Source organism: Mesorhizobium sp. Mes31 (assembly GCF_024519675.1).
GTDB lineage: Bacteria > Pseudomonadota > Alphaproteobacteria > Rhizobiales > Rhizobiaceae > Mesorhizobium.
The window spans coordinates 1-55,059 of record NZ_JALJRL010000021.1 but is presented as its reverse complement, the minus strand read 5'-3'; the positions used below and the strand labels follow the sequence as shown (position 1 = coordinate 55,059).

Sequence of the window (55,059 nt, the reverse complement as noted above, 5' to 3'; positions counted from 1 at the left end):
GCCGACAGAGCGCTGCGCAGCCCCTTTTCGACCCCCGCCACATACTCGTCCGGGATCGCACCGCCGACGATCCTGGACGCGAACACCAAGTCCGGATTGTACGCGTTCGGCTCGAACATAATCTTGACGCGGGCGAACTGACCCGTGCCGGCGAATAGCTTCTTGTGGGTGTAGTCCTGCTGGTGGCTGCGGGTGATCGTCTCGCGATAGGCAACCTGCGGGGCGCCGACATTCACCGCAAGATTGAACTCGCGGCGCACGCGGTCAATGATGCTGTCGAGTTCCACTTCGCCCGTGGCGGCGATGATCGTCTGACCGGATTCCTCATCCCATTTGACGTGGAAGCAGGGATCCTCGTCCGCCAACCTCGACAGGGCGATACGCAACTTCCCCCCATCGGCTCTCGACTTCGCCTCGATCGCGATTTGCAGCAAAGGCCATGGCGCGGCAGGTTTTTCCATGACGATATGCTTGCAGGTTGGCCGGATGTCCGCAACGGGTGAGGCACGTTGACGATCTAATGTCGGCCGCAGCTACGGCGCCGTTGCCTACCGAAACCAATCAGCGGTCCTGCGACCAGGTCCCCAGGCCGGCCATGTCCGTCAGGCGGATCGCGGCCAGCGTATCGATTTCCTTCGAGATCGGCGTCTGCCGGGTGCTCTGCGCCTCAGGTTCGCTCTTCGCGGTGGTGAAGCGGGCTTGGCCAATCATGGCTCGAACGGCAGTCAGCATGTAGGATGTCCCTTCGCTTGTCCTGACGCTGAGAACTTGGCGGATGCATTTGCGTTCCAAAGGCTGGTGACATAAACGCTCGCGTCCAGCGCTTCGACCCTGGGATCAATGTGCTGATCGATGTCGGGGGCGGTATGACCTCGAGAGCGGGCCAATATATGTGAGCCAGGCAAGCCTCTGGGCTCACGGCGGCTACGGATACTTCGCCTTTGCGACCGCCGGGCTCAAATCGCCCTGCAATTCCTTCGGCAGCGGAAGGCTCGAGCATTGCAGGTGCACCTGGCGGGCGAACAGCTTCCGCTGCTTCTGCTCGGCCTCCTTGGTGGCCGCTATGATGCCTAACCCATACGGGCCAAGTGCCGCGAATTCCCAACCCGGATGTTGTTTCTCGCGAACCGCGTAGTCCGAAGCCTGCGCCCGGGCCTGCTGGCATTCCGGCGACGCCCATTTCTGGTCCTGTTGCGAAAGCGACGCCCCATAGTCGACCGGAGACGTCGCGCATCCAGCCACCGTCGCGGCCAACGCCGACACCGCAATTCCCATCGCAATTCTCATCCGAAGCCCTTCCCGTGAATCGCATCATCTTAAATTCCGCATGACCGTAGCGAAATGGCCGGCGCCATATATCTGGCAGGCCCCCTCGCGGGTAAAGACGCTCCGTTTTGCCTGAGGCTTCCCATGCTTGGCGACGATGAGACCACCGCTTTCGGCATGCCTTGCCGGCGCCTCCGCCGACCAATCACGTATACGCGATGTCCAGCCCCTGCGCTTGCCATCGGACCCGCTTCGTGGCGATCTGCTCGCCGCCAGATTCAGGCCAAGTGCTTGGAACCAATGACAGGCGAGACTGTTCAATTGTAACTTTGATACGCTGACGAGCCCGGCCGGGTAAGCGGCGACCTCCAGGAGCTCCCATCATGAGAATTTCGTCCGGATTTCGTTCAATCGCGGTTGCCGCCATCGCCACCGCTGGTATTGGCTTTGCCAGCGCCGCGCATGCCGACAGCGGCACGATCCGCTTCGCCGTCTACAAGGCGGCTTTCTTCGTCGGTGGCTCCGGCGGCGAGGGCACGTTCACCTTCCATGGCAAAAGCTATCCCATCTCGGTCGGTGCCGTCTCGGGCGGCCTCGCCTTCGGCGTTTCCAAGACCTATTTCCGCGGTACCGTGCGCCACATCAGGCGTGCACGCGATGTGACGGGTGTCTACGGTGCGGCGGGCGGTGGCGGAGCGATCGGCAAAGGCGCCCAGGTGATCGTCATGACCAATGACAAGGGCGCCCAACTCGAACTCACAGGCAAGCAGGTCGGCCTGCAAGTCAACGCCGATCTCAGCGGCATGGCCATCTCGCTGAAGTAAGCGCCCTCACCCCGTTCCTTCGACGGACAAGAGGTCAGACGGAAAACTCCAGAGGGCGGCGTCAACTCGACAGCCGCCTTTTTCCGGGCCGAAGACCGGAAGCTTTTGATACAGACATGAGATTGGACCCATGGCTCTCAAACGGATGGACAATGTCGGAATCGTCGTCGATGACCTCGAAGAGACGATCGATTTCTTTCGCGAGCTCGGCCTTGAGCTCGAAGGGCGGGCCACGATCGAAGGAGAATGGGCCGGACGTGTCACTGGACTGGGCGATCAGCGCGTCGAGATTGCCATGATGCGCACACCAGACGGCCACAGCCGCCTCGAGCTATCCCGTTTTCTCACGCCGCCAGCCGTCGCGGACCACCGCAACGCCCCGGTTAACGCTCTGGGCTACCTCCGCGTCATGTTCACCGTGGACGACGTCAACGATACGCTTGAGAGGCTCCGCAATCGCGGCGCGCAGCTCGTAGGCGAAGTCGTCCAGTACAAGGACGCGTATCGGCTCTGCTACATTCGCGGGCCTGGAGGCCTCCTCATCGGACTCGCCCAGGAACTCAGCTGAGCGCAAGACGCCGACAATGACGAAGGGCAACCAATGTCAGCGAGCGCGTCTCACACAAAGGATCCGTTGTGAAACTAGCTCCTCAGTCCCGGCGCCTCCTGCCCCGTCCGCTCCACATATTCCGTATAGCCGCCGCCATAGGTATGGATGCCTTCGGGTGTCAGCTCCAGCACGCGGTTGGAAAGCGCGGCCAGAAAATGCCGGTCGTGCGAGACGAACAGCATGGTGCCTTCATATTGCGACAGCGCCTCGATCAGCATCTGCTTGGTGGCGATGTCGAGATGGTTGGTAGGCTCGTCCAGCACCAGAAGGTTGGGCGGGTCGAACAGCATCAGCGCCATCACCAGCCGCGCCTTTTCGCCGCCTGACAGCACGCGGCATTTCTTCTCGATCTCGTCGCCGGAAAAGCCGAAGCAGCCGGCGAGTGCCCTGAGCGGCGCCTGGCCGGCCTGCGGAAACGCGTCCTCCAGCGTCTGGAACACGGTGCGCTCGCCTTCCAGCAGCTCCATGGCGTGCTGGGCGAAATAGCCCATCTTGACGCTCGGGCCGCGCGCCACAGTGCCATTGTCCGGGTCGGAAGCGCCGGCCACCAGCTTCAGCAGCGTCGACTTGCCGGCTCCGTTGACGCCCATGATGCACCAGCGCTCGCGGCGGCGGACCTGGAAGTCGAGCCCCTCATAGATGCTGCGGTTGCCATAGGCCTTGTGCACGTTCTTCAAGGTGACGACATCCTCGCCGCAGCGCGGCGCCGGCTGGAATTCGAAATTCACGATCTGGCGCCGCTTGGGCGGCTCGACCCGGTCGATCTTGTCGAGCTTCTTCACCCGGCTCTGCACCTGGGCGGCGTGCGAGGCGCGCGCCTTGAAGCGCTCGATGAAGGCGATCTCCTTGGCCAGCATCGCCTGCTGGCGCTCGAACTGCGCCTGCTGCTGCTTGTCGGCGATCGCCCGCTGCTGCTGGTAGAATTCGTAATTGCCGGAATAGGCGGTGAGCGAACCGGCATCGATCTCGACGATCTTGTTGACGATGCGGTTCATGAACTCGCGGTCGTGCGAGGTCATCAGCAGCGCGCCGTCATAGCCCTTCAGGAAGGATTCCAGCCAGATCAGGCTTTCGAGGTCGAGATGGTTGGACGGCTCGTCGAGCAGCATGACATCGGGGCGCATGAGAAGGATGCGCGCCAGCGCCACGCGCATCTTCCAGCCGCCGGACAATTTGCCGACGTCTCCGTCCATCATCTCCTGCGAAAAGCCGAGACCGTCGAGCACCTCGCGCGCGCGGCCGTCGAGCGCATAGCCGTCGAGCTCCTCGAAGCGGTGCTGCGCCTCGCCATATTTCTCGATGATCTCGTCCATGCGGTCGGCCTGGTCGGGGTCGGCCATGGCCGCTTCCAGTTCAGCCATCTCGGCCGCCACGTCGCTCACCGGTCCGGCGCCGTTCATCACTTCGGCGACCGCGCTATGGCCCGCCATGTCGCCGACATCCTGGCTGAAATAGCCGATGGTGACGCCGCGATCGACCTGCACCTGGCCTTCGTCCGGCTGCTTCTGGCCGGTGATCATGCGAAACAGTGTCGTCTTGCCGGCGCCATTGGGTCCGACGAGGCCGACCTTCTCGCCCTTCTGCAGCGAGGCCGACGCCTCGATGAAGACGAGCTGACGGCCGTTCTGCTTGCTGATGCTTTCAAGTCTGATCATGGGGAATCCGGGCTGCGATGAAAGGATTTGCCCGGCGCCTTACGCGAAGGATGGCGGCAAAGGAAGAGGCAGTAGCGCCGCAGCGGCGGGACGCTCTTCCTTCTCCCCTTGTGGGAGAAGGTGGATCGGCGCGCAGCGCCGAGACGGTTGAGGGGTGCTGGACGGAATGATGCGTTGGTGTTTTCTTGAACACCCCTCATCCGACCGAGCTTCGCTCGGCCACCTTCTCCCACAGGGGGAGAAGGGAAAAATGCCCCCAGACACACTCCGGAAACAAGATTCAACAGTCCGGAAAAACTGGCGAAAAAATCGCCTGTCATAACCATCCCGCGGCGACCGAAGCGGGTCGCCGCACAGTGCAAAGGGATGGTCCCGACAATGCAACGACGTTCGACCGGATGGATGGGTGCCCTGACAGGCATTTCGCTCGCCATGCTTGCGGTCGCACAGTCGGGTGCGGAAGCGGCGGTGACCCGGAGCGAATATTGCAGCCGGCTCAGTCTTCAACTCGACGAGGCCATCGAAACCAAAGCCAGCCCCGGTGCCAATGCGACAGAGATCGCCGAGGCAACGGCACTCCAGAACAAGGCGAACCGGTTCTGTGCCGAGCGCAAGCAGGCACAAGGCATCCGGACCTTGGCCAACGCCTTGAAACTTCTTGGCGTGACGCCGGTCGACCTGAACCAGTGACAGCAATCAAACCCTGAAGGAATGTCGATCATGAACAAGCCCCTCCTCTCCGCGCTCGCCCTGGCCATTGCCCTCGGCCTCGCAATGCCGGTAGTCGGCGCCAGCACGGCCAATGCGGCCGCGACCACCACGGCCGCGACGAGCACTGCCCCGGCGGCGTCCGCTGCCGTCAGCAAACCGGTCCAGGCCGCCGCGCACAAGCACGTCAAGCACGTCAAGAAGCACCGCAAGCATGTGAAGAAGCACACCCACAAGCACACCGGCAAGAAGCACGGCAACAAGCACGCCAAGGCTTATTGATCACTCTCTTCCTGACTTCCTCCCCGGGAAAAGGCCGCCGCTCGGAAACGAGGGCGGCTTTTTCCTGCGCGCGGCCCGCGGGACCAAGCCCTGTCTGGCTACTTCTCACCCAGATACTGGAAAACGGCCTGCTTCCACCAGTCGCTTTCGACGGTCTGCAGCAAGGCGACATCGAGAGGCTTGCGCAACGGACTGCCGAGCGGCAGCGCAATGGCATATTGCTGCTGGTCGAAGGTCGCGTCGAGAACCTGCAGGCTCGTCGCGTAGTTCTGCCCGACGAGCCAGCCGAGCAAGGGTTTGTCGTGAACCAGCGCGTCGATCTTGCCGGCACGCAGCGCGTCGAGGCCTTCCTGGATCGAGGCGAAGCCTTGATGGCGGACATGCGTCGAATCCAGATAGGAAGCCGTCGACGAATCCCGCACGTTGCCGACCCTGACCGCGGCGAGGTCGCCTTCGCCCTGCACCATCCCTTCCATCTGCGTTACCGTCAGGACCGATGTGACGCCGGCGGTAAACACCGCAATCGCAATGATCGATCCCATCATCCAGATCGCGGCGAGCACGCGTCCCGGCACGGTTCGCGGGCCGAAGTCGCCGGTGCTGGCCTGCGTCGCGGCGATGGTCGACCACCACATGCTGGAAAACAGGCCCTTGGCGACGCCGCCGCCGAAATCATCGTTGTGGCGACGTTCGAACAGCCAGATCAAAACGCCGACAACGACCGATATGACGATCAGCGCCAGCACCGCCTGCAGGAAACCGAACGACGTCAGTGCATTTATCACCGGCCGCCATGACGGTTGATTGTTGAGCGGTGTCGCGATGCCGAGCCCGGTCGAGAAAAAGGGCTGCGTGAAGTCGACGGCCTTTTCGCGGTCGGCCGTGACGGTGATCGCGGCCATCGCCGCATCGAACTTGCCGCTGACGACGCCATCGATCTGGTCCTGCACGGTCGGCACCTCGACATAGCGGAAACGAAGGTTGAGCCGCCCGGCTATTTTCTGCCAGAGGTCGATGCTCAGTCCGGACCAACTGCCGTCCTGCAGTTTGAAGGCGAAAGGCGGCGCGGCCTTTATCCCGACCGAAATCTCCTTCGAAGACAGGTCGGAGGAAGTCTGGGCGACCGTGGCGCCAGCCCCGACACACGCGACGACGACAATGACAACCAGTGCCATCGTCCACGAAGCAACTCTTCTCAACGGCTACGGCTCCCAGCGGCTCCCAGCGACCAGCTTTGCCGCTCGATCATCGCGGCCTTTCGAAAAGTAGCCGCCGTGCCGTCCTTCGTCCATCGGCGATGTCGACGCCCGCCGCTCGGCGCACGACAGTCCAGGCGACGACTTGTCTAAAAACAAGCAGTTAGCGCAATTTCACGATTCAGATGTTGAACCGCCTCAAGCGACGCCAAGCGACGCCCGAACCTGCGGCCCGCTCATATCGCTGTCGAAGACATCGATGCCCCGATCAAACCGCCTCGCCTGCGACAATGGCCCGACCGTGCCGCCGATCATGCCCGCGCCCGGAATTTCGATCTTCATCTTCGCCTCCTCTTGAGCAGGATCGCCGGTCACCACGGCAGCCTTTTGCCGTCTCGGAAGAAGCCGCCGGTCGGGCCATCGTCCGGCAAGGTCGCGGCCCAGACGATGCCGGCCGCCCCTTGCGCGACCGGGCGTCCACCCGGTCCGCCCATGTCGGTGGCGACCCAGCCCGGACAGACGGCGTTGACCAGCACGCCGGTGCCGCGCAATTCCGCCGCCAGCACGCAGGTCAGCGCGTTGAGCGTCGCCTTCGACGTCGAATAGGCCGGCGCCCTTGCCCCCATCGAGGTCAGCGAGCCGCCCTCGGAGGAAACGTTGACCAGCCTGCCATGGCCACTGGCCTTCAGCAGCGGCGCAAACGCGGACGCCGCCCGCCAGGCGCCGAACACATTGGTCTCGAACGCCTCGCGGATCACCGTCCAGTCCGGCCGCAGCGCCCGCGCGCCGGTGTCATAGTGGATGGCGGCGTTGTTGATCAGCACGTCGAGACGACCGAACCGGCGCTGCACTTCAGTGGCCGCCTGCGATGCCGCGTCAGGCGCCGCCACATCGAACTGGATGGCCTCGACATGACCATCAAGTCCTTTCGCCGCCGCCTCGCCCTTGGCGAGATCACGCACACCAAGCAGCACGGCGAAGCCGAGTTTTGCCAGCTGGCGCCCGGTTTCCAGGCCGATGCCGCGATTGGCGCCGGTGACGAGGGCGACCTTGCCCGAACGCGCTGTCTTCCCGGTCATCACGCAGCTCCCTTCGGGCCTCATCCAGTCCTGTTCGCTCCCGCGCACCGCAACCACGCGCAACAATCGCGCGGGCTGGATGGATTGATTAGACGCGGGACAATCATTGTTCGATGCAGTGCATGAATTGGGCGCGCAGCGGCAGCGTGTCAACTCGACTCCTGGCGCTGCTGCCGCTAACAGTCCGGCCGATTGACACGATGCGGGACAACAGCCTCGGATGCTCGACCTTGATCTGCTGGCACTGGGCGGGCTGCTGCTGACGCCCGGACCGACCAACATCCTTCTGGCCTTTTCGGCCGTTTCGTCGGGAGTGCGGCACACGGTGCCGATGCTGGCCGCGGCCGTGCTTGCCTACATGGTGATCATCCTGGCGGTCGCCGCCCTCGCCGCCCTGATCCCGGCCGCGAACCAGGTGGAGCTGCGGACGGGCGTGCGGATCTGTGCGGTGCTGTGGCTGCTCTGGCTCGCCTACAGCGTCTGGACCACGAAGGACGACGGCGCCGAGGTCCGGCTGGTCACGGTGAGGCAGGTCTTCGTCACCACGCTGATCAATCCCAAGGCGATGATCGTCGCGCTGCTGGTCCAGAGCGAAGGCATGACAGCGCAGTTTCTGGTCACCATCGCCGCGCTGGTCGCGCTTGCCGGAGCGGCCTGGATCGTCGTTGGTCTGGTGGTCCGCCGCAGCGGCTCAAACCTGCTCGGCCAGCGGTCGCTGCGCCGAGCCAGCGCCATCTGCCTTGCCGGCTTCGGCATCATCCTTGCCGGCAGCAGCCTGTAGCACCGCCTCGGACCGGCGCCGGATGCCCGGCGCAGGAATCGGGTGGCGAGTGGCGAGGCCGCATGCGAACGCTATTCCCACCACGGCGGAAGGATGGGCCATGCTCACGCTCCATGATTATTTGCCATCGCAGAATGGCTGGAAGGTCCGGGTCCTGCTCGGGCTGCTCGACATCCCGTATGACAGTCGCATTGTCTCGATCTTCGAGGGCGAGAGCCACACCGACGCCTTCCTTGACCTCAACCCGGCCGGTGCGGTCCCCGTGCTTCAGCTCGAAGACGGGAGCGCCATCGCCGAATCCAATGCGATCCTCACCTACCTCGCCGAAGGGACGCCCTTTTTGCCGGCGGACCGCTATCGCCGCGCGAAGGTCATGCAGTGGCTGTTCTTCGAACAATACAATGTCGAGCCGGTCATCGGCTCGCTGCGCTTTTGGACGCTGACCGGACGGCTCGACCGCAACCAGGGCATGGTTGCGGGCAAGCGCGAAGCCGGCGCCCGCACACTCGCAGCCCTGGATCGCAGCCTCGGCGATACGCCGTTTCTCATCGGCAACGACTTCACGATCGCCGATATCGCCGTCTATGCCTACAGCCATCGCGCCGAGGATTGCGGCTTCCGTCTCTCGGACTACCCGGCATTCGTTGCATGGGCTGGCCGCGTGCGCGACGCCATCGGCCCCGGCTACCCGGTGCACCCATACAGCATCGATCCGCACTCGGGCGCCTGAAAGGCCCTATTTCTTGCCCTGCGGATGGATCGTCTCGCCGCGCTTCAGCATCGCGACGAAGGTCTCGATCTTCTTCTTGCGCCCGGCCTCGGTCTTCATGTTGTGGGTGCGGAAGGCAAGCGCGAAGCGGTTCTGTGCGCTGAGCTTGTCCAGCATCTCTTTCGCTGCCGGTTCGGCGTCGATGGCTGCCTGCAGGTCGTCGGGGATCTTCATCTCCTTGCCGCTGCCGTAGGCGCGCGCCCAGCGCCCGTCCGCCTTGGCCGCCTCGACCTCTTTCAGCCCATGCTCGGTCATGCGGCCTTCCGCGACCAGCCGCGCGACGTTGTCGATGTTGATCTGGCTCCAGATGCTCTTCTTGCCGCGCGGCGTGTAGCGCTGCAGAAAGCTCTTGTCGTCCAGCCCCTTGCGCACCGCATCGATCCAGCCGAAGCACAGCACGACGTCGATGGCTTCCTTGGGCGTGATCGACTTCAGCCCGGACCCGACCTTGTGCACCTTGATCCACACTTCGGTTTCGGTGGCGTGGTGCTTGCCGAGCCAGGCATGGAAGCTGGCCGGGTCCGGGAATTCCCTGACCTTGCCTGGGTCGACCTTGACCGGCGCCATCAGCCGGCCTGCCCGTGCAGTGCTCTTGCCGCTTGCATCACCATGTCTCCTGCTTCCCTGTCGCTTCCGCCGCCAGAATCGCGGCCATCGTCATCGGCCGGCATCTTGGCATGGGTCCCTGTCAGTTTGCGTCAGCAAACTTGTCGGCGCGTACGGCGTTCCTTCGCGCCCCCCTCTGTCCTGCCGGACATCTCCCCCACAAGGAGGGAGATTGGCGGCTCCGCCGACGGCATTCTTCCTGCAAACTTGGAGATTGGCGAAAGCCGAGGTGACATTCGATCTCCCCCCGAGTGGGGGAGATGTCCGGCAGGACAGAGGGGGGCGCTCAAGCGCCACTTGGCCAAGCTTCCATGCCTCACCGCGCCACCATCGGCATTTCCGATAACAGCATCGGTTTCTTCCGTTTCCGCTTGCCGGGCCGAACTGCCAATCCCTGCCCTTGTCCATCCAAACGAAGGCAGAGCGGTATGAAAATCTCGAACCAGAAAATCCTCATCGTAGGCGGCGGCTCCGGCATGGGCCTGGCGTTGGCCAGGCGCTGCGTGGAGGCCGGTGCAAAGACCATCATCGCCGGACGCGGCGAGGACAGGCTGCGGCAGGCACGCGAGGTGCTGGGCAATCCCCCCGGCCTGGAGGTCACCGCTATCGACATCACCCGCGAGGACGAGGTCGCGGCACTTTTCGCCGGGATGGGCGGGCTCGACCACATCGTCAGCACCGCCGCCGACATCGAAGGCGCCTATCAGCTGTTGCCGGCGCTTGAACTCAAGGCGGCGCAACGCGTGGTCGAGAGCAAGCTCTACGGCCCGCTGCTGCTCGCCAAGCACGGCGCGCCGCTGCTTGGCGTCAGCGGCTCGATGACCTTCGTCTCCGGCATCGCCGCCTATCGGCCGGCCGCGCGCGGCTCGGTGGTCGCCGCTGTCAATGCCGCGCTCGAAGGGCTGGTGCGGGCGCTGGCGGTGGAACTGGCGCCGATCCGCGTCAACGCCGTCTCGCCCGGCTGGGTCGACACCACGATCTGGGCGAAGGTTGTCGGCGACAGGAAAGACGAGACGCTTGGTGCGATGGCCGAGCGGCTGCCGGTCGGGCGGATCGGTCAACCCGACGATATCGCCGACGCCATCTTCTTCCTGATCGGCAACGGTTTCACGACAGGAACGACCCTGCATGTGGAGGGCGGGCATCGCCTGGTCTAGAGCCTGTTCCATCCCGATGGAATCGGGATGGGGCTCTATCTCTTTGTTTGAGCATGATCTTTCCCGAAAACCGGGTTCCACTTTTCGGGATCATGCTCTAGGCGGTGGCGGCTTTCCGTCAGGAGTTGTTTGCAAACAAGGCTTTGGAACGATTGGCCGATTCAAGTCCTGAACTCGCCTCGGAGCGAGAGGGCACCGGCGCCAGCGTGTCGCGCACGGCGGCGAGCAAGTGCCGGAGCGCCGGCGGCTGAACGCGCCGGCGCCGCCAGATCATCGTCAGCGGCGCCGTCTGTGCCTGGCCGGGCCACGGCAGTTCGACGATGTCGCCGCGCGCGAGCGCATCGGTGACGGCAAGGCGTGGAACGAGGCCGAGCCCCGCGCCGGCGGCCACCAGCCGTGCAATAGCGCCGATGCTGCCGACTTCGGCGGCAAGTTTTGGCGCATCGACACCCGCCTCGGCAAAGGCTGTGTCGAACATGTGCCGGTAGATGCATCCGGGCTCGGTCGCCACGAAGCGCAGTGTGGCAAGCCCGGCAAGGCCGCCTGGCGCGGTGCCCTGTGCCGGAGCCGCGATAAGGACCAGCGGTTCGGCCACGATGGTGCGCCTGGCGAGGCGTTCATCGGACGCGCCCTGCGCAAAGCCGCGACGGTCGAAGCAGAACGCGACATCGACGTCGCCGTCCTCGAGCTGGCGCAGCAGCGTACCGCTGTCGGTCACTTTCATCCGCACGGTGATGTCGGGATGGCTGGCCTGGAATCCTGGCAGCCAGGGCGCCAGCCGGGCGGAGGCGATCGTCTCCAGCGCGCCGATGGTCAGCACTCCCATCGTCTGCCCCGCCGCCGCCTGCACGGCAGCGCGCGCCTCGCCATCGAGCCGCAGCAGGTCTTCGGCGATGGGCTTCAGCGCCAGCCCCGCCGGCGTCAGCTCCAGACCCGTTTTCGCGCGGGTGAACAGGGCCGCGCCAAGCTCGGCCTCGAGCACCTGGATCTGGTCGCTGACGCTTGACTGGGCAAGGTGCACCGTCTCGGCGGCGCGGGTGATGTTGCGGCTTCGCGCCACCGCCAGGAAGGTCTTGAGCAGTCTCGGATGCATCGTCGGGCGAAGCGCCTACTGCAGCTGCGGCTTTTTCAGGAAACTGCCGCGGTCGGCCGACTTGACGCGCAGCCAGGTTTCGCGGCCGTCGCGCACCACCCGCATCGGGATCTCGGCGCCGGCCGAACCGCTCTCCCAAAGCTTGCGATAGAAATCGGCGAGCCCATCGACCGCGCCGTCGCGGACCTCGGAAATGACGTCCCCCTGGCGCAGGCCGGCCTTGGCCGCCGGACCGCCCTCGGTCACGCTCATCACCACCACCCTGCCATCGCTTTCGGCCGAGAGGGCGCCGAGCCACGGGCGCGGCGGCTTGGCCACCTGGCCGCGCGTCAGGAGATCGTCGAGAATGGGCGGCAACAGATCGATGGGCACGATCATGTTTATATCGGCCACTTCGCCGTTGCGGCTCATCTGCAGGCGCAGCGAACCGATGCCGAGCAGCGAACCATCGGCACCGAACAGCCCGGCACCGCCCCAGGACGGGTGCGCCGGTGCGATGAAGATCGCCTCGTCGAGCAGATATTCCCAGTAACCGGCGAATTCCTGCTTGGTGACGATCCTGGACTGGACCGAGCGGCCGACGCCGTCGGCAAGCACCACGGCGTCGCCGACCTTGGCCTTGCCGGCATCGCCAAGCGCCACGGCCGGCAGGCCGAGCGGCGCCAGCGCCTGCACCAGGCCGAAGCCCGATTCCTGGTCGTAGGCCAGCGCGTGCGCGGGGATGACGCGGCCGTCCTGGCTGGTCAGCCAGACCTCCTCCGCTTCGGTGATGAGATAGCCGATGGTCAGCACCAGCCCGTCGTCACGGATGACGACGCCGCTGCCTTCCCTGAGCGTGCCGAGCGCTCCGGCCGTGAAGGCATCGTCGGGAACGGTGGCCCGCACGGCGACGACGGAGCGCGGATTGGGAGTGATGGTCATGCTGTCATTCCTGGTACGTGGTATTTCTATAGGTATGCCACGCAGGAGATGGTGCAAGGGGTGAGGAACGGTGGCCGGAGGCCACGAAAAGCCAATTGCTTGGCTTTTCGAGTTTCGAACGCCCTGAGCCTGCGAAGGGCCGGGTAAGAGACCTTCATAAACAATAGTTCAACGCAAGTTGAACTTCCCCGTCCGCAGCCCTAGCTGTAGATGGACCGCCCTTCCTTCCCACAAGCCCCCCAAGACACGAGGCCCCGAGATGACTGACTACACCCCGCCGAAAGTATGGACCTGGAACAAGGCGAATGGCGGCGCCTTCGCCAGCATCAACCGGCCGATCGCCGGGCCGACGCATGACAAGGAACTGCCGGTCGGCAAGCACCCGCTGCAGCTCTATTCGCTGGCGACGCCGAACGGCGTCAAGGTGACCGTGATGCTCGAGGAACTGCTGGCGCGCGGCCACAAGGGCGCCGAATACGACGCCTGGCTGATCAGGATCAACGATGGCGACCAGTTCGGCAGCGGCTTCGTCGAGGTCAACCCAAACTCCAAGATCCCCGCCCTGATGGACCGCAGCGGCAAGACGCCGGTCCGCGTCTTCGAATCCGGCTCGATCCTCGTTTATCTCGCCGAGAAGTTTGGCGAATTCCTGCCAACCGAACAGCCGGCCCGCGCCGAAGTCCTGTCATGGCTGTTCTGGCAGATGGGCTCGGCGCCGTATCTGGGCGGCGGCTTCGGCCATTTCTACGCCTATGCGCCGGAAAAATTCGAATATGCCATCGACCGCTTCTCGATGGAGGTGAAGCGCCAGATGGACGTGCTGGACCGTCGCCTCGCCGTATCAGAATATCTCGGCGGCAAGGACTACACCATCGCCGACATGGCGGTGTGGCCCTGGTATGGCGGGCTGGCGCTTGGCCGCATGTACAATGACTCCGGCGAGTTCCTGTCCGTGCAGGACTACAAGAACGTGCAGCGCTGGGCGCAGGCGATCGACGCCCGCCCGGCTGTCAAGCGCGGCCGCATGGTCAACCGCGCCTTTGGCGAGCCGGCCCTGCAACTGCACGAGCGCCACGACGCCAGCGACTTCGACACGAAGACGCAGGACAAACTGGCGGCCGAGTAAACCCAGCCGAAAACGTGCCAACCTCCCTCGTGGGGACGGTTGGCCGCTTCAGCCCACCCGTTCCTTCTCGACCGCCGACATCCACAGTCGGTCGATGTCGGCAAGGAATGTCTCGTCGATCTCGTCGAGATGGTTCCAGTACATGCCGTCCTCGTAGAAATAGCCGAGGTCCTTCTCGATCTCCTCGGCCTTTTCGGCCTTGTCGAGCCGGATGTTGCCGAGGATTTCCGCCCTCATTTCGGCAATCCGCGCCAGCGAAAGACCGCCGAGCGCGTCGAAGGCGAGCCTGGGAAAGACCAGCCGGCTGCGCGGCAGGTCCGGCAGATTGATGCACAGGCAGCCATGCTGCAGCCCCTGCACGAGCAGGCGCGCCGACTTGGCCTCGAGGTTGCGCAGGGTGACGTCGTCGCGCAAGGGATCGGGACGGCCGATGCCGTAGAAATGCGTCTTGCCCGGCCGGTCGTAGATCATGTCGCAGCCCAGGAATGCCAGCACATCGGGCTTCTGGCTGTGAATGGTCCAGTAGGCGGCGGTCAGCGCCATCGTGGCGCCGGCATAGACGAAGCCCCCGAAGGCGTTCTGCGCCGGAACATACTGCGTGGCGCTGAATATTTGAGCCTGCCGCAAACTCGCGTCGTGGGGCAGCCGGTCCGACGGGAAATCGCCGGCATGGACGAGGAAATCCCAGTCGGGGCGCACGCGCCAGGCATTGTTGATGGCAACGATCCGGCTGAAGGCCTGCTTCGGCCACGGCTCGCAACGCACCGCGTCGGGCGCACTGCCAAGCAGAAGCATGATGCGGGGCGCGTCGTCGCGAACACTCATCTCGACTGGCTGGATGGTCATCGAAGGGCTTTCAGGTCTTCCGCCGAAAAGGCCGGCCGCGAAAGCCAGCGCACGAATGTCCCGCATGGTCGCACCCTGCACCCTGGCGGGCCGGTTTTCCAGCCCAAAGCATGCGGCCGATCACGCGGGTCGCGGCGATCGATGCGCCCGGCCCGCGCGCTGCTCGGCCTGCTGCAAGACAAAGCCCGCCACGACTTTGCGTCGATGGCGGGCTTTTTCCAAAAGACCAACCCGGCACGATGCCGGTTGTCAGGCGATCGTCAGTGCAGGACTTCGACGATCTGATGGGTTTCGGGGTCGACCAGGACAGTCTGGTCATTGATCACGGCGACGCGGTACTTGACGTTGGGCACTTCGCGCAATTCAACCGTGTCCGGTACCGGTGAGCCCAGCTTGAGCTCTACGCCCAGAAGGTTCACCGACGCCAGCGGCTGCTTCTTGACGTATTCGCGAATGACCGTCTCCTGTTCCGGCTGGACGACGACGACGTTTTCCGCCAGAGCCACACCCATGCCGCTCATCAGGATGATCGCGGCAGTCGCACTCGAAAGATAATGTTTCATAACAACCTCCGTGTTGGGATATCTGAAAGCCACCCTGGGACGAAAACTCGATCATCGCCACGAGGTTCCATTTCGAATTGTGGAATAAATGTGTTGTTTAATCGAGCGTGTGGCGATTTTCGTTATTCCAGCCAACGTGCATCAATGGATTATATGCTTCCAAGTTAACGGAAAAATTTCCGTAGACTGGCAGAATAACTTGAGAACAATCATGAGGACTATCGCCTTGAAAGGGTGCCGCGGCACGGCCTTTCAAAGCGAGGACGCAGCTAACATTGAGCGCGCAATGTCGTTCCAGCCGCTCTTCTCGGGTACGAAAAAGGCTCGCCCCGCCGGGAGCAGGGCGAGCCTTCAACGGCGCCCGGCGGAGGTGGCAGCCTCACCGGTCGCGATCGAAAAACGCAAGGGTCGCGGCTTGGTTCCAACATCGCCGGCACGACCAATCTGGTCCGCATGCAACCATGTGATCTCGATGACGTTGTGGCAAAAATCACCAGCAAGGATGAAGACCAGATGGCTCCCCGACCCTCAGTGACCAGGCATCCCTTCACGCTGATGTTTGTCGTGATCGCGCTGATGGCGCCGTTTGCCGGCCTTGCCTGGCGCACGCGCGAGTGGATGGGTTGGTAGGACAGCGCTAGCAGGCCGCGTGAGCGCCGCTCACCGAAACGTGACCGGTCATAAATATTAGCCATTTCTAAAAATATTGCCGCCGGAGGCATTGCTGGTCGCTCCCTCCAGCGCCCGCTGCGCGCAAAACCATTGCGCGAAAGCCTGCACAGGCGCAACATCATTCCCTGTACAAGCGGCCCGGTCCTGGCGGCTGGAAATACTGATCCACGCCGGATGCGGATGGGGTGGGGGATGGGGGAATGACGCTCAAACTGATTGGGGCCGGTTTCGGCCGCACGGGCACGTGGTCGACCTTTGCCGCGCTGAACAGGCTCGGCCTTCCCTCATACCACATGCAGGAAGTCATCATGAACAAGGCCAACAAGGGCCATCTCGACTTCTGGCGCATGGTGGCCAACAGCCCGCCCGGCATCCAGCACGACTGGAACCGCGTCTTCGCCAACTATCAGGCCACCGTCGACAATCCGGGCTGTTGCGTGTGGAAGGAACTGCTCGTTGCCTATCCCGACGCCAAGGTGCTTTTGACGCTGCACCCGCGCGGCGCCGAGGCCTGGTACGAAAGCACGATCGACACGATCTACTTCACCGAGAATGTCTGGCAGTTCAAGATCCTGGAATGGCTGACGCCATTCGGCCGGAAATTCGGCGACATGTCGAGGAAGCTGGTCTGGGGCCGCACCTTGGCCGGCGTGATGGACGACCGCGACAAGGCGGTGGCGCGCTACAAGGCCTATGTCGAGGAGGTGAAGGCGGCGGTGCCTCCGGAAAAGCTGCTGGTCTACAACGTGACCGAAGGCTGGGGGCCGCTGTGTCGCTTCGTTGGCGTCGCCGAACCAGACGAGCCCTTCCCCAACCTCAACGACCGCGAAACGATCAAGAAGATCATCCGCGACATCATCAAGGGCTCCTACATCATGCTGGGGCTGACGGTGGCCGCCGTGGTGGCGGTGATCGCGGCACTGTGGTGGTGGCTGGGGTAGTCGCGCAATTGGACCGCCATAAGCACAGCGCCGCTCGAAGCGCTATTTCAGATTGCCGGCCGGTCAGCCCTTGGGCAGCCCGGATGGCCCGCTAAGGGCCGTGACGTTCGTCAGTTTTTCCCGGCGAACCAGGACCGGCTTCTCGTAGATCTTCTTCATTGTCGCCCCATGCATTGTTTGACTGCGCTAATTCGCCGCCGGGCGTTGCCATGTCAATCCGTTTTGAGCGGCGCAGGACACCCTGCCAACGCCGGCCCGACGAGACGCTTCGCCGGCTATGTTTTAGCCCGGTCGTAGCCCCTCGATGCGACGCCCTATTATATCAGTCTTGACTAAAATAGCGGAACGTCCAATGGACATTGCCGGAACCGAACAGGGCTCTCGGACCTTTGCGGCCGGCACCTAAGACCTTGGTCCCATACGAAAACGCAAAGGCCCGATGGGACCGGATTGGAGCCGGCCAAGGGGAACATCCGGCCACGCTGGTCGTTTGCTGCGAGGTCTCCGGCACCGCCGGATCCATGTCGGGAGGAAAGTGCGATGCCCTATCGATCCACCATCGTCAACACAGGCCACGGTCCGGGCACGGCGATTGCCGTGCTGATGGTGGGATTGTTGGCAGTGGGCATCGTGTTCCTTGTTCTGGGCGGCTCGCTCTACCTGAACGAACAGCCATCGGATCAACGCGCACTGTCTTCGCCACCGGCCCGATCGTTTCAGGCGGCCGATCCAAGGGCCGCGAACTGATCGAGCAGGCGGCGGAACATTTTGCCGCCTTTCGAATTGACATGAGCAAATGCTAATAGCGGAGGATATCCACTTTGAAAAACTTCATTCTTTCGGCACTTGTCGCCATCTCCGTCCTGTCCCCGGTCATCGTCGCCCCGGCGCAAGCCGCAAGCCTCGTCATCACGACGGACAATGGCAATATGGGCCGGCACCACTGGCGCGACAATCGCTGGCGCGATCATCACTGGCGCAAGCATCACAACCGCCATTGCTTCGTGAAGGTGAGGAAGCATTGGCGCCATCATCACTGGGTCATCGAGAAGGTGCGCGTCTGCGAATTGCGCCGCTACTGAGCGATGCCGAAATCGCCGCCGCCCAGGACCCATCGCAGAATTCGTCCGAACGCAGCAACCCTGGCAACGGCCGCCGTCTGAGCGCGGCGGTCGTCATGCTGATGTTGATGGTGGCGGGAGCGGCCGGCTTCTGAGAGCCAAGGCCCAAAGGCCTTTATCCCCAGGAGAGGTTTGAAGCCGCCTTGCATTAAACATTAGAGATTGCGAATATAAAAACAGCCGGCGACCGCCAGAAGCCGGCTGGGCCCGGCGTGCCGCCCTTTGCACCTGGCCGCCGGGCCATTTTTCCGTGACGTTTACCCTCGCGCCAGCGATGCGGCAGATGTCCACGCAGTCCGCTTCCCAGAGCCTGCCATCCGAACATCAGATCGAGATGGTCCGCATGTCACAGCTTGACGCTGCCTGTCTCAGAATTTGTAGTTGATCTTGCCGACGACGACATTTTCCGTATCGCGATTGTCGACGAAGAAGCCTGGCTGAACATCGCTTTCGCCGGCCCTGGAGCCAAAATCGTAATAATTCCATTCGACGCCGACGGTCCAATGATCGGTGAAAGCATACTCGGCGCCGAGGCCCGCGGTCCAGCCCACCCGAGACCCGCCACCAAACGATTGAGGAAAGACGTCAACCTCGGCGAATTTATACTTGGTGAATGCAACGCCAGCGTCGCCATAGATCAGAAACCGGTCGACCGCGTAGCCGAGGCGTCCACGCACCGAGCCCAGATAGTCCTGCTTGGCCTCGCAGGTTGTACCCAGCACGTTCGAGCACTGGTTGTCGCCCTTCACGGTCGAGCCTGCAAAATCGCCTTCAACGCCGACAACGAATTGATTGATCTGGTAGTTGTAGCCAATCTGGCCGCCGAAAATACCTCCGGACCCGTTGGTGTTGAAGGTCGGGTTGGTCGTCTGTGACCAGCGGCTGTCGTTCCATCCGCCACCCGCCTGAACACCACCATAGAAGCCGGTCCAGGAAAAAGGCATGGCGGCAACCGGCTCAATGAGATCCGCCGCCAAGACCGGGGACGAGGCCGCCAGAAATGCAACTGAACAGAGCAGCGCCAGTTTCATAGATACCTCCGCACCAATTAATCCATAGCGATATCACAACCCAAACCAGCGACTGCAACCAAAAGTATCAAAAGTATCAACAGCGGGCCGTTTCGGCGGACGCAGTTGCACGGCGGCAACAGATCGCCGTCCCCACATCAGCGAAGCTTGTCGACACGGGCCGGAGTGTCTTCACGGCAAACCGGGCGACGGGCATGCATTTTCACCCGGCATCTTGCTATCCCCCGCCACCACCTTGCCCCGACGCGGATTGCGTATTTTGGCCCCGCCTATTCCGCTTTCGCGGAAGTTTCTTTCGGCGGGCGATGTGCGACGCTGTTGTTGCGGCGAGGAGCCGCCCTGGTCGACGCGGGCGCCGAGCTCACCCCAACAATGCGCCCCCCCGTCCGTGTCGACCACGGCATGAGGCGCTTGGCGCTATCATCCTGCCCCTTGGCTTCAGCCGCCGACCAGCGCCTTCGTCGTCACCAGACCGGCGCCGGCCTCGGCGAAGCTGGCATTGTGGCGCGCGATGATCTGCGGCGCGCTCTCGCTGGCGCTGTCCAGCGTGCTGTGGGCATCAGAAACCACGGTCACGCCGAGCCCTCTGGCCAGCGCGCCCTTGACGGTCGCCGCCACGCAGAAATCGGTCTGCGCGCCGAGGAGCACGACCGCGCCGGCGCCCTGCCCGGCCACCCAGTCGGCAAAAGCGGGATTGCTGAAGGCATCGCGCACGGATTTGGCAAAGGTCGGCTCCCCCTCGGCCTGGCCAAGCGCGGGCCACACCGGCCAGCCCGGTTCGCCCGGCGCCAGCGGATCGCCCGCCGGTCCGTCATGCCTGATAAAAGCAACCTTGCGCCCACCGCGCCGCGCCCAGTCGATCACCGCCCGCGCGCGCTCGACGATACCCGACGCATCATGGATCGGCGGCTCGTGCACGCCGTCGAACATGCCGGTCTGGAGGTCTATGACGACAAGCGGGGCGGTGGCGGAAGGTATGTTTGCTGACATGGCTGCGAAGATGGCGTTGGGGCTGGGTGGTCGAAGATAAAGCCGCCCGACGCAGGCTGTCGATCCATATTCGCGTCGAACAAGAGATAAGTCGCGCTTCCGTGAAACGACGGACCGCCTCAGGCGTTCCGGGGGTCCGGCTTGCACTCCGCGACCGCCTTGGTGGCGTTGATCAGCCGGTTGCGCACTTCGGATGGCTGCCGGAGGTTCTGCCAGTAGGCGCCGGCGCCTTTCATCTCGTGACCCGCGCCGCCGCCGATCATGCCGTCCGCCCTGACAAGCATCGTCACGACCTTAATGCCGCAGGCGAGGTTGCGGTCGGGATCGGTGATGTCGACCTCCGACTTGAAACCACATCTGTATCTCCCCTCGTCGGCCAACGAGAGCTGCAGCAGCCCGATGGAGTACTGGTCCTGGTCCGCTTCCCAGAAGGCAGCCGCGCTGTTGTTGACGGATTCCGCGCCGGCCAGGTTGGCAATCAACGTGCGCCAGAAAACCGCGCGCCCTTGCCTGCCTTGCAGCATATAGCCCGGACAAAAGATGCCGACGTCGGATGGTTCGAGGGCGGTCAACGGCTGATCGGCATCGATCAGCGCCGTCACCTTGCGGGTGACGGTCTTGTTGTCGAATTGCTTTTCCAGCGCCCCTTGCGCATGGAGGCATTTCCTGGCGAATGCCTGTGCCTGGGCCTGGGTCGTATGGCCTCGGGCATGCCATTGTGCGGTGCAGGATTGCTGGGCCTCGGCCGGAGGAGCCGTCGGCACGGCGCTTTCAATGATGCGCGGATTCGCGCAGCCCTCGATCAGGCACGCCAGCGCGCCAAACACCCCGATCACCTGCAACAACCTCGAACGCAATTGAGCACTCAGTGGAGCCGACCCATACACAACAAAACCCCTCCCGAGCATTACTCACACAGCTTGCTCAGCCTTGTCGACCCAACTTGGCAGACTAGCGCCGTTCTGTCATCCGATACTGCCGCCGATGGGGCAGAAGCCGCTCACCCCGGCGCCCCGGCAAACAGCACCATGCCATCGCCGCCGGTGGTCGGCCAGTCGCGGATGGTGCGGTCGTAGCCGCCGGTCAGCACCGTGCCGTCGGCGGCGAAGGCCACCGCGTAGATCGGGCCGGTCTGGCTGTCGAACATGGCGATCTGGTTGCCGGTTTCCATGTCCCACAGCCGTGCCGTGCCGTCGAGCGAGCCCGACAGCAGCCGCTTGCCGTCGGCCGACAGCGCCAGCGTGTAGACCGTGCCCTCGTGGCCCTCGAGGCGCTTCACCTCGCGGCCGCTGTCGAGATCCCAGACCTTGATCGTCAGGTCGCCACTGCCGGTGATCAGATGATGCCCGTCGGCGGTGAACACCGCGCCATAGGTGCCTTGTTCATGGCCGTGCCAGCTGCGCAATTGCTTGCCGCTTTCGATATCCCAGAGTTTCAACGTGCCGTCGATGCTGCCCGAGACCGCGCGGGTGCCGTCGGGCGAGACGGCCACCGCACTGATCGACCAGTCATGCCCGGTCAGGACATGCAGCACGGCGTTGTTGACGAGGTCCCAGACGATGACGTTGCCGGTATCGTGTCCGCTGACGGCGCGCTTGCCGTCCGGCGTGATGGCGAGCTTGTTGACGCCGCCATTGCCGCCGGACTGGAAGACATGCAGCACCGCGCCGTCGGAAAGCTGGCGCAGCACGATCTCGCCGTCGTCACCCCCCGTCAGCGCGCGCAGGCCGTCGGGCATGTAGAGCGCGGTGCGCGCCATGTCCTTGTGGACGCCGAGGTTGCGGATCAGATGCTTGCCGCCGATGTCCCAGAGCTTGATCACATGATCGGTGCTGGCGCTGAGGATCGAGCGACCGTCGGGCGCCACCGATAGCCAGACGACGGCGTCACGATGGCCGTCGGGCAGCGTCGGAGCAGCCGGCGGCGGTGGCGGCAAGGGCGCCACGGTGGGCGGTGGAATGACCGCGACCTCGGGCGGTGCTGGGGCAGCGGGCGGCGGCGGCACGACCTCGGGCGGCGTCGGGAGCACCGGTGCCGGCGGTGCACTGGCGACGTCGTTGCCCTTGGGCTCGTTGGTCTTCGGTTCAGGGATTTTTGGTTCGTCAGCCTTGGGTTGGCTTGGCGAGGCCACCTCGCCGCCCTGGCCCTGCCCCCGCCACAGGACCGGATCGGCCAGCAGCGTCAGCACGGCAATCACCGGCAGGACAAGGAAGGCGCGCCACAGGCCCGGACGGCCCTTGGGATCGATCTCGGCGTCGCAGCCAAAAAGTGGCGTTCCCGTGGAGCGGCTGGGCCGGCCGGGCAGCAGCCCGGCCCAGAACAACAACGCGCCAAGCAGGCAGAGCGCGCCCACCGCCAGGAACACCACCGGCAACAGCATGGCCGGACCATGCAGCATGCGGACCATCCCGCCCCAGGCGAAATCCCTGCCGCCCAGAAGCAGATAGGCGCGAACCAGGCAAGCCAGGGCGACCGCCAGCAGGGGAAGCGCAAACAGCCGCTCAGCCAACCTGTCCATCGCGCCCCCTCGCCTGCACCGCCGGTCGGCTCGTCACGAGCCCTGCCCCGCCGCACGGTTCAGGACCCGAGATTACCAGCACCAGGCAGCCAGCGCAAAATTGCATCCGCGCCGAACCACACCCAGTCGTGCGGCAGGTGCGCAGGCACGGAAAGATTGTGCCAGATCAAGGAAGCATCCCGCGGCCGTGGTTAGGGTCAGGCAGGTTGGAGGCTCCCCGATGCTGCCGTTCACCAGCGACCAGTTTCTTGCCAATCTGGTTGCCTACAATGAAGCGATCTGGCCAATGCAACCGGCGGCATTTGCATGCGGCGCCCTCGCCGTGGTCCTGCTGCTCTGGCGGCCACGAATGGCGGATCGCCTGGTCGCGGTCATCCTGGCGGTCATGTGGCTGTGGACCGGCATCGCATATCACTGGCTCCATTTCACCGCGATCAACAAGGCGGCGTTTATCTTTGGAGCCATGTTCGTCACCCAGGGAGCCTTGCTGCTCTATTGCGGTGTCTTCAGGAGGCAGCTGCGTTTCGGCCGGGATTTAGGGCTTGCCGTGAGTGTGGGGATCGCCTTTGTCGCCTACGCGACCATCCTTTATCCTCTTCTCGGCATCTGGATGGGTCACCCTTATCCGGAAATGCCGGCGTTCGGTGTCACCCCCTGTCCAGTGACGATCTTCACTTTCGGATTCTTCCTCCTCGCCAAGCCACCCCTGCCGCGGTGGCTGGTTGCGATCCCGTTCATCTGGTCGTTGATTGGAGGAAGTGCGGCATTCCTTCTGGGTGTGCCGCAGGACTGGCTGCTGCTCGCCAGCGGCATCATTGCGGTTCCGTTGATCGCCCTCGGCGACAGCCATCCATCGGGCGCGAAGATCACCGGCTAGCGCAGGCAACCCGTCAGCCAACCTGTTCATCGGGCGCCCCGTTCGCCGGGTTTGGGCCGTACAGTCAGGCTGTCAGCGCCAACATCGTATCGCAAAACGCCACTCACGCCCCTCGAACGGCGATCATCGCTAATTTAGAAAATCCGGAACCATTGCCGCGTTTCGACGTTTGGGGCACGCGATCGATTGTGAGGCAAAGTGTGAATCCAGCTCCGAAGACACCTATTTCCAAGGCCCCGGCCCCCCTGCCCGCAAACGACAACCAGATACCCGCGAACCAGGATATTTCGGACTTCTTGCGAGAGCTCATCCCGCAAGACGACGCCGCTGCCGACGCGCTTTGCAGGCGTGGCGAGCGGATGGCCACCGCCGTTGTCGTCGTCATGGCGACCTGTCTGGTCGGCTTTCCCCTGTTCTTCGCCGGGTTGATTTATGCCGGCGTTGGCGTCGCTCCCTAGGCGCAGCAGGCATCCCCGGATTCGCCGGCTCTTGCTGGCTATCGCAACTCCACCCAAACCGGCGCATGATCACTCGCGCCGTCCTCACCGCGCATGTCGCGGTCGATGCCGGCGGCCTTGAGCCGGCGGGCCAGTGTCTTCGACAGCAATATGTGGTCGAGCCGCAAGCCCGCGTCGCGCGGCCAGCGGTTCCGGCGATAATCCCAGAACGTGTAGAGCGTCTCCTTCGGGTGCTTCTTGCGCAGCGCATCCGTCCAGCCCTGCTCCAGCAGCGCTGCGAAGGCGGCGCGGCTTTCCGGCTGCACCAGCGCGTTGTCGTCATAGGAGCGGGTGGCGTAGATGTCGCGCGGCTCGGGCACGATGTTGTAGTCGCCGGCCAGCACCACCGGCAGGCCGGTGTCGAGCAGCTGTTCGGCATGTGCTTCCAGCCGTTTGTGCCAGGCGAGCTTGTACTGGAATTTCGGCCCCGGCTGCGGGTTGCCGTTCGGCGCATAGAGGCAAGCAATGACGATGCCATTGACGGCCGCCTCGATATAGCGGCTCTGCCTGTCGGCATCGTCGCCGGGCAAGGCGTCGCGGGTCAGGACGGGTTCGGCGCCGCGCGCGAGGATGGCGACGCCGTTCCAGGTCGGCTCGCCCTTCCACACCGCGCCGTAGCCGGCATCGGCAAGGGCTGAGCGCGGAAACTGCGTGTCGCGCGCCTTGAGTTCCTGCAGGCAGACGACATCCGGCTTTGCGGCCGCCAGCCACGCCAGCAGGTTTTCCAGCCTGCTGTTGATGTTGTTGATGTTGAAGGTGGCGAGTTTCATTTGGCCATTCGCTTCGTCATTTTCGGGCTTGCCCCTAGGATGACGAAGTCCGTAACCGCGCCGCCCACGCCTTCACCGCCTCCGCCAGCGTCTTCAGATGATCGGCCGTCGAAAATCCCGAAATACTCTTGCGCGGCTTGAGGTCGTGATCGCCATCCTCCAGCCAGATCACCTCGATCGCATCGGATAGCCCATAGGCCGCGACCTCGTCCCGCGTACCGAACTCGTCGCGCGTGCCCTGGAAGATCAGCGTTGGCGTCTTCAGTCCGGCAAGATGCTTTGTCCGCAACTGCTCCGGCTTTCCAGGCGGATGGAAGGGATAGCCGAGGCACAGCAGGCCCGAGATCTCGCCCTTGGCAAACATCTCGTCCGCCACCATAGAGGCGACACGCCCGCCCATCGACTTGCCGCCGATGATCAGCGGACCGGCCACGCCCTTGGCCCTGAGGTCGGCGATCGCCTTGATGTATTCCGGGTTCACCGTCTCGGCGCGCGGCGGCGGCTTGCGATGGCCATAGCGGCGCGCCGCCATGTAGTGGAATTCGAAGCGCGCGACCTGGAAGCCGGCCGCCGCCAGCGCCTTGGCGGTGGCGGTCATCGAAGGAGAATCCATCGACGCGCCCGCTCCATGCGCGAGCAGGATGGTGACGGGCGCGGTGTCGTCGCCGTCGAAGAGAAAGTGTGTCATGGGGCGGCCCACTTATAGAGGCTGCGTTCCGTCCCACCCCCCTCTGGCCTGCCGGCCATCTCCCCCACAAGGGGGGAGATTGGATGTCGCCATCGCCCTCGCCAATCGCCAACGTTGGAAGGCGAGCAGACCGTGGAAGCTGCCAATCTCCCTCCTTGCGGGGGAGATATCCGGCAGGACAGAGGGGGGTGTTCAAGCGCGGCCATTGCGATCCTTTCGTCAGGCAACAGCTATGATTGCCCGGAGGCTCCGCTGCAAACCTGCGACTGCAGATATTCCACCTGTGCAGCCAGCCATTCCGGCCAGCCTGCAGCATCGATGCCGCGAACCCACGCACAGGCAGCTTCGCGCCCATGAACCTGCTCCATCAAGCAATAATAGGCTGTATCTCGCCATGCCCCGCAGAGGTTTGGGTGAGCATCCATCACATCCAGCGCCGAGGGCCAACTGAACCATCTCTTGATCCACTCGCCGACCTTGCCATCAAGATCGGCTGCGCACTGGGCTATAAAAATATCAAGATCTTGTTCATTGGCGACCCAGAACGTATCTCGGCTAGGGGGTCTGAAATCTGCATGAATCCCATCAAAACCAACGCCGACAAACACCATCCCGTTGGACCGCGCGGAACCTTGGAATTTGACATTATACCATTCAGCCAATTGCTTATAAAACTTGGCGAATTTCTTCCATTTGAAGACGGCTGAAATGGAACAGTCGTATGCCCCGTATCGGCGGTCAGTATAGCAGTCCAATTCGATATTGAAGTCGGTCAAGTTGTCTCCCGACACGACCACAAGCCTAGCGCTGTCTGGCTGGAACCATTTCGCTCCAAGGCGGGCATGGAGTTCCTCGGCAACCGTTTTTCGAATGGACTTTGCATCCAGCATATCGTCAGGACGCCGATTTCTGTGCCAGCTGGATATCCACGAACTGCACCCCCTTGGCCGCCACCCCGGCCCATTCCGAATCCGGATCGAGCTCGAGATACCGCACCCACAGCCGCCGCGCCTCCGCGAGACTACCAGCATCGAACTCCAGCCGCGCCAGGTTGAACACCGGATCAGCATAAGTCTTGTCCAGCGCGATCGCCTTTTGCAGGTGCCTCCGCGCCGAGGCCTCGCGGCCTTGCTCGCTCATCAATCCGGCAAGGTTGAACCAGGCCTCGACGAAGGCCGGATCGAGTTTTATGGCGCTGATATAGTCGTGCGCGGCCTCCGCCGCGTGGCCGCCGGCGCGCAGGCAGTTCGCGCGGTTGAAGGCGGCAATGGCGTCGCTCGGGTCGATGGCAAGGCAGCGCTGGTAGAGCGCGGCCGCCCCGTCATGGTCGCCACCCTCCTCGGCTGCTTCCGCCTCGGCAAATAGTTCTTCCAAAGTGTCGTCGCCGGCTGAACCGGCCATGCCCAGGTCGAACAGCAACTGCCCGTCGAGTTCGCTCTGGCCGCCTTCGAGATAGATCGCATCGGCGCGGCCAAAAGCCGAGCCCACATTGAGCGACTTGGCGGTGAGCGAAGCCACCGGGCCGGAGCGGTGCACCGAGCGCGCGATCGCCCCCCAGGTCGCGCCGCCGGCCACCAACCCGGCATATTTGCGCGCCAGGATCAGGTCGCGGAAGGAATAAGGTTCGCTGTCATGCTCGAAGGCATCGAACAGCGAGAGCAGGTCGAGGTCGCCGCCCGGCAGCCGCGACTGCTCGATCAGCGATTGCCGTGACAGCGAGGAGGCTTCCGGCGCCTTCATCAGCCCGAGCAGGCGCAGGAAACCGTTCTCGCTGATCAGCGTTCGCCCGGCGGCGCGCTCGGCGGCAACGCGGCGCTCGATCTCGGCATCGCCGTTCTTGATCAGCCCGGCCTTGGCGAGAAAAGTCCGGCCGAACACCACATGCGTTGTGCGCCTGGTGACTCCGCGCCTGATCTGGCCGTGCTGGCGCTCGACCTCGCGCGCCGCCAACCTCAGCGGAAACGCCGCCAGCGCGCCGATCGTGCCGAAGACGGCTCCCGGCACCAGGACGGCTTGTGCCGTCATTTCTTGCTCTTGCCGACCGCCTTGAGCAGATTGGCCTTCAGCGGATTTTCAGGAGCACCGCCCGCTGCCGCCTTCTTGGCGGCGGGCTTGGCTGCCTCGTCGGCCTTGCTCTTGGACTTGGCCGGCGGCTTCGACTGCGACAGGCTTGCCTTCAGCGCATCCATCAGGTTGATGACATTGCCGCGCTCGGGTGCTGCCGCGATGATCGGCTTGTGGCCCTTCAGCTTCTCACGGATCATCGCCATCAGCGCGATCTCGTAGCGGTCCTCGTAGTTCTTCGGGTCGAAGGTGGTTTCCTTCTGCTTGATCAGCGCTTCGGCCAGCTCGAGCATTTCCGGGTCGGGCTTGCCGGCCGGGATGTTGCCGAAATACTCAGCCGTGCCGCGCACTTCGTTCGGATTCCTCAAGGTACACACGAACATGCCGTTCTCGCGCGCGCCAATCGTCACCACCCGTTCGCGGCTGGACAGCACAAGGCGCGCGATGGCCAGCTTGCCGGATTTGCGCATGGCTTCGCGCAGCACGGCGAACGTCTCCTCCGCCATGGCGCCATCCGGCGCCAGGTAATAGGGCGCGTCCTGATAGATGACGTCGACCTCGCCCTCGTCGACGAAGGCTTCAATGTTCATCGTGTGGTTGGATTCGATGCGCACTGCGTCGAGGTCGGCATCATCGATGATGATGTACTGCTTGTCCTCGTACTCGTAGCCCTTGACCAGATCCGAACGCTCGACCAGCCCGAGTTCCGGGTCGACCGGCTTCATGTTGATGCGGTTGTGGGTCTTCTTGTGCAGCTGGTTGAAGCTGATGCGCTCGCTGGTCGTCGTCGCCGGATAGAGCCGGACCGGACAGCTGACGAGGCTGAGCTTGAGGTAACCCTTCCAACTTGCCCTGGGCGCCATGAAACACTCCTACGCGGCCATGCACTGACATTGACTGCAGCGCTTTTCGTCCGAAGGACGAACGAGGCTGCAGAAATCCTACACCGACCCCGTACGATACAAGCAAATCCCTGACGAAATGTTTTAGGGGACCGGAGGGTCGTGGATGGAGAATAATTCAAATTGTCGGAAGCGTCGAGGCGGGCGAGGCGCTGGTGACTGGCCGAATGCCTCGAAGCTTCGTCATCCTAGGGCGAAGCAAGGAGCGAAGCGACGCGCGCAGACCCTGGGATCCATGCCGGGACCTGAGAGCCCCACAACGGTGCGGGAAGCTCACCATCCAGTTCCGCGAAAGAGCTCGAACCAATCCGGATTGCCCTTCTCGATCAATTCGATCTTCCATTGGCGTGGCCAGCGTTTAAGCGACTTCTCCCGCTGGATGGCGTCGGTGATGTCGAAATATTCCTCGTACCAGACCAGTCGCTGCACACCGTAAATACTGGTGAAGCGCGAACCTTGGCCTGACTTGTGTTCGGGCATGCGTCGGCCAAGGTCGTTGGTCACACCGATGTAGATCGTGCCGCGTTTCTGACTCGCGGTCATGTAGACGTAGCCGGTCATGTGGTCACGATAGCGAATGGCACGATCGCCAACCATCCTGATGTGCCGCATTCTACGGCCAACGTCACGGCATGGATCCTAGGGTCTGCGCCGCGTCGCTTCGCTCCTTGCTACGCCCTAGGATGACGAAAGACGAGAAGGCTTGGCCCTCTCATTTATGCTACCTCGTCTCCGACACCACCGGCAAATCCCGCGCGAATTCCTCGATCTCCGCCCATGGATCCCCCGAAGTCGCCAACAGCCCCGGCAGCGAGGAATAGTTCAGATCCTGCGGCGCATCGATGGTCTCCAGATCCGCCCAGCTCACCGGTGTCGAGGCCGGCAGGTTGGTGCGAGCGCGCAGTGAGTAAGGCGCGGCCGAGGTGTGGCCACGCGCGTTGCGGTGATAGTCGATGAAGATGCGCCTCTTGCGGTTGTCCTTGCCCATCGTGGTGGTGAAGGTGTCGGGCGCGGTGGCCGCCAGATGCGTGGAAATCGCGCTGGTCGCCTGGTGCAGCTTCTTCCAGTTCTGCTTGCGCGTCACCGGCACGGTGATGTGGATGCCGTTGCCGCCGGACGTCTTGGCGAACGGCACCAGCCCCAGACCCTCCAGCTCGGCCTTGATGTGCACCGCCGCCTCGACCACCTCGCGCCAGGAAATCCCCTCGCCCGGATCGAGGTCGAAGACGATCTGGTCGGGCTTGTCGAGGCTGGTGCGGTGGGTACCCCAGGTGTGGAACTCGACGACGCCGAACTGCGCCAGCGCCAGATAGCCCTTGGCGCCTTCGACCGAGAGGTAGGATTTGGTCTCGCCCTCGGAATTGGTCGCCTCGAACGTCACCACCGATGGCGGCATGCCGGTGAAGGCATGGCGCTGGAAAAAGCAGTCCTTCGGCAGGCCGGTCGGGCAGCGCACCAGCGACACCGGGCGGCCGAGGATATGCGGCAGCATGAAATCGCCGACCAGCGCGTAGTAGACGGCGATGTCGAGCTTGGTCGGGCCGGTCTTGCCGAACAGCCGCCGCGTCGGATTGGTCACCCAGATGGTGGCAAGGTCTGCCTCCGAGATCAGCCGCTTGCGTTTGGCCGACACCGGCGTCGACAGGCCGACATCGCGCAGGCCGCGAAACACCGCATGGCGCAACGCATTGTCCGCCGTGCGGTTGGCATAGTGGATGCGGGCAGAGAACAGCGGCTTCACCCAGTTCATCTCGCGCATGATTTCGCGCGGCACGCCCTCGGGCGCGGACGCGCCCGCGGTGAGCGGCTCCAGCCGGGAAAGCAGCTCGCCGGCGGTCCCGGCGTCGAAGCCGGTGCCGACCTTGCCGCGATAGTGCAGCTCGCCACTGTCGAATTCGGCGAGGCCCAGTGCCGCCAGCCCCTCGGTCGCGTCCGACGTGGTGTAGCCGGCAACGACGAAATCGCCGCTCTGCAGCGCCTTGGTCTTGGTCCAGCTCCTGGTACGGCCGCTCTGGTAGGTCGCGGTGGCGCGCTTGGAGACGACGCCTTCCAGCCCGAGTTCGGATGCCTGGTCGTAGAGCCCCTGCCCCGACCCTTCGACATGGTCGGAAAACTGGATGGCGGAATTGGCGCAGAGGCCGGCGAGCAATTCGGCCAGCAGCGCCTTGCGCCGGACGAGCGGCGCTTTGGTCAGGTCCCAGCCATCGAGATGAAGCAGATCGAAGGCGTAGAAATGCAGCTTGCTGCCGGCGCCTTCGGCCAGCGCGTCCTGAAGCAGCGCGAAGCGGCTGATGCCCTTGGCGTCGAGCACGACGATCTCGCCGTCGATGATGGCGTCGCGGCATGGCAGTCTGGCGAAGGCATGCGGCAGGTCGCCATAGCGCTTCGTCCAGTCGATGCCGCCACGCGTGATCAGCTTGACCACGCCGTCGCTGAGATGCGCCATGGTGCGGTAGCCGTCGAACTTGATCTCGTGCAGCCAGACCTCTCTGGTGTCCTCGCCATCGGGCGGCCTGGGCACCTGCGTCGCCAGCTGCGGTTCGATGCGGCTGAGCGCCGGGGCCTTGAAGGCGCCCGGCAGCGTGCCGGGCTTCAGCGAGCCCGGTCTGGGCGTGGGTTTGGCCGCCGGCTTTGGCGGCGCCACCAGCTCCTCGATGCGCAATCCGGATTTGACGCTTTCCGGCCGTGCTTCCAGGATGTCGAGCTTGGGATCGGCGGCAAGGTCGCGCTCCTTGAACAGCAGCCAGTTCTTCTTGTTTTCGTCCTCGCCGGGCTTGGGTTTCAGCCGCGTCAGCATCCAGCCGCCATTGAGCTTCTCGCCGGCCAGCCGGAACTTGAAGGCGCCGGTGCGCAGGCTCTTCTCGACGTCGTCCATCGGCGCCCAGGTGCCGGTGTCCCAGACGATCATCGGCCCGCCGCCATATTCGCTCTCGGGAATGACGCCCTCGAAGTCGATATATTCGAGCGGATGATCCTCGGTCTCGACCGCCAGTCTTTTGTCCGCCGGGTTGAGCGAGGGCCCGCGCGGCACCGCCCAGCTCTTCAGCACGCCGCCGACCTGCAGGCGCAGATCATAGTGATCGGCGGTGGCGTGATGCTTGTGCACGACGAAGCGGTTGCCTTCGTCGGCGACCAGCCCGCCGGCCGGCTCCGGCGTCTTCGAGAATTCGCGCTTGGCGCGATAGGTCCGGAGTTTGGGAGGGGTCGTCATGGCATACGCGAGGGAATGAGACGCACGTCAAGGACCGCCGCGCTCTTCCTGAATCTCAATCGTCGGTGGCCGGCGTCAGTTCGAGCTCGGCCGGCGACAGCCCCTGCTGCAGCTGGGCGAGCCGGAATTCGTCGACCCAGTAGGCTTCGCCGTCGACCAGCACGCGTGCCTGGTAGGCGCCGGCCGAAAAACTCTGCGCGGTGATGTAGACCTTGTGGCGGTCGAGCGCCTTGCGTACCGCCGCGCGCTTCGAATTCTGGCCGATGACGGGACTGAACATGACGCTGCCCTCGGTCGCCCTGACACGCAACAAAGCTGCTTCCGCAGCCTGGCGACTGGGCTCAAGGATGACGGAGACGCGCTGTCCTGTCAATTTCGGGTGGCCTGCAAATGCGGCACGACCTTCCGACAGAGTCGCGGGCGGCCCAAACCGGGGCTGTTTTCAGCTTGCCGGCCTGGAACCACCCGCCCGCCTTGCGTCCTTCCCAAGACAGGAGACAAGATAGGCGCTTCGACGCCAATTCACCTTGACCTGGATCAAGTGCCCTCGAGGTCGTGCCCCTGACAGGCGGGTGCGCCGGCGCGGGGCCATGCTCACGCCGGCCGGTCGCGCACGGATGGCGCGTGCCAACACCATGAGGCGCCAGCGCCCTGTCGTGGGCTCCGCGAAAAACCCGCCACTGTCGAAATCCGCTCCCCGCGAACGACATTGGTGCGGCGCCGACCAACATCGCGGCGCCGATCACACCAGAGGGAGCACCACCATGGCCAAAATGCTTGTCATCTACAGAACCCCTGCCGATCCTGCCGCCTTCGACCGGCACTATTTCGACATCCATCTGCCGCTCGCAAAACAACTTCCCGGCCTGCGTCGCTACGATGTCAGCAAACGGCCGATCGTCAGCCTGTCGCCGCCGGGCGAGACACCCTACATCGTCGCCACCCTCTATTTCGACAGCCTGGACGCCATTCGCACCGCATTTGCCAGCGAGATCGGCAAGGCCTGCGCCGTCGACCGGCGCAAATACGCGCCTGAAGACGACGATGCGATGATGCTGCTTTTCGATTCCGAGGCGATGTGAGGCGTTGGAGCAATTCCGGGAAAAGTGTGAAACAGTGTTCCGTCTGGAATCGCGTCAACAAGGCTCTACTTTGCCAGGCAAGGCCACGGACGCATGATCGCCGGCGGCCTCAGGCGATCATTCGCCTGTATCGGGATCAGGGGCGGAAAAGCCCGCCACCTTTCTGCGGCGGGCTGGCTTTTCAATGGTGTCGATTGTTATTCGCTGCCTGACAGGACCGTGAGGGCCGTCACGCGGGTGAGCTGCTGACGCTTGTCGAGCGTCGGCTTTTCATAAGTCTTTTTCATCGATATCCCCAAAGCCCCCAATGGCTGTCGGCAAGTGGCGCCAGTGCCACCCCTTTGTCAAGCTGCCGCTGAAATACCAGGGAAAGCCATCACAAGGTCGGACAGGCGCTTCAGTTCTTCAATCGCCGCAAGCCGCGCACCAGTCCCTGGCCGGCCTTGAACAGGCGCGGGTTGGAGCGCACGAAGAGCTCGGCCCGCTCGCGAAGCGCCGCGACGGCGGCCACGCCCTTGCCGAGCGGCGTCAGCGTTTCGTCGATCTTGGCCAGGACCGAACTCTCGGCGCCGAACTGTTCCTTGTAGGGCTGACTGCCGACCGACAGGTCGAAATAGACGAAGCCCTGCCGCAGTGCCCATTCCATCAGCCTGCCGATGATCGCCAGGCCCGGCGAGGCGTTGACCACCACGTCCTGGTCTATTCCGATCAGCAGGGCATGCAAGGTGCCTTGCCGGGCCAGCGTGTACTGGCCGGCGACCCAGTCCTCGCCGGCGCGCAATCCGAAGACCCGCACCGATCCGTCGGCCAGGCCCTGAAGCGCCGCGTTTCGGTAGAAATCGACGACCGCCGGCTGCGCCAGCAGGTCGAAACGCCCCAGTTGCCGAAAGCGCCGCAGCCGCATCTCGACCAGGGCGCCGAAGATGAGCTCCACCAGGGCCGGCGTGTTGGCCTCGACCAGATCGACGCTGCCGTGCCGTTCAAGCCGGCGCCAGTCCTTGTTGAAGGTCTTGACGAAGGACGGCCTGCCGTGGCGCTTGATCAGGGTCTCCGGATCGCCCTCCAGGACGAGCCCGGAGGTGATGAGGCTGGAATCGGCGGCGGATGCCAGCATCGCCAGTGGATTGCCCACGCCGTGAATCTCTCGCGGAATTCCGGTGACATGGATGCGGTCGGCCGGCGGCAGGACGGATCGGATCGCTGCCCATGCCGCCTCGGCGGCTTGCCGGGTCCAGGGGCTCCTGTCGGCCAGCAACGGCGCGGAATAGTCGCAGACGCCGCAGCTCAGCCATTCGATCACCCGATGTCCGAACCTCGAGCTCCGCATCAGCGGCATCAGCATCTTGGGTTCGCCGGTCCCGGCATCGGTCACTTCAACGACAAGCAGCTCGGCGCCTTCAGGCATCAACCGTTTGGCGATCCCCTCCACCCACGCATAGGATTGATGGGCCGTGCACACGCCCTCGGCCTGGCACCGCAGCCAGAGCGGCATGACTGTGTCCAGGCTGGTGTGCAGCCGAGCCGTGTAGACGCCATGGGCAATGCTGGCGCCGTGGCCCAGGGCCTGCCCGCCAGGTGTCGGCGCCCCGGTTGCAGGCGCTATCGTCATTGTCGGGATCGACATGTCCGTCACCTATCTTTTCCCCGTGGCAAGCGGGACGTGTTCGGCCCGTCGCCACGACGTTGACTGGCCATCATGGCGGTCATCCCTCGGCTCGAGCGCCCGCATGTGGCGGCGTGCGAAATACCATGAGGCGAAAAGCACGACGATCTCGGAGGCAGCGGCACCGGCGAGCGACCATGGCGGAGACGCGACCGCGAGCAGGATGGCGATCAGGACCAGTCCGACGATCGCGCCGGCCGTCGTGATGAAGGCGACCATCCGGAAATCGCCGAGTATCTCGAGGATGACGCGGGGCATGATGTAGAGCATGATCGGCACATAGTTCGCGATCGCCAGGAGCCCGATGAAGCCTATCGAGGCGTCCGCGAGGGCCTGGGATTTTATCATCGGCAAGACGAACAGTATGCCGCATCCGTAGACGAGGCTGCCGAGCCCCATCACCACGGCCCATATCTTGGCCTGGGTCCAGACGCGGCCGACTTCGTTCTTGGCCATCAGCTTGGCGAGTTCCGGCTGGATCATGTTCATGAAGGCAAGGCTGACGATGCGCAGCGGGCCAAACAGCACGAGAACCGCCGCCAGTGGCGCGTAAGCGGCCGGTCCGGCAATACCCGCGACCAGCAGCGCCAGGCACTGTCCCTGGATGTTGGTGGTGGTGGCGCTGAACCCCGACCAGCGCAGCTGCGGCCAGAGCCTGGCGTAACGGCGCCGGGCCGGCATGCGGAAGCTGATGCGAAGCGTCCGGCGCGCCAGCCGGACCAGCACGACGATGCCAATCAGGTTGGCCGCCGCCAGTGCATAGAACACCGCTTGCAGCACGTTCGCGGCCACCCAGATCGCCAGCGCGGTCAACGCGATGCCCGCGACCGTGAATACGAAGTCGCTGATGGAGACGATCATCTGTTGGCGGCGCGCGAAGAATGCCGTGCGCATATAACTGCGCACCGACCACGCGCCGACGAAGCAACCGGCGGCGACACTGCTTGCTTCACCCCAGAGCTGCATCAGCAGCGCCGTGGCGGCGGCCATGACCAGCGCCACGACGAGCGCCGCCGTTCCGAAAGTGACATCATGTGCGTCGACGCCGGCGCGGTTGGTGCTCTTGCCCATCCATATGCTGGCGGGCACGGCGGTCAGCGACCGGATGTAGGACAGGCCGACGCCCCCCATCACCATGGCGATGGCGAAGATGCCGTAGCCTTGCGCCGACAGCACATGCAGCAGCGCGATGTTCAGCGCGAAGTGAAAGCCGCTCTGCATGGCCTCGCCGCCGATCATCAGCACGAGACGCCGCAGCAGATGGGCGGGAAACGCGAACTTCACGAACTGGTCTCCGCTTCGCGGGCGACATGCGCCCGGCCAGGCTTCGCCAGCGCCGTCCTCAGCTTGTCCGTGGCGATCGCCGCGATCGCCGCCGCCGCCACCTGCTCGCTGAAAATCTCCTCGTATCGCGACCGCCCCGCGGCGACGAAACCACGCCAGGCGTCCGGCCGCAGGATGATCTCCCGCAGTTTGCCGGCCAGCGCCGCGGCATCACCGGGCGGAACGTGCCAGCCCGTCTCGCCATCGATGACCACTTCCACCAGCCCGCCGATCGCCGACACCAGCGGCGGACGGCCATAGGCCATTGCCTCGATGGCGACGCGGCCCAGCGATTCCGGACGCCGCGACGGCACGGTGACGATATCGGCCCAGCGGTAATGCTCCGAAGGGTCCGGCACGAAAGGCAACACGCTGACGCGTTCGGCCAGGCCCATGCTCTCGACCAGTTCGGCCAGGGCGCGCTCGCGCTCGGCGCTTTCGAAGGCGCCGCCGACCAGCCGCACCTCGATCCGCGACCGCAATTCCGCCGGCATTGAAGCGATCGCCTCCAGCAGGACTTCCTGGCCCTTGATCCTGTTGATGCGGCCGAGCAGCAACACCCGCAACGGGCGCTTGCCGTCATAGGTCATCGTTTCGGCGGCCGCCGGCCCGGCGACGCCGTTGTAGACGACATGCGTGCGCGAGCCCTTGGGATCGCCGAACGCGGCGCGCGTCGCGCGCGAGTTGAAGATGAGATCCGCATGGCTCCAGCGCATCAGGCCGACAAGTATCCGGCGCATGGCGCCTTCGGGAATCTCGTGGATATGCAGGACAGCCTTGTCGGGAACAAAGCGCGCGGCCAGCGCGTAATCGGCCACGATCGAGGTGTTGATGTAGGTGAGATCGCAATCCCTGAGGCGGCGCCATGCCCGCAACACCGCCATCGGCAGCCGCGCCATCTCGACCGTCGCCAGGCGCAGTATGGCTTGGCGCCTCAGCACCCAGAGCGGTTCGAAAACGATCCGGCTGGCATGGGCTTCCAGGATCTGCACGATCGGCCCGCTGCGCGGCAGCACCACTTCGATGTCGGCCGACGGAAACGCGGCGCGCAGCGCAGCGACGCTCTCCGCGAAGCTGCGGTCGGAACCATAGAGTTCATATCCCTGATGAACGCAGGCAATCCGCATCTTTGTATCCCGCCAGGTGCCGCAACCATCGCGCTGGGCGATGGCGTGCTGGAACCTTGTCGCAAGAACCATGCCCGGTCGATCCGTCCGGCCGCCGGACGCCAAATCCCTGGCAATGCCTCGTTTCGACACAGATACGCACAGAAGGGTTGACCGATAATGAAACAACCACCGGGTTCAATACAGTTTTTTTACAACCCGGCGCGATGATCATCCGCCCGAACGCCGAAATCGGGAGATGGCACGGAAGTTGCGCTTCCGCTTCCTGATGATGCAGCAGTCGCTAATATACATGGAACCCATCCGAAAGTGCCGCCGGCCATGAAACCAGAGACGCCCGCCATTCTGATCCTGGGGACGCGCGGCATACCAGCGGCCCATGGCGGCTTTGAAACCTTCGCCGAAAGACTGGCTCTCTTTCTCGCCGCAAGAGGCTGGAAGGTCGGCGTCTACTGCCAGCAGGAGGTCGACCGGGTCGGGCAGAGGGTGCGCAGCGAAACCTGGCGCGGCATCGAGCTCATCCATGTCGAGGTCGCCTCCAGGGGGCCGCGCGCGACACTGGAATTCGACTGGCAATGCGCCCGCGACGCCGCCAGGCGGCCGGGCGTCTGCCTCGTCCTCGGCTACAATGGCGGGATCTTCCTGACCTGGCTCAGGCTGATGCGGCGCAAGATCATCACCAACATGGACGGCATCGAGTGGCGCCGCCCCAAATGGGGCATGGCGGCGCGCACCTGGTTCTGGCTCAACGAGTGGATTGCCGCCTGGACTTCGCATCGCCTGGTCGCCGATCATCCCGCCATCGCCGACCATCTGGCGACGCGCCGGCCGCGCAGCGCCATCGCCACCATCGCCTATGGCGCCGATCCGGTGACATCGGCGCCCGAGGCGGCGGTTCGGGCGCTCGGCCTCGAGCCCGGGCGCTATTTGATCTCGATCGCGCGCATCGAACCCGACAACAACATCCTGCCGATCATCGAAGCCTTTTGCAGCCGCAAGCGCGACATGAAGCTGGTGGTGCTGGGCACGCTTTCCGACGAAATCCCCTATCACGTCGCCGTCCGCAAGGCGGCGAACGGCTCGGTGGTTCTGCCGGGCGCCATCTACGACCAGGACACGGTGAAGGCGCTGCGCTACCACGCGCGCGCCTATCTGCACGGCCACACGGTCGGCGGCACCAACCCGTCGCTGGTCGAGGCGCTGGCCGCCGGCAACATGGTGATCGCCCACGACAATCCCTACAACAGGTGGACCGCCGGGGCCGCCGCCATCTATTTCACCGATACCGCCAGCTGCGCCGAGCGGATGCAACAGGCGCTGGACGACGACGCCCTCGTCGCGGCCTGTGGCAAGGCCGCCAGGGCGCGTGCCAATGAAGCCTTCCGCTGGGACGACGTCCTGCTCGCCTACGAGCGTGAAGCCTACCGGCTGCTCGGCATGACCGCCGCCGAAGCCGTCGCGATCGATCGCCCTTCGCCCGGCACCGCATGACGGGCTGGTCGCGCCGGCGGGTATTGAAGACGGCGCTGTCCACGGCGGCGGTGCTGGGCTCCGCCCCGATCGCGCCGTCCGCCCGCGCCGCCGAGGCACCGCATTTTCGCCGCGGCGTCAACGCCTGGCCCTGGTTTTCGCTGACACGTGAATTTCCGGCCCCTCGCACCGATTACGGCTGGCCGCCATTCCAGTCGCAACGGCCGGTTCCGACATCGGCCGATCTGCGCCGGTTGCGCGAGACCGGACTGGATTTCATCCGCTTGCCCGTCGATCCCGGCCCTTTCCTGGCGGCCGACGCCACCTCCCGCGGTCAGTTGCTGGACATGCTGGACAAGGCCGTCACTGCCACGCTCGACGCCGATCTCGGCATCATCGTCAACGTGCAGGCCAATGGCGCCACCCATTATTGGAACCCTGACCGCATGGTCTCCAGCACCGCCGCGCCGGCCTTCGATCTCTATCGCGGGCTGATCGGCAAGCTTGCCGGCAGGCTGGAACGGTTCCAGCCGGGCAAGGTGGCGCTCGAGCCGGTCAACGAACCGCCGCAGGCCTGCGCGTCCGACGTCTGGTCGCAGGTCCAGCACGCGCTCCTGACCGCGGCAAGGGCATCGTCCGCCACCTTGCCGCTGGTCGTCACTGGCGGTTGCGGCTCGATGGTCGGCGGACTGACCGCGCTCGATCCGGCGCCGCTGTCGCCGTTCGAGCCGATCCTGTTCACCTTCCATTTCTACGAACCCTATCTGTTCAGCCACCAGGGCGCGCCGTGGATGCGTGAGCCCGTCTACCGCTCGCTCAACAACGTGCCATGGCCGGCATCCGCCGGCTCGCTGGAGGAGACGCTGGCGTCCGTCAGGGCGCGTATGGCCAAGGACACCGAAACGACCGACGAGGCCAAGCGCGCCGCCTATGCGGAAACCGAGCGCGTGCTGAAGGTCTATTTCGATGCCCAGCCCGACCGGGGCTTCGTCGACAGATATCTGCGCCAGGTTCGCACCTGGGGCGACGCCCATGGCCTTGCGCCGGACCGCATCGTCATGGGCGAGTTCGGCGCGCTGCGCACCGACGCCCGCTATGTAGCCGCGCCCAACCCCGATCGCGCGCGCTACATCGCCGACGTGCGGCAGAGCGCGGAGGCGTTCGGCTTCCCCTGGGCATTCTGGAATCTCTTCGACGGCATGGGGATGATGGACGACACCACGCGCGCCCTCGACCCCGCCATCATCGACGCGCTTGGCCTGACCATGCCAGCGGACTAGGGTCAAAAACCCAATCACTCCGAACGAGTTCAGCCCAAAGTCGACTTACGTCTTCCTCGAAGCGAACGGCAATTTTGCGCCGCATTTCGGTCATTCCGAACCGACCTTCGATCTCCTAAAAGCGGACGTTGCTATGAGATTTCTGGCTTCGATCACCGAATGTCCCCTTGCGACGAGAGCCTGGAATTCGTCCCGCATACGGATATGGTGGCCTGGGTCCCTGCGAAGTGCTTTCGGTACTTCATTCCCATGACGGAATGCTGTCCGGGTGGCGCCGCCATCTGCATTGCGCCACTCGAGATGAGGGTCAGGAATGAACTCAAACCTGTTCGGCGCAGGCACTAGCTGCGGCGTCAGACAGATCCATTGATTTTCAATCATGACGACCGAGTGGAGGATTAGGTCTTCACCATGAGGCAACCATCCAGTGACCTGTCTGCTGTTGCCATCCGGGTCATTGGCAGCTTGCTCACCGCAATTTCGGTGACAGTCATAATGAACGAAGCCAGTTGCCAAAAGCTCTTCCGCGGGCGGCCGAGAAACAACTACGCGCGGTAGCGCGCTCACCTCCTCATAGGTGGCCGCCTCTATTTCCGATGGCGGGAAGGCCATAGACTCCACGTTTTGTCGGATCAGATCCGCAAGTTTGATGTTCTCGGTGGTTCTCGCTGCCACAGTAGTTGCCTCCTGTTTCATAAAGGGGCCCAATTCGGTTTCGGGCGACAGACTTGATCGTTCGACGCCCTGCCTGCTGCTGCTACTTCAAAAATCTGACGTTGAGCGGTCATCCGGTGCATCGCGAATGGCCGCTTCGAACTTCAAGATACACCGTTCGTGCTGGCCGCCTCGGGAAACAGCGCGAAAAAGGCGCCTTTGGTCATGCTTGCATTGAAACAGAATTGCTCATTCTGTTTCAACGTTCCCCTCCCGACGCATTGAAGGGTTCGACGCTGATGTCGCATGATGCTACCTAGGCCGTGAACTCATAAATGCGGCGTGAACGAGTGGGCGGAAGACGGCCGTTCCAGTCGCGCCCCTTCAACCGTTACAAGTGCGCTCCCTAAGCGCTATCTACGACGCAGCGACATCAGGGGGCGAACATTGGCACGGGCGAATGAGAAATGGCTTGAGGTTGCCGGTGTTCCTCTCCCCGACCGTCTATCTTTGCGGAGCGTAGATGCTTCAAACCTGGGTGATGTTGCCGAGAGCCGGATCCGCGAGGGCTATACGCAAGAGGAGAGAGATTCCGGCGTGAAAATGCTCGACTCAGTCGAGCTTCTTGAACAATGGGAACCCTCCAACCCCAGAAGCGTGGCCCTGGCTATGTGTCTGGCTATTGGATGGGACGACGACATAGGAACCGACGATTTCCGCGTCTACGTCGTGACCAAGGACCTGAGATCGCACTTGCCACTTCGCTCCACCGCATGGGTGTTTGTCGATGTGTTTGAGTGGCAGAGCGTATTGGCGAGCCTCCTTAACATCTTGCGGAAATGCGAACACGCGACGTGGGATGATAGCGTGCAAGAACTCAGAAAGCGCTTCGATTGGGAATATGAGGGCATGGGCGGGAGGTAATCGAACTTCAGCGCCTGGTCGTTGTCGGCTGCCGCTTTTGCTGAAACGGAATGAGCAATTCCGTTTTATGCATCGTTAGTGAGCTCACTAAATTGAGGCGGATGGAGGCGGATAAGGCCGATATCTTGATGGGCAAGCTTGCGCATATGCCGCCAGCAGATCACAAGCAAAAGCCGGAGGGCAAGAAGGCACGATGAGCGTCGTCAGCGGTGTGGTCCTTTGTTCATCTAATGCTGAAGATCGTTCGAGCCCGAACGGTCAGCCAGTTCTTTTCGAGCGCATACAGGAGTGGCTAGCGGAGCGCGCCGGCCCCTTCCAACAACTTAACAGTGTCGAGGCTAGCTTTGGCGGCAGCAAGCACCCGCAATTGTTTGTAGCCGGCGGCGGCTTCAACCATTTCCCCGAAGACGACTTTGCGGCCTACGTGATGTCGCTACCTTGGCAAAACCCAGAAAACGTTGTGCTGGTGATCGACCCCGAAGAGGGGGCTACCCGCGTCTTCAGACCTCCTGTTTGTAAAGGTAAATAATCGCCATCGAAAAGCTCGGGCGCGAAGGACGAATTGGCAGGCCGATGCCTCAAGGAGTAAAAGACACGGCGGCCATGTCGCTGATCTGATCCGCCTCGGACAGAGATGTAACCGCCATTGCCGTAGCGACCGCTTTCCACCCAAGTGCGGACGTCCCAGATGAAACAGAACTATAGTAATCTGTTTCATGCAGTGAACGTCCGCCTCGACGCAACGAGTGCAGGTGCCCTTACCGATCCCTTTGGGGTCGGCTGCAGAACGGCAGCGTCTCGCAACATACTACCGAAACCGGACGGTCTGGAAACGGCCCATCTCGGCCATTGGCGGCAGCCGGTTGATTGAGCTTTGTGAAACGGCAATTGCATCAAAAAGATGTGGAGCGGTTCTGCGTTTCCATGAAACGAGGAACTGCTCTGACCGGCCTGAGCGCCGCGCGCGCCGGCCGGTAGAGGGCAAGGCACAGCAAGGCGATCTTGGTGAGCAGCGTGGTCTTGGAGGAGATGCTTTCCGAGGTGTTGAGGAGAATGAGCCAGCCCACGATCGGCAGCCAGACGCCGGGATGGCAGCGGCGCGCCACCTCATGCATGAACAGCCCGAAGGCGGACATCATCAACAGGGTGAAGAAGGCGCCCTGGTAGACCGTCATGCGGATGAACGGGTTCTCGATACCCCATTCGAGGCCGTTGATCCGGCGCAGGCTCTCGACGAGATCGACGCTCGGCCCGACGATCACGTCGCGCAGCTCCAGATATTTGAAGATCTCGAACATCTCGACGCGGGCATTGGCGCTGCCGCCGTCCGAAACGAAGCGGCCAAGCAGCGCATCGAAAAAGCCCTGTGAGGCCAGGACGGCGATGGCAACCGGCAGCAGCGCGGCCAGCATGCTCGCCAGCGCGGCGCCGAGCAGGTTGACGCGTCCGGTGCGCAATTTGCGAAAGCCGTGGAAAAGCACATAGCTGCCGCCCAGCAGGATGGTCACCACCATCGCCGACCGGCCGCCGAACGCAACGAGCGCCGCGCATTGCAGGCCGACCATCGCCAGCCGCAGCGGCGCCGGCAGCGATCTCGCGCCGCTGAGCAGCGCCAGCACGTAGATCGACGTCAGCGTGGCATTGACCAGCGGATGCCCCTGCAGCGCGCTCGAACGCAGGTCGGTGGCGAACACCTCGCCATCGAAGCGATAGGGGAAGAGCAGCGTCTTGGTGGCGAACTCGACGAGGGCGAGCAGCGCGTTGGCCGTCATGACCGCGTGAATGACGGTGGGCAGCTTGGCGAATGTCCATTCGTCGTCCTCGCCGAGCAAGAGCACCGCGAGCCCGGAAGCCACGAAGGTGTCGATCATGCCGGCCATGCCGGGCCGTTGCCTGAGGATGACGACGGCCAGGAGCACGATGGCGATGACGACCATCAGCGCGGTCGCCGGCCGCCGGTCGGCGACGTGGACGCAATAGCCGACCGGATTGCCGAACGTGCATGAACGCCAGGCAAACAGCAGGATGATGAGATAGGTGGAGGGATGGATCTTGGTCGCCGCGCTGCCCGACAGGCCATCGTAATTGTAGCCCAGCAGCCAGAGCATGCCGCCCGAGACGGCGAACAGCACCACCACGGCGGCGATCAGTCCAACCTGCGTCACCGCATCGACGGAGGTGCCGGCGCGGGGCGCGGCGCCACTGAGGGTCGAGGCGGTTCCGCTCCAGCCGGAGGCCATGTCAGGCCACCTCGTCGACCAGCAGCGCGCCTGTCGGCACCCGCCCCATGACGGAAATCGCCTGCACGGTCGCCGTCACGTCACGCATCGGCGTGGCGTTCAGCCTGGCGACGAGCACGATCTCGTCCACCATGGCGACAAGCGGCGAGGCATTCAGGTTCTCGGCGAGCGCGCCGCCATCGACGACGACGAGTTCGAAACTCCGGCTCGCCTGGGTCAGCATGTGCTGCGCGAAGTAGACGCCGTGGGCTTCCTGGAAGACCGCCTTGGGCCGGCCCCTGCCCAGAAGCGCGACGTTGCTGCCCGGGGCATATCGGCTGATGGCTTCAAACGCATACTCGCCGCGCAGCACGTCGAGTATCCCGGGCTGCGGGTCCTTCTGGCCGTTGCTGGCGTTGGTGTCGACGAACAGGACGCGGCTGCCCCTGGCAGCCGCGGCGTTGGCGAGCAGCCGTGCGATCCTGTTGCGCTGCGCGCCATCCTCGGGTGGCGACGTCACCAGAATGCTTGGCACCAGCGGCCAATCCGGCGGGCGTCTGCCGGAGGTGAACATGCGCCGCAGCGCCAGGCCGACGACGGCGTCCGTCCTCTGGCTGGCCGCGACGGCCGGGCTCGCGCCGAAAGGCCACCAGCGCCGTCCCGCCTTCGTTCCCGCCGGCAGGATGCCAAGCACGGGGGCATCGATCACCGACTGCATCTGGTTGCTGGAAAGCACGGTCGGCGAGGAATATTCCGCGATCAGCGCCAGGCCGGTGCCCAGTCCCAATCCGCCGAACACGGCGCCAAACAGGAGCAGCCCCAGCGGCGGCCAGCTCTTTTTCTGGGCCGGCATGGCATCCGAGATGACGCGCGCGTTGGTGCTGTCGACGTTGATCTGCTCGCGCGTTTCCTGGGCCCGCTGCAGGTAGGTCGCGTAGACGGAACGCACCGCCTCGAGGTCGCGCTGCAATTCGCGCAGCCGCACCGATGCCTGGTCGGTGTCGAGCGACTTGCTCTTCATGCCCGCGACTTTCGCTTCCAGCGCCTGCTGGTTGGCGAGCGCCCGCTCGTAGTCGGTCTCGGCGGCCGTCTGGATGCGGCCGAGCTCGCGCGCGATCAGCCGACGCGTGTCGCGCAGCTGCTGCTGCGCGGCGATCATCGACGGATGGCGCGGCCCGAGTTCCGTGCCAAGCTGCGAGACCTGGTCGACAAGCGTTGCTTCCTGTGCCCGAAGGCTCGAAATCACCGAAGAGCGCATCGCTTCCGAGGTCGCGTCGGCCGTGCCGTTCTGCTTGCGGAGCTGGTCGACCTGCGCCTTCAGCGTCGCCGTGCGGCTTTGCGCCGCCGAAAGCTGCGTGTTGAGATCGGTGAGTTCCTGGTCGCTGACCAGGGTACCCGCCGCCATCACCATGTTGTTGGCCGCCTTGTAGGCCTCGACGGCGTTTTCTGCCTGCTGAACGCGCTTGCGCTGTTCGTCCAGCCGCGCCGTGATCGACTTCGACGCATCCGTGGCGGCCTGCGCGCGCGCGTTTGCCTGGTCGGCCAGATAGGCCTGCGCGATGGCATTGGCCAGGAGCGCGGCCTTGTCGGCGCTCTTGGCCGTGACGATCACGTCGATGACCAGCACCTTGTCCGCGCGCTTCACCGCGAGACGGCTGCGCAGCGCATCGAGGGTCGAGAGCGTCCTGTCCTTCTGGTCCGGACCCGAGCCGAGCAAGCGCGACAGCAGGCCCTGCCCGTTGAATTCCGGATCCGCCGTCAGGTTCGTTGCCTTGATCGCCCGCAGCAGCACGCCCGTCGACTGGACGACGCTGACCTGGCTTTCAACCTGCGTGATGCCGCCGTCGGGTGCCAGCCCGCTCGGATTGATGTTGTTGGTGACCACCTGCAGGTCCTGCGGATCGACGATGATTTCCGCCACCGAGCTGTAGAGCGCGGGCGTGAGCAGGCCGTAGAGCAGGGTCGCGAGCGTCAGCAGCACGGCGGTGCCGATGATCCACAGGCGACGGCGCACCAATATGCGCTTCAGGTCGCCGAGCTCGACTGTCGAAGGTGCGTAGGATGCCGCCGATTCCACCGGTCCCGCTTCCGGAAAGTATTGCTGAGGAACGCTGGGCAGAGATGATAGCATAGCTGCCTCCTACAATACTCCATTTGCCTGCAAGACCAAATTGCGGCGTGAGCCTAGCTATTCCTCCAATTGTTAAAACATTATTAATTATGTTCGCAGCTGCTTGGAATTTTGGCACGGGGTTTGCTTAGAAGGAAACCGGAGTGTTCAGATCGCGCGGCAGGAGACGGACATAGATGGGGCAGTTTTTGAACCGGGCCGGCTGCGTCGGCAATGACATGCGCCGGACCGTCGAGCGTCCGATATGCGGGTAAGCCTTCGCCTGGACAGCCAATGCGTCCGCGCTTTTCACCTCATGCTGCTCCAACGCCTGGCCGCGCTTCCAGACGTGACGGTGTCTGTCGACGGCCGGCCGGCCGGCGGCGGCCTCCCGCGCGGCGCGGAGGCCTTGTTCCAACTTGAAACGGCGATACACGGCCTGTCCCATGACGGGCTGGCGAAACGCGTGCCACTTTCGGACCTCGCTCCCTACCGCACGGAAGGGCCCGCTTCCCCCGACCTGGTGCTCGACCTCTGCGGTGACGTCGATCCGGAAGCAAGCCGCGTCTGGCGCGTCACCTACGATGGCGCCGGTGGAGAAGAAGCCTTGCTGGCCCTGATCCTCGACGGCCGGACGCCGCTTGCCCGGATCGAGGAGAACGGCGTTGCGATTGCCGCCGGGCGCCTGGGAACCGAATATGGCGGCATCGCGCTCGCCTCTTTCCAGGACATGCTGGCGCGCACGGCAACCCTGGTCGTCGCGGCAATGACGGGCGCGGCGAAGGCCACCGCCCTTCCGGCGCTGCCCGAGGCGGCGCAGGCCGGGGCCCCGCCGCCGATGCCCTCGGCCGGCAAGCTTGGCGTCAGGGCGGCCAAGGCGCTGGCGCGGCGGATCGTCCAGAAGATCTATCATCTTTGCTACAACGCGCCGCACTGGAAGGTCGGCTGGCGTGAGACCAATGGCAGGGATCTGTTCGAGCTGCGCGCGCACCCGGCATCGGGCTGGCAGGTGCTGCCGGACGACGGCAGCCGCTTCTACGCCGATCCGTTCCCGATCCTGCATCAGGGCCAGCTCACCTTGTTTGTCGAGGACTATATCCACCGGCTCGGCAAGGCCATCATCTCCGCCGTCCCGTTCGGCCCGGCGGGGCCGCTCGGAAGCCCGAAGCCGGTGCTGGAACTGCCCTATCACCTCTCCTACCCCTTCGTCTTCGAGCGCGACGGCGAGGTCTGGATGATCCCGGAAAGCTGCGCCAACGGCACGGTCGATCTCTACCGGGCGACCGCCTTTCCCGGCGGCTGGGTCAAGGAATCGACGCTTCTGTCCGGCGTCGTTGCCAGTGACGCCACGCTGGTCGAGCATGGCGGACGCTGGTGGATGTTCGCCACCATCCGGGATGGTGGAGGCACCATCCGGGACGGCGGAGGTGCCTTTTCCGACGCGCTGCATCTGTGGTCGGCGCCTGATTTTCGCGGACCCTGGACGCCGCATCCGAACAATCCCGTGCTGATCGACATTGCCTCGGCAAGGCCGGCCGGCCGCATGGTGAAACGCGGCAACGACCTCATCCGCCCCGTGCAGGACTGCCGCCGCAGCTATGGCGCCGCGCTCGGCATCGCCCGCGTTTCGCGCCTCGACCTGAGCGGCATGGAGCAGGTCGTTGAGACGATCTTAAATCCGGGTGAGCTATGGAACGGGCGCAAGCTGCACACACTCAACGAGGCGGGAGGCTTCGAGTTCATCGATGGCTCGGCGATCGCGCCGCGCTGGAAGCATCGGCGTGGATTAACCTAAACATTGGTTGCTACCGGCCTCACGCAAAGGTTGCTTGAGGTTGATTGAGGCCAGAAAGATAGTCGGGACAATGCCCGGAGAAGCATGATGAGCAGCCAGAAAGAGCCTGAGACACCCGCCGGAAACGCCGAGCCGACGACGGTCGACGTGGCGATTGTCGGCGCCGGACTGGCCGGCACGACCTTGGCGATGCTGCTGGGCAGAGACGGGCGCAAGGTCGCGTTGATCGATCCGCACCAAACCCATCCCGACGAATTCAGGGCCGAGAAGCTTGGCACGGGCCAGGGGCGTCTGTTCGAGAAGCTGGGCCTGGACTCGATCGTCCTGCCTCTGATGACGCCGATGGACGACATCCACGTCTTTCGCCTTGGCCAGTTGTTCGCACGCGAACGGCGCGTCGAATACGGATTTTCCTACGGCGCGCTGATCAATGGCTTGCGCGCCGCCTTGCCGCCCCAGGTGCCGGTCACCGTGGCCAAGGTCGCCGAGGTCACCACCGGGCCGGACAAGCAGCGGCTTGTCCTCAACACCGGCGCCATCATCGAGGCACGGCTGCTGGTGGTGGCCACCGGCCACAGCGAGGCGGTGCGCCGCGCCATCGGCGTCCGCCGCATCGAGGAGTCCAAGGGCCATTCGCTGTCGATCGGATTCGATCTTGCGATCCCGCCGAGCGAATGCGGCTTTCAGGCCGTCACCTGTTTCGCCAGCCGACCCGAGGACCGGATGGCCTATATCAGCGTGTTTCCCATCGGCGGCGTCATGCGTGCGAACATGTTCGGCTATCGCCAGGCGAACGAGCCGTGGACCAAGGCGTTCCGCAAGAATCCGCAGAAAATGCTTTGCGAAATGATGCCGGAGATCGCGGCGCAGTGCGGGAACTTCAAGGTCAGCGGGCCAGTCGAGATCAGGCCGATCGATCTGACGCGGACGGAAGGGCATCGCCGTGACGGGGTTGTCTTTATCGGCGACGCCTTCTGCACGACATGTCCGACGCCGGGCGTCGGCATCACTCGGGTGATGGCCGATGTCGATCAGCTCTATTCGGTTCACATTCCGCGCTGGCTCGAAACGCCGGGCATGGCGGCTGACAAGATCTGCGCCTTCTATGACGACCCGGTCAAGGTGGCCACCGACGAGGACGGTATGCGCGTGAGCTACTATGCCAGGTCCATCACCACCGGCACCGGACTCGAATGGCGCATGCGCCGCCTGCGCAACAACACCGCGCGCCAGCTGATGATCATCGGCCGCAAGATACGGCATTTCGGCCAGCGGCCAGCGGCCGTGGCCAAAATGCAATAAGGCGCGATCGACCGATCGCGCCTTTGTGCCTTCGCCTCACCGGGCGAACGCGTCAGACGTCAACCACTCAGGTCGGCGTGCCAGACGGAAGCGCCTGCGCCGTGACGGCCGAAAGCTTTTCACGCTTCTGCAACGTTGGCTTCTCATATTTCTTCAATGGATATGCCCTCCGCGTTGGATACCGAGACAAAAGAGCCAATTTGCTGCAAGGTGTCAATTGTGCCACGGCCAGCTGTCACAGCTTGAAAGGCACCCTCACCCCAGCGTCAGCCCGGCCTTCCTCGCTTCCGCCCGCAGGAACGGCAGGCCGACGCCGATGACGTCGTCGGGATTGTCGGCCACCGGCCGCCACACGGCGAGCCCGCCGGCAATGTCGACATCGACATGGTTCATGCTTTCGAGCGTGATGGCGCCGCTGTAGCCGATGCCGGCGATCGCCTTCATGCAGGCCGCCCAGTTGAGCATGCCGCGCCCCGGCACGCCGCGATTGGCTTCCGAGACATGGACATAGCCGAGATAGGGCGCGGCGGCCTTGAAGCCGGCCTCGAAGCTCTCCTCCTCGATATGCATGTGATAGGTGTCGAGATGGATGAAGATGTTGTCGGCGCCGACGCGCTCGATGATCCTCGCCGCGTCGATGCCGCGATTGATCAGATGCGTCTCGTAGCGGTTGCAGGGCTCGATGCCGAGCTTCAGCCCATGCGCCTTGGCGGCCTTGGCCGCGCGCGCCAGGAAGCTGCACATGCCGTCGATTTCGCCAGCCGTCGGGGCACGGCCCGAGGTCTTGCCGATCGTGCCGTAGGTGACGCCGCCGAGCGCTTCACTGCCCACCGCTTCGCACACCGTGAAGGCCGGCTCGAGGAAGGCAAGCGCTTCGTCCGGCCGCGCCACCACGTCGAGTGAAGCCGGCAGGCCAAGCGACGGAATAAGCTCGACATTCCAGCGTTCGGCGAAAGCGCGCGTGCGCCTGGTGTCGATCTCCTCGGGGCGCAGCAGCGGGATTTCCAGCAGGCCGATGCCGAGCCCCTTCAGCCGCTCCATCTGCGGCTCGATCAGGTCGAGGTCCCAGACCGGCGCGATGGCGAAAGTGTGCAGTCCAAAGGTATTCATCGGTTCAGCCTCTCTGTTCGTGCGCCGCCGCGGCGCTGGTGTCGCCGCCGCCGACGATGCGGCCGACGACTTCGTTCATGTTGGTTTTCGCGGTGACCAGATTGGCCTCGGCGCGGCCGTGGCGCAGCACGACGATGCGGTCGGTGACCGCCAGCACGTCGTTGAGCCTATGCGAGATCAGGATCACGGCGATGCCTTCCGACTTCAGCCGGCGGATGAGGTCGAGCACGCTCTGCACCTCGCGCACGGCAAGCGCCGCCGTCGGTTCGTCCATGATCACGAGCCTGGGGTTGAAGGTCAGCGCCCGCGCGATCGCCACCGTCTGCTGCTGGCCGCCCGAGAACGAGCCGACCGAGCGGTTGATCGACGGCAGATGCGCGCCCAGCCGCTCGATCATCTTGCCCGCCTGGCGGTCCATCTCGGCCTTGTCGACAAAGCCTGGAATGAGCCCGAACAGCTTCTTCGTCGGCTCGCGGCCAAGGAAGATGTTGGCCGCCACGTCCTGCTGCTTGGCCAGCGACAGGTCCTGGTAGATCATCTCGATGCCGAGCTCGCGCCGCTGGCCGGGGTCGAGCGGCAGGATGTCCTTGCCGCCGAGCTCGATCGAGCCGGCGTCCGCCTGGTAGATGCCGGTGATGGTCTTCATCAGCGTCGACTTGCCGGCGCCGTTGTCGCCGACGAGGCCGATCACCTCGCCGGCCTCGACCGAAAGGTCGACGCCATGCAGCACGTCGACTGCGCCAAAACTCTTGCGGATGCCTTGCAGGGTGAGAAGGGTCATACGCGTGACTCCTTGCGCACCTGGTACTGGTCGATGAAGACCGCCAGGATCAGCACCGCGCCGATCGCCATCTGCTGGTAATAGGACTGCACCGCGAGCAGCGTCAGCCCGTTCTGCAGCACCCCCATGATCAGCGCGCCGATCATGGTGCCGAGGATCGAGGCGCGGCCGCCGAACAGATTGGTGCCGCCGATGATCGCCGCGGTGATCGCGGTGAGTTCGTAGTTGATGCCGGCGGTCGGGTCGCCGGCGTTGACGCGAGCGGTGAACAGGAGGCCGGCAAGGCCGGCGAGCGCCCCCGACAGCGTGTAGATGATGCGGCGGTGGTGCTCGACGCGGATGCCGGCGGCGCGCGCCGCGCCCTCGCTGTCGCCGAGCGCCAGCGTGTGGCGGCCGAAGCGCGTATAGGCGAGCAGGCAATGCGCCACGATCGCCGTCAGCACCAAGAGGATGACCGGCATCGGAATGCCGAACGGCCGGCCCTGGCCGATATAGACGATTGCGGACGGCAGGCCGTAGATCGCCCTGCCCTGCGAGATGACCAGCGCCAAGCCGCGCGCCAGGCCGAGCATGCCGAGCGTGACGATGAAGGCCGGCACGAAGGCGCGGGTGACCAGTTGGCCATTGATATAGCCGGCAAGCCCGCCGGCGATGATGCAGGCGCAGACCGCGAACACCGACGGCCAGCCCAGATTGACGGCCACGAAAGCGCCGGCGACGCCGGCCAGGCCCATCACCGAGCCGAGCGACAGGTCGAGCCCGCCCGAGCCGATGACGAAGGTGGCAGCAATGGCCAGCACGCCGATCGTCGATGTGGCGAGCAGGATGTTGAGGAAATTGCTGAGCGACAGGAAGTAGGGCGACAGCACCGCCATGACGGCGCTGAGCGCCACCAGCACCAGCAGCGATTCCAGCCTGATATGGAGCCGTTCGACGGATGCGCGCTGCACCCGGGACCAGAATGACATTGGTTGCACCTTTTATGAGGCAGTAGGCAGTGGGGATTAGGCAGTAGGGTAGAAGTCGATCGGGATCAGCTCCAAGGGCGGAACATGCCTGGTTCCCCTACTGCCTACTGCCTACTGCCTATTCCCTATTTCACATATTCCAGCATCGGCTCCTTGCCGGCGTCGAGCACGTCCTTGGTCAGCACCAGGGTCGGCACGGCGATGCTGTCCTCGACCTTTTCGCCGGCCAGCGCCTTCTTGACGTTTTCGACCGCCTGCTTGCCGACGAGGTAGGGCAGTTGCGCAACGGAAGCGTTGAGGCGGCCGTCCTTGATCGACTTCACCGCATCCGAATTGCCGTCGACGCCGATGATCGTCACCTGCGGACCCTTGCCGGCGGCGTAGACGGATTCGACCGCACCCAGCGCCATGCCGTCATTGGCGCAGAAGATGGCGACGAGGTCGGGATGCGCCGTCAGCGTGTCGGTGGCGATCGAGGCCGCCTTGCCGCGATCCCAGTCGCCCGGCAGCGAGGCGACGATTTCCAGGCCGGGCGCCAGCTCCTTCAGCTTGTCGGCAAAGCCCTTGGCGCGCTTCTCGCCGGTGATGTTGCCGGACAGGCCCTCGATCACCAGCACTGGACCCTTGGCGTCCTTGCCGAGCTTGGAGACGAGATAGTCCGCGCCTTGCGCGCCGGCCGCGCCATTGTCGGAGCCGATGTGGAAGGTGACCTTGATGCCTTCCTTGTCGAGCACCGCCTGGTCGAGATTGTTGTCGAGGTCGACGATCTTGATGCCGGCGTCCTGCGCCGCCTTCAGGCACGGCAGCAGATTGGTCGAGTTGATGGCGGCGGTGATCATCGCCGCCGGCTTGCGCTCCAGCATGGTGTTGCACAAATTGAGCTGCGGCTCGGCCGCCTGGTCGCTTTCGGCCGCCTGCTGGAAGTATTTCACGCCGGCTTCCTTGGCGCCGGCCTCGACGCCCTGGGCCATCGCGCCCCAGAACGGATTGGCAAGCGTCTTCATCAGCACGCCGTATTCGCCGTCCTCGGCCTTGGCCACGGAGATGGCCGAGAACGCGATTGCCGCGCCCAAAGCCAAAGTAAATCGATTTATCTTCAGAGCGAACGGTGTCATTTTGGTTTCCTCCGGTTGATGTCACGTGCCGCGAGCCGAGGCCAGGCGCGGCGTTTGCCTTCCGTCTTCGACAATGGGGGCTATTGTCGGTCTCCTCCCCCGGAATGCGGGACGTTGCCTGGCGAGCCAACGGATTCCCGCATCAAAACCTTGCAAGGTTCGAGCCGCGCGGTCGGCGGCCCCTCCTCGCCTTCAATCCTGGCAAACAGCGCTTCCATAGCGTGGCCGGCGATCTGGCGCACCGGCTGCACCACGGCGGCGATGGCCGGCCATGTCACCTGCATCCATTCGGCATCGTCGAAGCCGACCAGCGAAATATCGTTGGGGCAGTGCCAGCCGCGCCGGCGGAATTCGGACAGCGCCACCAGCGTGCCCTTGAGGAACAGCGAATAGACCGCCGTCGGGCGTTCGCCTTTTGCAAAGTAGTCGCGCAACTGGGCCCGCAGCGGTTCGACATCAGTTTCGGCAAGCACGACATCGATGCGGACGTCCGGCGCCAGTTTGAGCGCGGTGGCGCGAAAGCCGTCGAGGCGGGCGCGCACCGTGGCCGCCTGCTCGCCAAGGCCGATGACCAGGATGTGGCGGTGGCCCTTGCCGATCAGCGCGCGCGCCACTTCGGCGCTGGCGGAAGCACTGTCGGCCGATACCGTGTCGAAGGCGTCGTCCGACAGCACGCGGTCGATCAGCACGCCGGTCATGCCATTGGCCTTCATGAATGCGGCCGCCGGGCCATGCTCGTTGCGCACCGGCGCCAGCACGACGCCGGCCCCCCGCCAGTCATGCATGCGGGCGAGGATTTCCGTTTCGCGCGCCTCGGATTCGCGGCTCGAGGCCGCCACCAGCGTGTAGCCGCGCTGCTCGGCCAGGCTTTCGAGCTGGCTGACCATCTGGCCGAAGAACTCGCTTTCGAACTCTGGCATGATGGCGCCGATGATGCGGCGCTTGGCCCGCCGCATGTCGGAGGCCAGCGGATCGACGCGGTAGCCGAGATGCTCGACGGCATCGAAGACCCGCTGCGCATTCTCCGGCTTCACCGTGGTGACGCCCGCCATGACCTTGGAGACGGTGGCGGCGGACACGCCGGCGCGGCTTGCCACGTCGTGGATAGACGGACGCCGCTGCTGGGCTTGCCGATGCGCCATTGGTCCTCCTCCCGAGGCGCGGACGTCAGCATTTTCCGTCCGCTGCCAAAATGAGTAAATCGATTTTTCGTGGTTGTAAATCGTTTAATCGGAGGTATTTTGTCCGTCGAGAAAGCGCGGTCGGATCGCGCCCGGGAGGAATCATCATGTCAAACAGCGCCTTGCCGCTGGTCATCAGCGCGCCGGAACCACGCACGCTCGATCTCATCTTCACGCCGGATCAGCTGGCGCGCTTCAGGGCGAAGTACCGCATCGTCGAGACGACGCCCGATGGCGTGGCCAAGCTGCCGGCCGATGTGCTGGCCGAGGCCCGCTACATCGTCGGCCAACCGCCGATCACGCCCGAGACGCTGGCAAGCATGAAGGCACTGCGCTGCGTCTTCAATGTCGAGACCAACCTCCTCAACAACATGCCCTACGAGACACTGTTTTCGCGCGGCATCCATGTCGTCACCACCGGCCTGGTGTTCGCCGAGCCGGTGGCCGAGCTTGGCCTTGCCATGGCACTCAACCTCGCCCGCAACATCGTCGACGCCGACCTGGCCTTTCGCCAGGGCAAGGAGTTGTGGGGCGGCGACGGCAACCAGACGGCGCGGCTCCTCTCCGGCGCCGATGTCGGCATCATCGGCTTCGGCGATCTCGGCCGCGCGCTGAACCGGCTGCTGTCGGGCTTCCGCACCCGCACCAAGGTCTTCGACCCCTGGCTGCCGCCGTCGATCCTGATCGACAATGGTGTCGAGCCGGCTTCGCTGGACGAGGTGCTGGCGACCAGCGACTTCGTTTTCGTCGTCGCCTCGGTGACCAGCGAGAACCAGGGCTTTCTGGGTAGCCCGGCCTTTGCCAGCATGCGCAAGGGCGCCGCCTTCATCCTGCTCAGCCGCGCCGGCGTCGTCGACTTCCCGGCCCTGATGGACGCAGTGAAGAGCGGCCACATCGTCGCCGCCAGCGACGTCTTTCCCGAAGAGCCGCTGGCGCAGGACCATCCCGTGCGCGCCCTGCCCGGCTTCCTGCGCTCGGCCCACCGCGCCGGCGCGCTCGACATCGCCTTCAAGCGCATGGGCGACATGGTGCTGGAGGACATGGACCTGATCGACCGCGGCCTGCCGCCGCTGCGCTCCAAGCGCGCCGAACGCGAGACGGTGTCGAGGATGCGCTCCAAGCCGGTCGACAAGAACTAGAGCATGATCCCGAAAAGTGGAATCCGGTTTTCGGGAAAGATCATGCTCAAAC

58 protein-coding genes and 1 pseudogene (1 of these 59 only partly in view) are annotated in these 55,059 nt (G+C 64.2%); 21 read left to right on the top strand and 38 right to left on the bottom strand.

Translation table 11 applies throughout. The features are described 5' to 3' along the window. The 3 genes and pseudogenes from fusA to NR193_RS27435 all read right to left on the bottom strand — a co-directional run. Positions 1–473, bottom strand: a pseudogene (gene fusA, locus NR193_RS27445) (elongation factor G) (its annotated part extends 433 nt beyond the left edge of the window); the annotation flags it as partial. An 88-nt stretch (positions 474–561) separates the two neighbouring features. Next, positions 562–732, bottom strand: coding sequence for a hypothetical protein (locus NR193_RS27440; protein ID WP_256753840.1), 171 nt, complete (start codon positions 730–732; stop codon positions 562–564). A 192-nt stretch (positions 733–924) separates the two neighbouring features. Further along, on the bottom strand, positions 925–1,287 hold the full coding sequence (locus NR193_RS27435) for a hypothetical protein (protein ID WP_256753839.1): 363 nt from the start codon (positions 1,285–1,287) through the stop codon (positions 925–927). A gap of 362 nt (positions 1,288–1,649) precedes the next feature. On the opposite strand from NR193_RS27435, the gene NR193_RS27430 reads away from it, so the two are divergent. Further along, positions 1,650–2,090, top strand: coding sequence for a hypothetical protein (locus tag NR193_RS27430; protein WP_256753838.1), 441 nt, complete (start codon positions 1,650–1,652; stop codon positions 2,088–2,090). 130 nt (positions 2,091–2,220) lie between these two features. Next, positions 2,221–2,658: a VOC family protein gene (locus NR193_RS27425; protein WP_256753837.1), complete on the top strand. Its 438-nt coding sequence runs from the start codon at positions 2,221–2,223 to the stop codon at positions 2,656–2,658. 74 nt (positions 2,659–2,732) lie between these two features. Here the strand turns inward: NR193_RS27425 and NR193_RS27420 are convergent, their stop codons facing one another. Then, entirely contained in the window at positions 2,733–4,355 is a 1,623-nt protein-coding gene (locus NR193_RS27420; RefSeq protein ID WP_256753836.1) for an ABC-F family ATP-binding cassette domain-containing protein, read from the bottom strand. Between the two features lie 378 nt (positions 4,356–4,733). On the opposite strand from NR193_RS27420, the gene NR193_RS27415 reads away from it, so the two are divergent. Together NR193_RS27415 and NR193_RS27410 are read left to right on the top strand one after the other, a co-directional pair. Continuing rightward, complete coding sequence (locus tag NR193_RS27415; RefSeq protein ID WP_256753835.1) at positions 4,734–5,045, top strand: hypothetical protein; 312 nt, start codon at positions 4,734–4,736, stop codon at positions 5,043–5,045. 30 nt (positions 5,046–5,075) lie between these two features. Next, complete coding sequence (locus tag NR193_RS27410) at positions 5,076–5,345, top strand: hypothetical protein (protein WP_256753834.1); 270 nt, start codon at positions 5,076–5,078, stop codon at positions 5,343–5,345. Positions 5,346–5,443: 98 nt separating this feature from the next. Here NR193_RS27410 and NR193_RS27405 read toward each other — a convergent pair whose 3' ends face one another. From NR193_RS27405 to NR193_RS27395, 3 genes are all read right to left on the bottom strand, one after another. Beyond that, complete coding sequence (locus tag NR193_RS27405; RefSeq protein ID WP_256753833.1) at positions 5,444–6,520, bottom strand: transporter substrate-binding domain-containing protein; 1,077 nt, start codon at positions 6,518–6,520, stop codon at positions 5,444–5,446. Between the two features lie 219 nt (positions 6,521–6,739). Next, positions 6,740–6,883: a hypothetical protein gene (locus NR193_RS27400; RefSeq protein WP_256753832.1), complete on the bottom strand. Its 144-nt coding sequence runs from the start codon at positions 6,881–6,883 to the stop codon at positions 6,740–6,742. Between the two features lie 29 nt (positions 6,884–6,912). Continuing rightward, on the bottom strand, positions 6,913–7,620 hold the full coding sequence (locus tag NR193_RS27395; protein ID WP_256753831.1) for an SDR family oxidoreductase: 708 nt from the start codon (positions 7,618–7,620) through the stop codon (positions 6,913–6,915). A 220-nt stretch (positions 7,621–7,840) separates the two neighbouring features. Here NR193_RS27395 and NR193_RS27390 point away from each other — a divergent pair, with 220 nt between their 5' ends. Further along, positions 7,841–8,401, top strand: coding sequence for a LysE family translocator (locus NR193_RS27390; RefSeq protein WP_256753830.1), 561 nt, complete (start codon positions 7,841–7,843; stop codon positions 8,399–8,401). Between the two features lie 100 nt (positions 8,402–8,501). Beyond that, positions 8,502–9,131, top strand: a complete 630-nt coding sequence (locus NR193_RS27385) for a glutathione S-transferase family protein (RefSeq protein WP_256753829.1) — start codon at positions 8,502–8,504, stop codon at positions 9,129–9,131. 6 nt (positions 9,132–9,137) lie between these two features. On the opposite strand, the gene NR193_RS27380 is transcribed toward NR193_RS27385, so the two are convergent. After that, on the bottom strand, positions 9,138–9,737 hold the full coding sequence (locus tag NR193_RS27380; protein WP_256753828.1) for a YdeI family protein: 600 nt from the start codon (positions 9,735–9,737) through the stop codon (positions 9,138–9,140). A 467-nt stretch (positions 9,738–10,204) separates the two neighbouring features. On the opposite strand from NR193_RS27380, the gene NR193_RS27375 reads away from it, so the two are divergent. Next, the gene (locus NR193_RS27375) at positions 10,205–10,933 is read left to right on the top strand and encodes an SDR family oxidoreductase (protein WP_256753827.1); all 729 of its coding nucleotides are present in this window, start codon (positions 10,205–10,207) and stop codon (positions 10,931–10,933) included. Positions 10,934–11,051: 118 nt separating this feature from the next. Here the strand turns inward: NR193_RS27375 and NR193_RS27370 are convergent, their stop codons facing one another. Then, positions 11,052–12,026 (bottom strand): LysR family transcriptional regulator, encoded by a 975-nt coding sequence (locus NR193_RS27370; RefSeq protein ID WP_256753826.1) that lies wholly within the window; start codon positions 12,024–12,026, stop codon positions 11,052–11,054. A 15-nt stretch (positions 12,027–12,041) separates the two neighbouring features. Beyond that, complete coding sequence (locus NR193_RS27365) at positions 12,042–12,947, bottom strand: S1C family serine protease (protein WP_256753825.1); 906 nt, start codon at positions 12,945–12,947, stop codon at positions 12,042–12,044. 259 nt (positions 12,948–13,206) lie between these two features. Here NR193_RS27365 and yghU point away from each other — a divergent pair, with 259 nt between their 5' ends. Next, a complete protein-coding gene (yghU, locus tag NR193_RS27360; protein ID WP_256753824.1) occupies positions 13,207–14,073 on the top strand; it encodes a glutathione-dependent disulfide-bond oxidoreductase in 867 nt (288 codons plus the stop codon). Between the two features lie 48 nt (positions 14,074–14,121). Here yghU and NR193_RS27355 read toward each other — a convergent pair whose 3' ends face one another. After that, entirely contained in the window at positions 14,122–14,919 is a 798-nt protein-coding gene (locus NR193_RS27355) for a hypothetical protein (RefSeq protein ID WP_256753823.1), read from the bottom strand. A gap of 260 nt (positions 14,920–15,179) precedes the next feature. Continuing rightward, the gene (locus tag NR193_RS27350; protein WP_256753822.1) at positions 15,180–15,482 is read right to left on the bottom strand and encodes a DUF1236 domain-containing protein; all 303 of its coding nucleotides are present in this window, start codon (positions 15,480–15,482) and stop codon (positions 15,180–15,182) included. An 872-nt stretch (positions 15,483–16,354) separates the two neighbouring features. Between NR193_RS27350 and NR193_RS27345 the strand changes: the two genes are divergently transcribed. Next, on the top strand, positions 16,355–17,095 hold the full coding sequence (locus NR193_RS27345) for a sulfotransferase family protein (protein WP_256753821.1): 741 nt from the start codon (positions 16,355–16,357) through the stop codon (positions 17,093–17,095). Positions 17,096–17,158: 63 nt separating this feature from the next. Here the strand turns inward: NR193_RS27345 and NR193_RS27340 are convergent, their stop codons facing one another. After that, positions 17,159–17,254, bottom strand: coding sequence for a putative RiPP precursor (locus tag NR193_RS27340; protein ID WP_256753820.1), 96 nt, complete (start codon positions 17,252–17,254; stop codon positions 17,159–17,161). 381 nt (positions 17,255–17,635) lie between these two features. Between NR193_RS27340 and NR193_RS27335 the strand changes: the two genes are divergently transcribed. Together NR193_RS27335 and NR193_RS27330 are read left to right on the top strand one after the other, a co-directional pair. Then, complete coding sequence (locus NR193_RS27335) at positions 17,636–17,842, top strand: hypothetical protein (protein WP_256753819.1); 207 nt, start codon at positions 17,636–17,638, stop codon at positions 17,840–17,842. Positions 17,843–17,916: 74 nt separating this feature from the next. Further along, entirely contained in the window at positions 17,917–18,177 is a 261-nt protein-coding gene (locus NR193_RS27330) for a hypothetical protein (RefSeq protein WP_256753818.1), read from the top strand. Positions 18,178–18,584: 407 nt separating this feature from the next. On the opposite strand, the gene NR193_RS27325 is transcribed toward NR193_RS27330, so the two are convergent. From NR193_RS27325 to NR193_RS27310, 4 genes are all read right to left on the bottom strand, one after another. Then, on the bottom strand, positions 18,585–19,247 hold the full coding sequence (locus NR193_RS27325) for an outer membrane protein (protein ID WP_256753817.1): 663 nt from the start codon (positions 19,245–19,247) through the stop codon (positions 18,585–18,587). A gap of 438 nt (positions 19,248–19,685) precedes the next feature. After that, positions 19,686–20,237, bottom strand: coding sequence for an isochorismatase family protein (locus NR193_RS27320; protein ID WP_256753816.1), 552 nt, complete (start codon positions 20,235–20,237; stop codon positions 19,686–19,688). A gap of 119 nt (positions 20,238–20,356) precedes the next feature. Further along, a complete protein-coding gene (locus NR193_RS27315) occupies positions 20,357–21,094 on the bottom strand; it encodes a hypothetical protein (RefSeq protein ID WP_256753815.1) in 738 nt (245 codons plus the stop codon). 143 nt (positions 21,095–21,237) lie between these two features. Continuing rightward, on the bottom strand, positions 21,238–22,755 hold the full coding sequence (locus NR193_RS27310; RefSeq protein ID WP_256753814.1) for a WD40 repeat domain-containing protein: 1,518 nt from the start codon (positions 22,753–22,755) through the stop codon (positions 21,238–21,240). A gap of 220 nt (positions 22,756–22,975) precedes the next feature. Between NR193_RS27310 and NR193_RS27305 the strand changes: the two genes are divergently transcribed. Continuing rightward, positions 22,976–23,632 (top strand): DUF6064 family protein, encoded by a 657-nt coding sequence (locus NR193_RS27305; protein ID WP_256753813.1) that lies wholly within the window; start codon positions 22,976–22,978, stop codon positions 23,630–23,632. Positions 23,633–23,928: 296 nt separating this feature from the next. Further along, entirely contained in the window at positions 23,929–24,090 is a 162-nt protein-coding gene (locus NR193_RS27300) for a hypothetical protein (protein WP_256753812.1), read from the top strand. A gap of 38 nt (positions 24,091–24,128) precedes the next feature. Here NR193_RS27300 and NR193_RS27295 read toward each other — a convergent pair whose 3' ends face one another. The 8 genes from NR193_RS27295 to NR193_RS27260 form a co-directional block, all read right to left on the bottom strand. Further along, positions 24,129–24,899: an exodeoxyribonuclease III gene (locus tag NR193_RS27295; RefSeq protein ID WP_256753811.1), complete on the bottom strand. Its 771-nt coding sequence runs from the start codon at positions 24,897–24,899 to the stop codon at positions 24,129–24,131. Between the two features lie 34 nt (positions 24,900–24,933). Continuing rightward, positions 24,934–25,587 carry an alpha/beta fold hydrolase gene (locus tag NR193_RS27290; RefSeq protein ID WP_256753810.1) on the bottom strand — a complete coding sequence of 218 codons (654 nt, stop codon included), beginning with the start codon at positions 25,585–25,587 and terminating at the stop codon, positions 24,934–24,936. 230 nt (positions 25,588–25,817) lie between these two features. Further along, positions 25,818–26,363 (bottom strand): hypothetical protein, encoded by a 546-nt coding sequence (locus NR193_RS27285; protein WP_256753809.1) that lies wholly within the window; start codon positions 26,361–26,363, stop codon positions 25,818–25,820. Positions 26,364–26,481: 118 nt separating this feature from the next. Beyond that, positions 26,482–27,612, bottom strand: a complete 1,131-nt coding sequence (locus NR193_RS27280) for a tetratricopeptide repeat protein (protein ID WP_256753808.1) — start codon at positions 27,610–27,612, stop codon at positions 26,482–26,484. After that, positions 27,609–28,514 (bottom strand): Ku protein, encoded by a 906-nt coding sequence (locus NR193_RS27275; protein ID WP_256753807.1) that lies wholly within the window; start codon positions 28,512–28,514, stop codon positions 27,609–27,611. The genes NR193_RS27280 and NR193_RS27275 overlap by 4 nt, the downstream gene beginning before the upstream one ends. A gap of 312 nt (positions 28,515–28,826) precedes the next feature. Continuing rightward, positions 28,827–29,114: a GIY-YIG nuclease family protein gene (locus NR193_RS27270; RefSeq protein WP_091585595.1), complete on the bottom strand. Its 288-nt coding sequence runs from the start codon at positions 29,112–29,114 to the stop codon at positions 28,827–28,829. A 160-nt stretch (positions 29,115–29,274) separates the two neighbouring features. Next, on the bottom strand, positions 29,275–31,764 hold the full coding sequence (gene ligD, locus NR193_RS27265; protein WP_256753806.1) for a DNA ligase D: 2,490 nt from the start codon (positions 31,762–31,764) through the stop codon (positions 29,275–29,277). 55 nt (positions 31,765–31,819) lie between these two features. Next, positions 31,820–32,044: a hypothetical protein gene (locus NR193_RS27260; RefSeq protein WP_306280573.1), complete on the bottom strand. Its 225-nt coding sequence runs from the start codon at positions 32,042–32,044 to the stop codon at positions 31,820–31,822. A 484-nt stretch (positions 32,045–32,528) separates the two neighbouring features. On the opposite strand from NR193_RS27260, the gene NR193_RS27255 reads away from it, so the two are divergent. Continuing rightward, positions 32,529–32,846 carry an EthD family reductase gene (locus NR193_RS27255; protein ID WP_256753804.1) on the top strand — a complete coding sequence of 106 codons (318 nt, stop codon included), beginning with the start codon at positions 32,529–32,531 and terminating at the stop codon, positions 32,844–32,846. 197 nt (positions 32,847–33,043) lie between these two features. On the opposite strand, the gene NR193_RS33665 is transcribed toward NR193_RS27255, so the two are convergent. The 4 genes from NR193_RS33665 to NR193_RS27240 all read right to left on the bottom strand — a co-directional run bounded on the left by NR193_RS33665 (position 33,044) and on the right by NR193_RS27240 (position 36,959). Then, entirely contained in the window at positions 33,044–33,133 is a 90-nt protein-coding gene (locus NR193_RS33665) for a putative RiPP precursor (protein WP_375162745.1), read from the bottom strand. Between the two features lie 110 nt (positions 33,134–33,243). After that, positions 33,244–34,470 (bottom strand): GNAT family N-acetyltransferase, encoded by a 1,227-nt coding sequence (locus NR193_RS27250; RefSeq protein ID WP_256753803.1) that lies wholly within the window; start codon positions 34,468–34,470, stop codon positions 33,244–33,246. A 9-nt stretch (positions 34,471–34,479) separates the two neighbouring features. Beyond that, a complete protein-coding gene (locus NR193_RS27245; RefSeq protein ID WP_256753802.1) occupies positions 34,480–35,793 on the bottom strand; it encodes a hypothetical protein in 1,314 nt (437 codons plus the stop codon). Beyond that, complete coding sequence (locus NR193_RS27240) at positions 35,790–36,959, bottom strand: glycosyltransferase family 4 protein (RefSeq protein ID WP_256753883.1); 1,170 nt, start codon at positions 36,957–36,959, stop codon at positions 35,790–35,792. Before NR193_RS27240 ends, NR193_RS27245 begins: the two co-directional genes overlap by 4 nt. 321 nt (positions 36,960–37,280) lie before the next feature. On the opposite strand from NR193_RS27240, the gene NR193_RS27235 reads away from it, so the two are divergent. Beyond that, a complete protein-coding gene (locus NR193_RS27235) occupies positions 37,281–38,450 on the top strand; it encodes a DUF1972 domain-containing protein (protein ID WP_256753801.1) in 1,170 nt (389 codons plus the stop codon). Next, complete coding sequence (locus NR193_RS27230; protein WP_256753800.1) at positions 38,447–39,709, top strand: glycoside hydrolase family 5 protein; 1,263 nt, start codon at positions 38,447–38,449, stop codon at positions 39,707–39,709. Before NR193_RS27235 ends, NR193_RS27230 begins: the two co-directional genes overlap by 4 nt. Positions 39,710–39,799: 90 nt before the next feature. Here NR193_RS27230 and NR193_RS27225 read toward each other — a convergent pair whose 3' ends face one another. Then, positions 39,800–40,384 carry a hypothetical protein gene (locus NR193_RS27225; protein WP_256753799.1) on the bottom strand — a complete coding sequence of 195 codons (585 nt, stop codon included), beginning with the start codon at positions 40,382–40,384 and terminating at the stop codon, positions 39,800–39,802. Between the two features lie 426 nt (positions 40,385–40,810). Between NR193_RS27225 and NR193_RS27220 the strand changes: the two genes are divergently transcribed. Both NR193_RS27220 and NR193_RS27215 read left to right on the top strand, forming a co-directional pair. After that, positions 40,811–41,287: an Imm8 family immunity protein gene (locus NR193_RS27220; RefSeq protein WP_256753798.1), complete on the top strand. Its 477-nt coding sequence runs from the start codon at positions 40,811–40,813 to the stop codon at positions 41,285–41,287. 193 nt (positions 41,288–41,480) lie between these two features. Beyond that, positions 41,481–41,816: a hypothetical protein gene (locus tag NR193_RS27215; protein ID WP_256753797.1), complete on the top strand. Its 336-nt coding sequence runs from the start codon at positions 41,481–41,483 to the stop codon at positions 41,814–41,816. 364 nt (positions 41,817–42,180) lie between these two features. On the opposite strand, the gene NR193_RS27210 is transcribed toward NR193_RS27215, so the two are convergent. The 3 genes from NR193_RS27210 to NR193_RS33585 form a co-directional block, all read right to left on the bottom strand. Further along, the gene (locus NR193_RS27210) at positions 42,181–43,527 is read right to left on the bottom strand and encodes a VpsF family polysaccharide biosynthesis protein (RefSeq protein ID WP_256753796.1); all 1,347 of its coding nucleotides are present in this window, start codon (positions 43,525–43,527) and stop codon (positions 42,181–42,183) included. 1 nt (position 43,528) lies between these two features. After that, the gene (locus tag NR193_RS27205) at positions 43,529–45,637 is read right to left on the bottom strand and encodes an exopolysaccharide transport family protein (RefSeq protein ID WP_256753795.1); all 2,109 of its coding nucleotides are present in this window, start codon (positions 45,635–45,637) and stop codon (positions 43,529–43,531) included. Between the two features lie 127 nt (positions 45,638–45,764). Further along, the gene (locus NR193_RS33585; RefSeq protein WP_256753889.1) at positions 45,765–46,052 is read right to left on the bottom strand and encodes a hypothetical protein; all 288 of its coding nucleotides are present in this window, start codon (positions 46,050–46,052) and stop codon (positions 45,765–45,767) included. On the opposite strand from NR193_RS33585, the gene NR193_RS27195 reads away from it, so the two are divergent. Together NR193_RS27195 and NR193_RS27190 are read left to right on the top strand one after the other, a co-directional pair. Further along, entirely contained in the window at positions 45,933–47,411 is a 1,479-nt protein-coding gene (locus NR193_RS27195) for a formyl transferase (protein ID WP_256753794.1), read from the top strand. The genes NR193_RS33585 and NR193_RS27195 overlap by 120 nt on opposite strands. A gap of 87 nt (positions 47,412–47,498) precedes the next feature. Further along, entirely contained in the window at positions 47,499–48,713 is a 1,215-nt protein-coding gene (locus tag NR193_RS27190; RefSeq protein WP_256753793.1) for an NAD(P)/FAD-dependent oxidoreductase, read from the top strand. 255 nt (positions 48,714–48,968) lie between these two features. On the opposite strand, the gene NR193_RS27185 is transcribed toward NR193_RS27190, so the two are convergent. From NR193_RS27185 to NR193_RS27165, 5 genes are all read right to left on the bottom strand, one after another. Beyond that, the gene (locus tag NR193_RS27185) at positions 48,969–49,823 is read right to left on the bottom strand and encodes a sugar phosphate isomerase/epimerase (RefSeq protein ID WP_256753792.1); all 855 of its coding nucleotides are present in this window, start codon (positions 49,821–49,823) and stop codon (positions 48,969–48,971) included. Positions 49,824–49,827: 4 nt separating this feature from the next. Then, positions 49,828–50,604 (bottom strand): ATP-binding cassette domain-containing protein, encoded by a 777-nt coding sequence (locus tag NR193_RS27180; RefSeq protein WP_256753791.1) that lies wholly within the window; start codon positions 50,602–50,604, stop codon positions 49,828–49,830. Continuing rightward, positions 50,601–51,572: an ABC transporter permease gene (locus NR193_RS27175; protein ID WP_256753790.1), complete on the bottom strand. Its 972-nt coding sequence runs from the start codon at positions 51,570–51,572 to the stop codon at positions 50,601–50,603. Before NR193_RS27175 ends, NR193_RS27180 begins: the two co-directional genes overlap by 4 nt. A gap of 125 nt (positions 51,573–51,697) precedes the next feature. Continuing rightward, positions 51,698–52,687, bottom strand: coding sequence for a substrate-binding domain-containing protein (locus NR193_RS27170; RefSeq protein ID WP_256753789.1), 990 nt, complete (start codon positions 52,685–52,687; stop codon positions 51,698–51,700). Between the two features lie 80 nt (positions 52,688–52,767). Next, entirely contained in the window at positions 52,768–53,829 is a 1,062-nt protein-coding gene (locus NR193_RS27165) for a LacI family DNA-binding transcriptional regulator (protein ID WP_256753788.1), read from the bottom strand. 146 nt (positions 53,830–53,975) lie between these two features. On the opposite strand from NR193_RS27165, the gene NR193_RS27160 reads away from it, so the two are divergent. After that, the gene (locus tag NR193_RS27160; protein ID WP_256753787.1) at positions 53,976–55,007 is read left to right on the top strand and encodes a hydroxyacid dehydrogenase; all 1,032 of its coding nucleotides are present in this window, start codon (positions 53,976–53,978) and stop codon (positions 55,005–55,007) included. Positions 55,008–55,059 lie beyond the last annotated feature (52 nt).

Bases quoted from the DNA above. Each gene is read 5' to 3' on its own strand.
- NR193_RS27440 (WP_256753840.1), bottom strand. From the start codon at position 732: ATGCTGACTGCCGTTCGAGCCATGATTGGCCAAGCCCGCTTCACCACC.
- NR193_RS27435 (WP_256753839.1), bottom strand. From the start codon at position 1,287: ATGAGAATTGCGATGGGAATTGCGGTGTCGGCGTTGGCCGCGACGGTG.
- NR193_RS27430 (WP_256753838.1), top strand. From the start codon at position 1,650: ATGAGAATTTCGTCCGGATTTCGTTCAATCGCGGTTGCCGCCATCGCC.
- NR193_RS27425 (WP_256753837.1), top strand. From the start codon at position 2,221: ATGGCTCTCAAACGGATGGACAATGTCGGAATCGTCGTCGATGACCTC.
- NR193_RS27420 (WP_256753836.1), bottom strand. From the start codon at position 4,355: ATGATCAGACTTGAAAGCATCAGCAAGCAGAACGGCCGTCAGCTCGTC.
- NR193_RS27415 (WP_256753835.1), top strand. From the start codon at position 4,734: ATGCAACGACGTTCGACCGGATGGATGGGTGCCCTGACAGGCATTTCG.
- NR193_RS27410 (WP_256753834.1), top strand. From the start codon at position 5,076: ATGAACAAGCCCCTCCTCTCCGCGCTCGCCCTGGCCATTGCCCTCGGC.
- NR193_RS27405 (WP_256753833.1), bottom strand. From the start codon at position 6,520: ATGGCACTGGTTGTCATTGTCGTCGTCGCGTGTGTCGGGGCTGGCGCC.
- NR193_RS27400 (WP_256753832.1), bottom strand. From the start codon at position 6,883: ATGAAGATCGAAATTCCGGGCGCGGGCATGATCGGCGGCACGGTCGGG.
- NR193_RS27395 (WP_256753831.1), bottom strand. From the start codon at position 7,620: ATGACCGGGAAGACAGCGCGTTCGGGCAAGGTCGCCCTCGTCACCGGC.
- NR193_RS27390 (WP_256753830.1), top strand. From the start codon at position 7,841: ATGCTCGACCTTGATCTGCTGGCACTGGGCGGGCTGCTGCTGACGCCC.
- NR193_RS27385 (WP_256753829.1), top strand. From the start codon at position 8,502: ATGCTCACGCTCCATGATTATTTGCCATCGCAGAATGGCTGGAAGGTC.
- NR193_RS27380 (WP_256753828.1), bottom strand. From the start codon at position 9,737: ATGGCGCCGGTCAAGGTCGACCCAGGCAAGGTCAGGGAATTCCCGGAC.
- NR193_RS27375 (WP_256753827.1), top strand. From the start codon at position 10,205: ATGAAAATCTCGAACCAGAAAATCCTCATCGTAGGCGGCGGCTCCGGC.
- NR193_RS27370 (WP_256753826.1), bottom strand. From the start codon at position 12,026: ATGCATCCGAGACTGCTCAAGACCTTCCTGGCGGTGGCGCGAAGCCGC.
- NR193_RS27365 (WP_256753825.1), bottom strand. From the start codon at position 12,947: ATGACCATCACTCCCAATCCGCGCTCCGTCGTCGCCGTGCGGGCCACC.
- yghU (WP_256753824.1), top strand. From the start codon at position 13,207: ATGACTGACTACACCCCGCCGAAAGTATGGACCTGGAACAAGGCGAAT.
- NR193_RS27355 (WP_256753823.1), bottom strand. From the start codon at position 14,919: ATGACCATCCAGCCAGTCGAGATGAGTGTTCGCGACGACGCGCCCCGC.
- NR193_RS27350 (WP_256753822.1), bottom strand. From the start codon at position 15,482: ATGAAACATTATCTTTCGAGTGCGACTGCCGCGATCATCCTGATGAGC.
- NR193_RS27345 (WP_256753821.1), top strand. From the start codon at position 16,355: ATGACGCTCAAACTGATTGGGGCCGGTTTCGGCCGCACGGGCACGTGG.
- NR193_RS27340 (WP_256753820.1), bottom strand. From the start codon at position 17,254: ATGAAGAAGATCTACGAGAAGCCGGTCCTGGTTCGCCGGGAAAAACTG.
- NR193_RS27335 (WP_256753819.1), top strand. From the start codon at position 17,636: ATGCCCTATCGATCCACCATCGTCAACACAGGCCACGGTCCGGGCACG.
- NR193_RS27325 (WP_256753817.1), bottom strand. From the start codon at position 19,247: ATGAAACTGGCGCTGCTCTGTTCAGTTGCATTTCTGGCGGCCTCGTCC.
- NR193_RS27320 (WP_256753816.1), bottom strand. From the start codon at position 20,237: ATGTCAGCAAACATACCTTCCGCCACCGCCCCGCTTGTCGTCATAGAC.
- NR193_RS27310 (WP_256753814.1), bottom strand. From the start codon at position 22,755: ATGGACAGGTTGGCTGAGCGGCTGTTTGCGCTTCCCCTGCTGGCGGTC.
- NR193_RS27305 (WP_256753813.1), top strand. From the start codon at position 22,976: ATGCTGCCGTTCACCAGCGACCAGTTTCTTGCCAATCTGGTTGCCTAC.
- NR193_RS27295 (WP_256753811.1), bottom strand. From the start codon at position 24,899: ATGAAACTCGCCACCTTCAACATCAACAACATCAACAGCAGGCTGGAA.
- NR193_RS27290 (WP_256753810.1), bottom strand. From the start codon at position 25,587: ATGACACACTTTCTCTTCGACGGCGACGACACCGCGCCCGTCACCATC.
- NR193_RS27280 (WP_256753808.1), bottom strand. From the start codon at position 27,612: ATGACGGCACAAGCCGTCCTGGTGCCGGGAGCCGTCTTCGGCACGATC.
- NR193_RS27275 (WP_256753807.1), bottom strand. From the start codon at position 28,514: ATGGCGCCCAGGGCAAGTTGGAAGGGTTACCTCAAGCTCAGCCTCGTC.
- NR193_RS27270 (WP_091585595.1), bottom strand. From the start codon at position 29,114: ATGACCGGCTACGTCTACATGACCGCGAGTCAGAAACGCGGCACGATC.
- ligD (WP_256753806.1), bottom strand. From the start codon at position 31,764: ATGACGACCCCTCCCAAACTCCGGACCTATCGCGCCAAGCGCGAATTC.
- NR193_RS27260 (WP_306280573.1), bottom strand. From the start codon at position 32,044: ATGTTCAGTCCCGTCATCGGCCAGAATTCGAAGCGCGCGGCGGTACGC.
- NR193_RS27255 (WP_256753804.1), top strand. From the start codon at position 32,529: ATGGCCAAAATGCTTGTCATCTACAGAACCCCTGCCGATCCTGCCGCC.
- NR193_RS33665 (WP_375162745.1), bottom strand. From the start codon at position 33,133: ATGAAAAAGACTTATGAAAAGCCGACGCTCGACAAGCGTCAGCAGCTC.
- NR193_RS27250 (WP_256753803.1), bottom strand. From the start codon at position 34,470: ATGTCGATCCCGACAATGACGATAGCGCCTGCAACCGGGGCGCCGACA.
- NR193_RS27240 (WP_256753883.1), bottom strand. From the start codon at position 36,959: ATGCGGATTGCCTGCGTTCATCAGGGATATGAACTCTATGGTTCCGAC.
- NR193_RS27235 (WP_256753801.1), top strand. From the start codon at position 37,281: ATGAAACCAGAGACGCCCGCCATTCTGATCCTGGGGACGCGCGGCATA.
- NR193_RS27230 (WP_256753800.1), top strand. From the start codon at position 38,447: ATGACGGGCTGGTCGCGCCGGCGGGTATTGAAGACGGCGCTGTCCACG.
- NR193_RS27215 (WP_256753797.1), top strand. From the start codon at position 41,481: ATGAGCGTCGTCAGCGGTGTGGTCCTTTGTTCATCTAATGCTGAAGAT.
- NR193_RS27210 (WP_256753796.1), bottom strand. From the start codon at position 43,527: ATGGCCTCCGGCTGGAGCGGAACCGCCTCGACCCTCAGTGGCGCCGCG.
- NR193_RS27205 (WP_256753795.1), bottom strand. From the start codon at position 45,637: ATGCTATCATCTCTGCCCAGCGTTCCTCAGCAATACTTTCCGGAAGCG.
- NR193_RS27195 (WP_256753794.1), top strand. From the start codon at position 45,933: ATGCTGCTCCAACGCCTGGCCGCGCTTCCAGACGTGACGGTGTCTGTC.
- NR193_RS27190 (WP_256753793.1), top strand. From the start codon at position 47,499: ATGAGCAGCCAGAAAGAGCCTGAGACACCCGCCGGAAACGCCGAGCCG.
- NR193_RS27185 (WP_256753792.1), bottom strand. From the start codon at position 49,823: ATGAATACCTTTGGACTGCACACTTTCGCCATCGCGCCGGTCTGGGAC.
- NR193_RS27180 (WP_256753791.1), bottom strand. From the start codon at position 50,604: ATGACCCTTCTCACCCTGCAAGGCATCCGCAAGAGTTTTGGCGCAGTC.
- NR193_RS27175 (WP_256753790.1), bottom strand. From the start codon at position 51,572: ATGTCATTCTGGTCCCGGGTGCAGCGCGCATCCGTCGAACGGCTCCAT.
- NR193_RS27170 (WP_256753789.1), bottom strand. From the start codon at position 52,687: ATGACACCGTTCGCTCTGAAGATAAATCGATTTACTTTGGCTTTGGGC.
- NR193_RS27165 (WP_256753788.1), bottom strand. From the start codon at position 53,829: ATGGCGCATCGGCAAGCCCAGCAGCGGCGTCCGTCTATCCACGACGTG.
- NR193_RS27160 (WP_256753787.1), top strand. From the start codon at position 53,976: ATGTCAAACAGCGCCTTGCCGCTGGTCATCAGCGCGCCGGAACCACGC.